The 57,671-nt window shown below is 36.9% G+C and carries 40 protein-coding genes and 1 pseudogene (1 of these 41 running past the window's edge); 3 read left to right on the top strand and 38 right to left on the bottom strand.

The window, feature by feature from the left end:
- The 10 genes from J2S74_RS23530 to J2S74_RS23485 form a co-directional block, all read right to left on the bottom strand.
- A protein-coding gene (locus J2S74_RS23530) for an extracellular solute-binding protein (RefSeq protein ID WP_307330976.1) crosses the window boundary here: on the bottom strand, positions 1-2,700 show its 5' portion. Its footprint begins 195 nt before the window's first position; the window shows 2,700 of its 2,895 coding nt (coding positions 1-2,700); it begins with the start codon at positions 2,698-2,700; the stop codon falls past the left edge of the window.
- A 658-nt stretch (positions 2,701-3,358) separates the two neighbouring features.
- Positions 3,359-4,348 carry a LacI family DNA-binding transcriptional regulator gene (locus J2S74_RS23525; protein ID WP_307330974.1) on the bottom strand — a complete coding sequence of 330 codons (990 nt, stop codon included), beginning with the start codon at positions 4,346-4,348 and terminating at the stop codon, positions 3,359-3,361.
- Positions 4,349-4,494: 146 nt separating this feature from the next.
- Positions 4,495-5,832, bottom strand: a complete 1,338-nt coding sequence (locus J2S74_RS23520) for an ABC transporter substrate-binding protein (protein WP_307330971.1) — start codon at positions 5,830-5,832, stop codon at positions 4,495-4,497.
- A gap of 108 nt (positions 5,833-5,940) precedes the next feature.
- Entirely contained in the window at positions 5,941-6,570 is a 630-nt protein-coding gene (locus tag J2S74_RS23515; RefSeq protein WP_307330969.1) for a YesL family protein, read from the bottom strand.
- A gap of 33 nt (positions 6,571-6,603) precedes the next feature.
- Positions 6,604-7,443, bottom strand: coding sequence for a carbohydrate ABC transporter permease (locus tag J2S74_RS23510; protein WP_307330966.1), 840 nt, complete (start codon positions 7,441-7,443; stop codon positions 6,604-6,606).
- On the bottom strand, positions 7,443-8,396 hold the full coding sequence (locus tag J2S74_RS23505) for a carbohydrate ABC transporter permease (protein WP_307330965.1): 954 nt from the start codon (positions 8,394-8,396) through the stop codon (positions 7,443-7,445). Before J2S74_RS23505 ends, J2S74_RS23510 begins: the two co-directional genes overlap by 1 nt.
- A gap of 128 nt (positions 8,397-8,524) precedes the next feature.
- Positions 8,525-10,027 (bottom strand): arabinosylfuranosidase ArfA, encoded by a 1,503-nt coding sequence (gene arfA, locus J2S74_RS23500; RefSeq protein WP_307330963.1) that lies wholly within the window; start codon positions 10,025-10,027, stop codon positions 8,525-8,527.
- A 628-nt stretch (positions 10,028-10,655) separates the two neighbouring features.
- Entirely contained in the window at positions 10,656-13,229 is a 2,574-nt protein-coding gene (locus tag J2S74_RS23495) for a LamG-like jellyroll fold domain-containing protein (RefSeq protein ID WP_307330959.1), read from the bottom strand.
- Positions 13,230-13,462: 233 nt separating this feature from the next.
- Positions 13,463-16,063 (bottom strand): LamG-like jellyroll fold domain-containing protein, encoded by a 2,601-nt coding sequence (locus J2S74_RS23490; RefSeq protein ID WP_307330957.1) that lies wholly within the window; start codon positions 16,061-16,063, stop codon positions 13,463-13,465.
- A 578-nt stretch (positions 16,064-16,641) separates the two neighbouring features.
- On the bottom strand, positions 16,642-17,448 hold the full coding sequence (locus tag J2S74_RS23485) for a histidinol-phosphatase (protein WP_307330954.1): 807 nt from the start codon (positions 17,446-17,448) through the stop codon (positions 16,642-16,644).
- Positions 17,449-17,625: 177 nt separating this feature from the next.
- On the opposite strand from J2S74_RS23485, the gene J2S74_RS23480 reads away from it, so the two are divergent.
- On the top strand, positions 17,626-18,561 hold the full coding sequence (locus J2S74_RS23480) for an acetamidase/formamidase family protein (protein ID WP_307330953.1): 936 nt from the start codon (positions 17,626-17,628) through the stop codon (positions 18,559-18,561).
- A gap of 90 nt (positions 18,562-18,651) precedes the next feature.
- Here the strand turns inward: J2S74_RS23480 and J2S74_RS23475 are convergent, their stop codons facing one another.
- The 28 genes from J2S74_RS23475 to J2S74_RS23340 all read right to left on the bottom strand — a co-directional run bounded on the left by J2S74_RS23475 (position 18,652) and on the right by J2S74_RS23340 (position 55,510).
- Complete coding sequence (locus J2S74_RS23475; protein WP_307330950.1) at positions 18,652-21,111, bottom strand: glycosylhydrolase-like jelly roll fold domain-containing protein; 2,460 nt, start codon at positions 21,109-21,111, stop codon at positions 18,652-18,654.
- Between the two features lie 93 nt (positions 21,112-21,204).
- Complete coding sequence (locus J2S74_RS23470) at positions 21,205-22,074, bottom strand: carbohydrate ABC transporter permease (RefSeq protein WP_307330947.1); 870 nt, start codon at positions 22,072-22,074, stop codon at positions 21,205-21,207.
- A 115-nt stretch (positions 22,075-22,189) separates the two neighbouring features.
- A complete protein-coding gene (locus J2S74_RS23465; RefSeq protein WP_307330944.1) occupies positions 22,190-23,149 on the bottom strand; it encodes an ABC transporter permease in 960 nt (319 codons plus the stop codon).
- Positions 23,150-23,225: 76 nt separating this feature from the next.
- On the bottom strand, positions 23,226-24,794 hold the full coding sequence (locus tag J2S74_RS23460; RefSeq protein ID WP_307330941.1) for an extracellular solute-binding protein: 1,569 nt from the start codon (positions 24,792-24,794) through the stop codon (positions 23,226-23,228).
- A gap of 229 nt (positions 24,795-25,023) precedes the next feature.
- Positions 25,024-27,612 (bottom strand): exo-rhamnogalacturonan lyase family protein, encoded by a 2,589-nt coding sequence (locus tag J2S74_RS23455; RefSeq protein ID WP_307330939.1) that lies wholly within the window; start codon positions 27,610-27,612, stop codon positions 25,024-25,026.
- Between the two features lie 315 nt (positions 27,613-27,927).
- Positions 27,928-28,578, bottom strand: coding sequence for a YesL family protein (locus tag J2S74_RS23450; RefSeq protein ID WP_307330936.1), 651 nt, complete (start codon positions 28,576-28,578; stop codon positions 27,928-27,930).
- Positions 28,579-28,603: 25 nt separating this feature from the next.
- Positions 28,604-29,296, bottom strand: a complete 693-nt coding sequence (locus tag J2S74_RS23445; protein WP_307330933.1) for a DUF1961 family protein — start codon at positions 29,294-29,296, stop codon at positions 28,604-28,606.
- 25 nt (positions 29,297-29,321) lie between these two features.
- Complete coding sequence (locus tag J2S74_RS23440) at positions 29,322-31,670, bottom strand: AraC family transcriptional regulator (protein ID WP_307330931.1); 2,349 nt, start codon at positions 31,668-31,670, stop codon at positions 29,322-29,324.
- Positions 31,671-31,914: 244 nt separating this feature from the next.
- On the bottom strand, positions 31,915-33,918 hold the full coding sequence (locus tag J2S74_RS23435; RefSeq protein ID WP_307330928.1) for a beta-galactosidase: 2,004 nt from the start codon (positions 33,916-33,918) through the stop codon (positions 31,915-31,917).
- 422 nt (positions 33,919-34,340) lie between these two features.
- A complete protein-coding gene (locus J2S74_RS23430) occupies positions 34,341-35,534 on the bottom strand; it encodes an oligogalacturonate lyase family protein (RefSeq protein ID WP_307330925.1) in 1,194 nt (397 codons plus the stop codon).
- A gap of 441 nt (positions 35,535-35,975) precedes the next feature.
- Positions 35,976-37,103 carry a glycoside hydrolase family 88 protein gene (locus J2S74_RS23425; RefSeq protein ID WP_307330922.1) on the bottom strand — a complete coding sequence of 376 codons (1,128 nt, stop codon included), beginning with the start codon at positions 37,101-37,103 and terminating at the stop codon, positions 35,976-35,978.
- Between the two features lie 700 nt (positions 37,104-37,803).
- The gene (locus J2S74_RS23420) at positions 37,804-39,687 is read right to left on the bottom strand and encodes a DUF2264 domain-containing protein (RefSeq protein ID WP_307330919.1); all 1,884 of its coding nucleotides are present in this window, start codon (positions 39,685-39,687) and stop codon (positions 37,804-37,806) included.
- 264 nt (positions 39,688-39,951) lie between these two features.
- Complete coding sequence (locus J2S74_RS23415; protein WP_307330916.1) at positions 39,952-41,796, bottom strand: heparinase II/III domain-containing protein; 1,845 nt, start codon at positions 41,794-41,796, stop codon at positions 39,952-39,954.
- A 12-nt stretch (positions 41,797-41,808) separates the two neighbouring features.
- Entirely contained in the window at positions 41,809-41,970 is a 162-nt protein-coding gene (locus J2S74_RS23410) for a hypothetical protein (RefSeq protein ID WP_307330914.1), read from the bottom strand.
- Positions 41,971-42,061: 91 nt separating this feature from the next.
- A complete protein-coding gene (locus J2S74_RS23405; RefSeq protein ID WP_307330911.1) occupies positions 42,062-44,080 on the bottom strand; it encodes a beta-galactosidase in 2,019 nt (672 codons plus the stop codon).
- A 210-nt stretch (positions 44,081-44,290) separates the two neighbouring features.
- Positions 44,291-44,800, bottom strand: a complete 510-nt coding sequence (locus J2S74_RS23400) for a type 1 glutamine amidotransferase domain-containing protein (protein WP_307330908.1) — start codon at positions 44,798-44,800, stop codon at positions 44,291-44,293.
- Positions 44,801-44,959: 159 nt separating this feature from the next.
- Positions 44,960-45,589 (bottom strand): YesL family protein, encoded by a 630-nt coding sequence (locus J2S74_RS23395; RefSeq protein WP_307330905.1) that lies wholly within the window; start codon positions 45,587-45,589, stop codon positions 44,960-44,962.
- A 193-nt stretch (positions 45,590-45,782) separates the two neighbouring features.
- The gene (locus tag J2S74_RS23390; RefSeq protein ID WP_307330996.1) at positions 45,783-46,931 is read right to left on the bottom strand and encodes a UxaA family hydrolase; all 1,149 of its coding nucleotides are present in this window, start codon (positions 46,929-46,931) and stop codon (positions 45,783-45,785) included.
- Positions 46,921-47,253: a UxaA family hydrolase gene (locus J2S74_RS23385; RefSeq protein ID WP_307330902.1), complete on the bottom strand. Its 333-nt coding sequence runs from the start codon at positions 47,251-47,253 to the stop codon at positions 46,921-46,923. The genes J2S74_RS23390 and J2S74_RS23385 overlap by 11 nt, the downstream gene beginning before the upstream one ends.
- A gap of 97 nt (positions 47,254-47,350) precedes the next feature.
- A complete protein-coding gene (locus J2S74_RS23380; RefSeq protein WP_307330899.1) occupies positions 47,351-48,553 on the bottom strand; it encodes an iron-containing alcohol dehydrogenase in 1,203 nt (400 codons plus the stop codon).
- 113 nt (positions 48,554-48,666) lie between these two features.
- Positions 48,667-49,398, bottom strand: coding sequence for a FadR/GntR family transcriptional regulator (locus J2S74_RS23375; protein WP_307330897.1), 732 nt, complete (start codon positions 49,396-49,398; stop codon positions 48,667-48,669).
- A 118-nt stretch (positions 49,399-49,516) separates the two neighbouring features.
- Positions 49,517-50,230: an RraA family protein gene (locus tag J2S74_RS23370; RefSeq protein ID WP_307330894.1), complete on the bottom strand. Its 714-nt coding sequence runs from the start codon at positions 50,228-50,230 to the stop codon at positions 49,517-49,519.
- Positions 50,231-50,295: 65 nt separating this feature from the next.
- Positions 50,296-51,009: an RraA family protein gene (locus J2S74_RS23365; protein ID WP_307330891.1), complete on the bottom strand. Its 714-nt coding sequence runs from the start codon at positions 51,007-51,009 to the stop codon at positions 50,296-50,298.
- A 36-nt stretch (positions 51,010-51,045) separates the two neighbouring features.
- The gene (locus tag J2S74_RS23360; RefSeq protein WP_307330889.1) at positions 51,046-51,489 is read right to left on the bottom strand and encodes a PPC domain-containing DNA-binding protein; all 444 of its coding nucleotides are present in this window, start codon (positions 51,487-51,489) and stop codon (positions 51,046-51,048) included.
- A gap of 56 nt (positions 51,490-51,545) precedes the next feature.
- Positions 51,546-52,286, bottom strand: coding sequence for an SDR family NAD(P)-dependent oxidoreductase (locus J2S74_RS23355; protein WP_307330886.1), 741 nt, complete (start codon positions 52,284-52,286; stop codon positions 51,546-51,548).
- Positions 52,287-52,333: 47 nt separating this feature from the next.
- Positions 52,334-53,173 (bottom strand): carbohydrate ABC transporter permease, encoded by an 840-nt coding sequence (locus tag J2S74_RS23350; RefSeq protein WP_307330883.1) that lies wholly within the window; start codon positions 53,171-53,173, stop codon positions 52,334-52,336.
- A 12-nt stretch (positions 53,174-53,185) separates the two neighbouring features.
- Positions 53,186-54,073 (bottom strand): carbohydrate ABC transporter permease, encoded by an 888-nt coding sequence (locus J2S74_RS23345; RefSeq protein WP_307330880.1) that lies wholly within the window; start codon positions 54,071-54,073, stop codon positions 53,186-53,188.
- Positions 54,074-54,148: 75 nt separating this feature from the next.
- On the bottom strand, positions 54,149-55,510 hold the full coding sequence (locus J2S74_RS23340) for an ABC transporter substrate-binding protein (RefSeq protein WP_307330876.1): 1,362 nt from the start codon (positions 55,508-55,510) through the stop codon (positions 54,149-54,151).
- Between the two features lie 531 nt (positions 55,511-56,041).
- On the opposite strand from J2S74_RS23340, the gene J2S74_RS23335 reads away from it, so the two are divergent.
- Together J2S74_RS23335 and J2S74_RS23330 are read left to right on the top strand one after the other, a co-directional pair.
- Positions 56,042-56,665, top strand: a complete 624-nt coding sequence (locus tag J2S74_RS23335) for a hypothetical protein (protein WP_307330874.1) — start codon at positions 56,042-56,044, stop codon at positions 56,663-56,665.
- A 328-nt stretch (positions 56,666-56,993) separates the two neighbouring features.
- A pseudogene (locus J2S74_RS23330) lies at positions 56,994-57,476 on the top strand (Gfo/Idh/MocA family protein); the annotation flags it as partial.
- Positions 57,477-57,671 lie beyond the last annotated feature (195 nt).

Below are 57,671 nucleotides of genomic sequence, written 5' to 3'. Positions count from 1 at the left end.
TCCAGGTACCCTTGGAACCTCTGTTACCCACTCTGTTTGTGCTAAGATTATTTCCTTATGGGATGTAATCCAAGGTAAGCCAGCATAGGCTTCCATATTAGCAGTATTCCAAATATATTCTTCTCCATAGGTTGTCTGCAAAATGTTACCGAAAGCTATTTGTACTTCTGTACTAGACCACCATTTCAAGAATTCCCATGCTTCATCACTTTTTTCAGTATCATTGAAAATGATATTACTTTCCGCTCCACCGGCAGACCATCTTTCAATCTCCCCGTCTTCATTTTCAATCCCTGGCATCAAGGCAATATCCCAAGAATTAGCAATTTCTGGCGCTGCGTTCAAAATTAGGTTATACATAAAGTAATCAGAAATACCAATAGGTAAGGAACCATCCCTAAACTGTTGATAAAAGCTTGGTACGTCGTATGGAATGTTGTAAATAGTGAACAAATCAGTTAACTGTCTCATGCCTTCAATAGCTGCATTTTCGTTCAAAGTAGTTCTTCCAATGTTTTCACCGTAAAATCTTCCGCCATTTTGATAAATAATCGGCATCGTACCGGCAAATAATTTTAAACCAGGCATCCCCGCTGTCGGATAGAAGAAATTCATCCCTCTTCTTTGTAATTCAGGAAGATATGTTCTAACCTCATCGATCGTTTCAGGAACCGGTAACTCTAAACTCTCTAAAATATCTGTTCGATAGAACAATACCCAAAAGTTCTTCGTATCTGGTAAAGCATAAATTCCATCTTTTACGGTTGCAGGAACATGTAACCCAGCAGGAAATCTTTCTTTCACTTCATCGAAATCATCAAACTCCGTCAAATCCTGCAACGCTCCTCTAATCGCAATCTCAAATGGAAGGGCGTAGTTAACACCAACTGCCACGTCAGGCGCTTCTCCAGCGGCATTGGCTAAAATTAACTTATTTTGATCTGGCATGATCGATATATCTACTTCTATCCCTGTCTCCGGCGTAAATTGCTCATCAATCAATTGCTGAATAATTTCAATATATTGTCTAGGACGATTTATCCAAACTTGAAGATTGTCTGGGTTAACGTTGTCAACGGAATAATCTTGATTCGTAAATGACATCACTAACCTTTCTATACTCGAGAATTGCCTTTGGATAAACCCAGCCCTCTCTGGAATATCTGATTCATCTTGATAAAAATAAAATTGATCTAATGCAAATCCGTTATCATTGATTTCCATTATTAAGTTGCCTAAATATGCTGTAATAGAGTTGGTACCTGTAGATAACTCATTTTTTCTTACTACTAATTTATCAATTTCATCTGCAAGACTTCTTAACTGAGTTTCGGCGATATTTAAGGAAGCGAACGCCCCAATTTCCGTTACGTTAGGGTTATGAACTCTCAGATTCTCATATAAGAGATTCATTTCATCTGCCCAAGCCACTAGCTGATCCGTAACCCCAGGAATAAACTCTTCCACATTAATGTCACGATGACGGTCAGCGTTAGGTCCAGCTAAATTAGTAATTTCTAGAGATAAAAATTGTATTTCATTGATTAGTCGTTCCACTGCTTCTATTGTCGGCTTAACATAATCTAAACTAATAGTAAAACTTATCGTATGAGATCCTTCTTCTAAATAAACAGGTATCTTTTCATTTGTTCCTAAATCTCTTACGGTAGTGTTTGTAAATCTCGTATTATAGTTAAATGGATAATTCTTAAATTCTTCAAATGGAATTTTGTCATTAATGTGAATATTCATAAAAACTGGGAAATCAGCTTTTGCATTTTGTCTATAATTCAATCCGAGATAGTAGTACCCCGATTCTTCCACTTCAAATTCGTAAGTAACTCTATGACCTGCCCTTTTAAAAGAATTATCATCTAAGTAATTCAAAACTCTTTTATCGGAACGGTAAGGAGTTAGATCTACATTGAATAAGGCTCCAGGGCGAATAGACGAGTCACTTCGATAAGCGATATCCTGGCCTTGAATTAAGATAAATTGATCCCCTTCCACTTGAGCACTTTCATAGCTTGGTAATTCCTTATGGGAGGATAAGGTTATTGTACTAATTAATAAACTTCCCTCTATCATTCTTAAAGTAATCTCATTTTCTCCCCTGTTTAATTCAATCAAAAATGGATCACTTATCCTATAGCTTGAGTCTCCAATGAACTTCGTTTGCCATTCTTTCGCTTTGATCGGTTGCGGTACAATTTCATTTCCGTATTTATCTAAAGGAACGGTTTCAGGAGATTTCCACTTACTTTCAAATGTTAAGTTTCTTAATTCATAGAATGGCAGTTCACCATTTAATGTCATTTGTGCTTGTGCTGGCAAAACATTTTGATCATCACTTAAGTAAGTTAATCCTATCGTATATAATGCATCAGCCGGTGCTTGAAGTTGAAATGTAACCTCTTCATTCGGTTCAACTCTAACAACCGTCTGTCCATCATAACTGTCTAAAAAAGATGGATCCGTGACGATTTCTTCCATATTTTCAAAAATAATATCCGCCCCAACATGAAGATTCCCTTCATGCTCATTTATGTAGGAACTATATCTTCCACTTAAAATGGAACTTGTATTAAATAGGGTTTCATTACTATTAGACGAACTCGGTTCACCTGAACCTTCCACCTTTATGTTAGTAATTGAAAGTTGAGAGAATGTTAACGCAACTACCATTGTAACTAGTATCACTTTTCTGAATTTTTTGTAAAGCAAGTGGATCCCCCCCCCCAGCAAATCATTAATAAAAATGTTAATAAATAAAGCGGAAATAATTTGATAATTAACTTATACGTTAACTATAAACATATAAGAAAACGCTGTCAATAAAATTTTTTATGTATATCATCCTATTATTTTGCCCCATTTATTAATAAAGAGATTAATCATGTATGTTATAATTAATAGGAATATTGATTAACGAATGCATTACTTTTTTATACTATGGTAATGTATTTCTTAAGCTTAACTTACCACATTTCTTTGTTTTTTCGACATATTTTTTTATTTTTCACTTAAAGTTCCCGCAGGAACGAGCGTTTACATCACGACTAAGCTTTGAGTTGAAAAGACGCATAGGCTACTAAGCATAAGCTTGTAGAGGAAGAGACAGTCGGCTTTCGCGGGCTTCCGCTCACACCAACTCCAATAGTACGCTGTAATTTAATAGAGCTAAACTAAAAACCCTCTAGCTGGATTTCATCAGCTAGAGGGTTTGATTTAAGTGAGCTTTCTTCTCTTATATTGTGTTATTATTGTGAGTGCTAATCCTAATCCTAATGCTAGTAACACTAATCCTAGAAATATCAAGGTATAAAAAGTAAACTATTATGAAAGCAGATATCTTAAGTTATATAGATTCTCCTAAAATAATCTTGTAATCTAGTAATGGTATATTTAAAAAATGGTCATGTTCGATTTTAGAAATCAAACTCTCCACTGCATCAGAACCAATTTGTTCAATTGGGTATTCAACAGTTGTTAACCTAGGTGTTACATATTTAAGAACATCTATATTATCAAATCCCATAACCCCTACGTTCCCTGGTACGTTAACCCCTTTTTCTTTTAATAATTGAAGAACCTCTAATGCATAAAGATCACAGGAACAAACAACTGCGGTTTTATATTCACTTTGAAAATTCCATTCCTTTAATATATCTATATAATTTTTTTCCTTAATTATTATTGGTTCTTCTTGGATATTAAACGATTTTAGTCCTTCTATAAACCCGTAAAGTCGTTCTTCTTGTGTATAAATATTTGTTTTCCCCATGTACATTAGTGGCGGGCTAACATAAATAAACCTTTCATAACCTTTATTAACAAGATGTGTAACGGCATCTTTCATTGCCTGGCGTTCTCGGATACCTACGTAATCCCAGTTTTCTGAGATTTTATTAAAAACAGTAATAATGGGAATATCGAAGCTCTTTAAATAATCTTCAAATTCGTTACCTCGATTTACTGAAAATAATATAATACCATCAACATTTCTTTCTACAAGATACTCAATACATTGCTTTTCATTATTTGGATCTTTATCGGTTAAAGTTATATATACAAAATACCCGTTTTCTCTTGCCTTCAGTTCAATTGCATTCATCAATTGTGCAAAAGAACGATTATGTAAATCAAATAGTATAACTCCTAACGTTGACGTCTTCCCTTTTACTAAACTTTGTGCTGTATAGTTAGGGCGATAGTTTAATTCTTTTGCTACTTTCAGAATTCTCTTTTTCGTATTTTCATTAATACCAGGACGATTATTTATCGCTCTGTCCACTGTTCCTGCTGAAACACCACATATTCTTGCGATATCCTTAATCTTAACTGGCATAATCCCCCTCCTGTATCTTCATTATTAAAGCAACTACGCTATAATTATAGATAATTAATTCTTTATAGTAAATAATCATCCCTACTATTCATAATAAAGAATGTAAGGTACATTTTAAAAAAATGTACCTTACAATTTTTTACGACTTAATCCATATTACTTTCAACAGCCTGCTGTGCCTCCCGCAGTGCTTCCTCTGGAGTATGTGTTTTTTGTCTTAGTACATTATTAAAAACGTTCGTATTCATTTCTGTTGCTACTTGCGGTGTATACTGTGTTATATTAACAGCGTTAATCTCATCCCTAACTTCTAATAATACATCGAAAATATCGTTACCGAAGTATTGATAGAATCTATTATCCGCTTGAATTGCTTCATTTTCCCAAACATCCCAGCGTGGCGGGTCAAAACCAAGAACTGTCCACAATTGTTCGTTTGCCTCTACAGAAAGCTTGGCAAATGCTAAGAAGTCTTTAGCAAGTTCTGCATGTTCCGTTTGGTTAGTTACTACTGTTCCTGTACCACCCATACCAGCGGAACGGAATCCTCCTTCTTCCCAAGCAGGCAATGGACGTACAACCATTTTTCCTTTTAGGTCAGGCATATAGTCAATAAAACGTCCCATATACCATATCGGCATTGAAATGGAAGCAGCTCCACCTTCGTTCATAAGTGCGTAAAATTCTTCAGCATGTGGCTGTCCACCAGGTGTTAGATCTGCAATCTCATGTACATCCATCATATCAAGTAAAAATTGTAGTGTTTCAATATTTTCTGGAGCATCAATTGTTAAATTGCCATTTTCGTCAAACCAATCAGACCCACGTTGGCTGATAAATTGCCACATTGGCAAGTAATCGCCAGTATGAACTGTTGTCATTAATGCATCTGTATTGGCTACTACTTGTTTACCAGCTTCCACATAATCATCCCAAGTATGAATAGAATCGATATCTACTCCTGCAGCTTCCATAATTTCTTTGTTGTAATACATCACAGAAGCTCCAACATGAGTTGGCATCCCGTAATAATTACCGTCTTTTGCATAAATTTCAAATCTTGACGAAACAAACTGATCATAAACTTCTTCCACATATTCATTCATTGGTAAAAGCTGTGGTACCCCTTGTAAGTAGTTAGGAAAACGAGTGATTTCAATATCCGAAATATCCGGTGCACCTGAACCAGACTGTAAAGCTAGTAATAAATTGTTGTGCATTTGATCATATGGATATGTTTCAGCCACTAATCTAATCGCCCTATCAGGATTCTCTTCGTTCCATCTTTCTGCCGCATCTTCGAAGAATTCCATGTGTAATGACACAAATGTCCAAAATGTTAATTCAGTAGCGTCTTCAAGGTCTGCACCAGTAACAGATGAATCTGTTGCTTCTCCTGAACTCGAATCACTGCCGCCACAAGCCATTAAAACAAATGCCATTATTCCAATAATAATAATACTTAGCAAATTTCTCTTGGTCATCAGTTTTCCCCCTAATTCAATAGTTTTTTTTACAGAAAAGCAGCTGGCAAAAGTGCATTTAACTATCTCTCCTCCCTCACCCCCTTAATCCTAATTTCCCTTTACTTTTTAAGAGTCAAAAGATGCCCTTTTATCTAATTGACCAAAAATCTGCATGGAGATCCACATACATCCTATTGCAGCAATACTAATTGAGAAAAACGGAATTAACCCAGGAAAATCTAAAGAAATATATATAACTGTGAAAACCAATACACCGCTCGCAAATGTATAATGGATTTTTGTCAATCCAATAATTACAGCATTTTGAATATATTTAAACAAAGTTGATTTGTAATGGGCCAACAAAGGAAAAGACCATAAAACAATAATAAAATAGAAAAATAATATAAAGTAAAATGCAAATGGTATAACAAATAATAATTCACCTGATGCATTGGCTATTACCCTATAATTTAGATAAAGCAAAGTCCCTACGAAAGTTAGAATCCACCCGAGAATATTAGCACTACGGAATTCTTGAAGATATATATTTTTATAAGTTTTCCATATCTTAATTTCTTCTCCAATAATTAATTTCCTAGATACACCTAAAGCAGCTACAGTAGCAGGGAATACCCCCCCAACTATCAAACCTCGGAGGCTATAAACAAACCACAATATATTTATAGCAGCAAGGTTCATGATCCAACGAAGGACCCGGTCAAGTGATGATACTACTTGTTTTCCATTTGGCATGTAAACCACCTCTTTGTTCAGAAACTAATTCCACTAACCTTTTACTCCTCCAAGAGTTAACCCAGCAACAAAGTAGCGTTGGAAGAAAATAAATAGAATAATAATTGGTACAATTGTCATAACTGATCCTGAAAGTAGAATGTCATAGTTATTACCATATGGTGTTAATAAGGTAGCTAATCCAATAGGTAATGTAAACATATCATTTGATCGTAATACAACTAATGGCCAAAGGAAGTTATTCCAGCTCCCTAAACCTTGTAAAATCGCCATTGCGGCTAAAGATGGTCCCATTAGCGGGAGCATAATTTTAAAGAAAATTCCATATTCTGTAGATCCATCGATCCTTGCTGCGTCCATTAATTCTCTAGGTAAACCTAAAGCATATTGTCTAAAGAAAAACACGGCAATAGGAGCTACAACAGCAGGAAGGACAACAGCTGTATACGTATTAATTAATTGTAAGTCAATCATTAATTGGAAGAGTGGTAACATTAAAATCTCAAATGGCACCATTAAGATAAACAATACAAGGACAAAGAAAACGTTTCTTCCCTTAAATTCATATACTGCCAATGCATAACCAACCATTGATGAGAAAAATAAAGATGTGACAATGATAACTGCTGAAATGATTAAACTATTACCATACCATTGCCAATAAGACCTAGCTTCTGTAAAGATATAGATAAAGTTATCTAAAGTGATTGTACTAGGATCAAATACTAAACTAATCCCATTACGCATCAATTCCGTTGAAGGTCTAAAGGAAGCAAGTATTAAATTTAAAAGTGGAAATAGAGCAATAAATGCAACTACAGCGAAACCAAAAGTGAGGCTCCATATTAATGTTTTATTCGTATTACCCTTCATTACTCATCCCCCCTTTTAAAGGCACCTGTAACGAACAGTTGAATTAAAGTGATTATAAAAATAATAATCATTAAAATTACTCCGATTGCGGCACCAAATCCCATATCATTTTGTTGAATCCCCTGTTGATACAAGTAACCTACAATCGTTAAACCTATATTCCCCGGTGAACCTGCTGTCCAGAAAACAAAACTTTCTTCAAACATTCGAAACCCACCGATAATAGAAATGGTAGCTACAAATATTGTTACAGGCTTTAAAAATGGTAGTGTGACATAAAAGAATTTCTGTAACACATTGGCCCCGTCAATTTCTGCTGCTTCATACAACTCGTTCGGTACATTTTGTAACGCTGCTAAAAAGTATAATATATTTACACCCATCCACCGCCAAGAGGCAAGGATAACCATTAAAAACATACCTGACCAAGCATTATATCTCCAATCGACTGATTCTAACCCTACCCAATTTAGTATTTGGTTTGCTACGGCAGTGTCAGTCTCTGCAAACATAAGTCGAAACACCATACCGGCAACTATAACAGAAGTAAGTGCTGGTAAAAATAACGATGTTCTAAATAACGTTTTAAATTTCACAACCTTCGAATCTAGTAAGACAGCTAATATAATTGGAATGGTAACTAAAATGACGACCGTTAATATTACGTATATCGTCGTGTTTGAAAGCGCTTTATAAAATGTAGGATTAAAAACTCTTTCATAGTTTCTTAATCCGATGAATGTAATTTCACCTGGTAGTACTCTCTGGAAACTCATAATAATTGCTTGAATAGATGGGTATAACGATAGAACTAAAAATGAAAGAATGAACGGTGAAACAAAAATATACGGTACAACCTTTTTTGAATTTAAGAAATTTAATAAACCTTTATTAGGCTTTTTATTTTTTATTGGTGCTATATCCGGGTTAGTATTCTTCGATGTTTCTAGCATAAAAGACCTCCTCCTTTTTGCTTCTACCTTACAGATGACATTAACTGGATATGTTTTTCAATGAAGGAAACATATCCAGCTATGCCATTAAGCAGGTAAAGTAAACATTACGAATGATTCATCAAAAGTTACTTGATTAGCCTTATTACATTCCACGAAAGTTTCGGCAACTTGGCAACTAGCGTCCCGTCCTTAACTTCTGCAGTACCGTTATTATGAGGAATAACATTGTTTCGAATTTGTTTGTTTGTTGCTTTCATATCATCATTTTCAAGGATAATATGCTCTACTACACGGTAACCTTCAAAACTTCGAATATCACAATCTAACAATAAGGAGTCCGTTTGGTGGCGGTTTACACCAAAGATGGTTAGAGTTTCATTTTCCTCATCGTATACAGCAGTGGAATCAAGATATGGAACATCCGTAAAATCCTTACTATCGTATTTAGGAGAAGAAGTTAAAACATTTAATGCCGTTCCTCTACCATATACAGAAGCATGCATATAAGGGTAATAAATTGTTTGCTTCCAAGCTTCTCCATTCTTATCGGTCATAATTGGAGCAATCACGTTTACAAGTTGAGCTAGACAAGCAATTTTTACGCGATCAGCATGTTTTAACATGGTGATTAACATACTTCCAACTAAAAGGGCATCCTCAAAGTTATAAATATCCTCAAGTAATGGTGGGGCAACGGTCCACGGTTCCATTTGTTTATCGGCTTCTCTAGAGTGGTACCAAACATTCCACTCATCAAATGACAAGTTTATTGTTTTTTTACTTCGCTTTTTTGCCTTAATATAATCTGCTGTGGAAATGATCGTACGGATAAAGTCATCCATCCCCATTGACTGTGCTAAATAATTCCCTAAGTCGTTATCATGATTTCCGTAATATTGGTGTAGGGAGATATAATCCACATGATCATATGTATGGTCAAGAACAGTTGCTTCCCATTCTGGGAAAGTTGGCATATTTCTGTTGGAACTTCCACATGCCACTAACTCAATGGTTGGGTCTACCCATTTCATTACCTTTGCTGCTTCCGTAGCAATTCTTCCATATTCAATTGCAGTTTTGTGTCCAATCTGCCAAGGTCCGTCCATTTCATTTCCTAAACACCATGTTTTAATCTTATGGGGCTCTTTATAGCCGTGAGAAATTCGTAAATCACTATAGTAGGAGCCAGAAGTATGGTTACAATATTCAACTAGATTGCGGGCAGCATCTATTCCCCTTGTCCCTAAATTTACAGCCATATTTACTTCTGCATTAACCTTATTAGTCCAATCAACAAATTCATTTGTTCCTATTTCATTTGTCTCCGTTGTTTTCCATGCTAAATCGAGTCTTTTTGGTCTATCATTAACAGGGCCTACACCGTCTTCCCAATTGTAACCGGATACAAAATTACCCCCGGGATATCTAACCAATGGGACTTTTAATTCTTTAACCATTTCTATTACATCTTTACGGAACCCCTGTTCATCAGCAGCACTATGACCCGGTTCATAGATTCCATCATAAACAGCTCTCCCTAAGTGTTCGATAAATGATCCATAAATACGGTTATCGATTTGCCCAATCTTATAATCCTTGTCAATAGTCATTTTTGCCTTAAGTAACATAGCAGTTCCCCCTTATAAGTTTATTGTGTACGTACACGAAAAAAAGAAGAAAAAAGTTCCTTATGGTATATATATAACGTTAACGTACACAATTTAAAATAAAAAAATAAACGGTTACACTTAAACAAAACTTTCTTTATATCGTGTACGTCCACGGTATCACACACTAAAAAATTCTGTCAATTCAGAGTTGTCGACATTTTTCGACACCTCATTTTACTAATATATAAATAGAAATACGTGTTATGTTTTATTTCTTAACTATTTTTAGTACTTACCTAAAAGACTTCTAAAATTAGTTACTATCTATAAATAATTATTTTAGTCGAAATTTTATCTTATTTAAAAATAGCTATGGTAGATTTACTCTAGGATCTGCAGCTAATAAAAAAGAGAGGTTGGGACAGAAGTATTTTTACTAATAAGAAATCCGAACAAACTAGATGTAGGTGCAATCTACCCGCTTCGGAAATATACTTCGCTTTCCGCGGGCGGCTGGTGAGCCTCTGCTTCCGCAGGAGTCTACGTATATTTTCTCCGCTAAGGTAGTGTATTGTTCGTATTTCCGATTAAACACTTTAGTTATGTCCCAGCCTCTTTGTATATAAATAATTTATTCTTTTTCTCTTTAATTTATATTCACTAGTTCTTCTATCTGTGTTGGAAGTAGAGCCCCTTCATAAATACGTAAATCATCCATTAGCCCTCTATATGGTGCATCCCACCAGTTAACCCCCAGAGCGAAGCTTGCTCCTGCATTTTTAAAAATATGTGGGAAGTCGGTTCCAGAAAACATCTCCTCACCATTAACATATACATAGATGGAACCTTTATCTACAGTAAAAGCAAGATGTGTCCATTCATTTGGATTGATTGTAATACCAGTAACAGCATCATACCATCTTTCGCTGCCAGACCAAACCATTGTACTGTTATCTACAGGGCCACTTGGTACGAGACTTACCCAGTTATTTTCATCCATTCCTCCAAAGAAAGTGGTTGTAAAGGGGGTTAATTGATCCGGTTTTACCCATAGGGACACAGAATAGGAGTCGTTTGAAATAAGTCCCTCTGGTAAAAGGATACCTGATAATCCATCAAATACAGCAGCTTCACCAAATTTCCCTTCCGCAAATGTGATAGAACCATCTGAATTATTAATGCGATCACCCGATGGGACACCAGCGTCAAAGTTGCCAGTGCTGTCCTCTAGGTTATTATTAAAATTATAATGGGCAGCCAAACCTACTTTCCTTAACGGTAATACGGTTATTTCAAAGTTCTTTGTTTCTGTGAATTCCCCATTTGTAATGGTTGCCGTTAGTGTTGCTGTTTCACTATCTGAGCCAACAGCTGGTCGGCTGATTTTACCATCATTTGAAATAACATCAGAATCAGAAGTTTCCCATGAAATAGCTGTTTCTTGAACCCCTTCGGTTGGAAGGTTTAAATTAGCCGTCACTTGATTGGTGTTACCAAGGGAAAGTTCTTCATAAACAGCAGACACAACTTCTTCAACTGTCCTTTCAGGAACTTTACTTCCCCAAATAGTTACTCCTTCTTCACTTATTGCTGTAAATGCCATAACAAAGCTTCTAGCAATTGGATCCCATTGACGGACAAATACGCCATCATAGGTAATTCCATTTATCACTATTTCTGCTTCATTTTCACCAGATAATTCCCATGTACCGCTTATGTTACCTGAAATAGAATTATCCTCATTCAAGCGAATAGATACTGATCTTTTTATCGTATCTGAATTATCTTTACCATGGATAATAAATTTGTAGTTACCAATGATTTCTTCGGAATGAACTTCTTCTAGCGTCTCCCCCGCATAACGGTAAGGAGCCACTACCGGCCATCCATCTTTGTTTATAAACATTTGATGAACTCGGACTTGATGCATCTCTCCCGTTTCTGGAAAACGAGTGTGAAATACTAAGAACCTTTGGCTTGTTTCTGTGTCCGTATATACTGAGTTGTGCCCCGGAGATACGTAACCAACGCCAATTCCTGATCCAGGTTCACCAATTTGTCTTTCGAACAAAAAGTTACCCATAAGCTTAATGCCGTAAGGGGAATTCTCTGTGTTCCCTGGCAAAACAGCATTTTTCCCTTTCGCATCTAAATATGGGCCTTCAGGATCTGTGGATCGGAACAATCTCATATTATAGCCACCATCTGCACCTAGCCATCCATAGGTAACATACAGGTAGTAGTATCCAGCAGCCTCATCATAAACTACATAAGGTCCTTCTCCAGACCTGCCATATCCACCTGAAATTTTCGTTCCAAAATATCTATCTACTAATCTACCATCTTCTGTTTTCCTATCTTCGCCTGGGTATATCGCTTGACCTGTTGCTTTGTCCAACTCGAGAAGAAAAATTCCCCCAGACCATGAGCCATACGTCATCCAAAGACGTCCATCTTCATCAAAGAATAAATTAGCATCAATGGCATTTGGAAACTGCATATTGTTATAGCTTCCATCTCCATTAAACCAAGCCGAGCTATGTTCTGCTAGTTTTCCCTCTTCAATAAGCTGTGGAATATTCGTATTCGTCCATTTTTTGTTTACATCACTATCAACATCATAGGCTTCTTCTTCTGTAAAACCAGAATATACTAATGTGTCAACATACGTATAAGGTCCTTCTATATCTTGAGCAACTGCAAACCCAATTGCAGATCGAATGTACGTAGAAGATGCACTATAATACATCATATAAGCACCCGTTGAACCATCTTCATTGACATAATGTTCATTATAAAAAATCTCTGGTGCCCAAACGGCAAAACCACCTTTACTATCGGCATCATCTTCTCCAGCCCATTTAAACGATTCTGCTAGATTCTCTGATAGATCTCCGTATAAAGAATTACCTGGTGTTGTATAACCGTTTGTAAAAGTATCCCAGCTTTTTAAATCTGTTGACGTAGCTGCAGCAATGTGTGATCCAAATATATAAAATGTATCCTCTACTTTAATGATAGAAGGATCATGTACCGAAGCATTGTTAAAAACAGGATCTGGCCACGGCACTTCCTTTTCCTCATTCACTTCCTGGATTACCTTATCAGCTATATTCTCATCTGACATTGCTGTTTCATCGTCAGTACAAGCTGCTAATGTAACGGCTGTGAAAATCAGAGCAATCATTAAAAATATCGTATTTATTGTTTTTATATTCATTTTTTTCTCCTCTCAACCCACATATGAAAACGCATCCATTTTTCCTGAAAAAATTTTTCTATACCTATACAGGATAAATCCCTCCCCCTTATTTCCCATCAATAACAAATTTATTAATTGTTTTATCAATGAATTAAGAATACTATAGATCTAACTAGCCCTCAAGGGTAAAGACGCAAGCTACAAAATAAATTCGAGGGCGTCTCAAAAAGTTTTGAGACGCCCTCTTTCAATTAATTGCTCTGCTGAGCTAAACCAGCTATTTCTTCTGGAGCTAATGCCCCTTCGTAAATTTGTAAATCTTCCATTAACCCTTGATATGGGATATCCCACCAGTTTACTCCTAAGCTAAAGCTACCTTGAGTAGTTGTAAATATATTAGGGAAATCCGTTCCACTAAAGACTTCCTCTCCATTGAGGTATACGATTATCGTACCCTCATCCACGGTGAATGCTAGATGTGACCACTCCCCAGTAGGAATTGTAGTTCCTGTATTAGCATCGTACCATTGCTCACCTGACCAGAGCATCGTCTGACCACCTATAGGCCCCCGCGGCAGAAGACTCACCCAATTTGAGTTATCCCTTGCTCCAAAGAAAGAAGTGGTAAAATCCGTTAATCGCTCTGGATTTAACCAAAGGGATACGGAATACGTGTCACTTGAAATAAGACCGTCTGGTAGCCTGACTCCAGACTCCCCATCAAAATAGGCCGCCTGACCAAATTGTCCTTCGAAGTAAGAGATCTTACCGCCTTCATTATCCATTCTATCTCCAGTTACTTCCCCATTTCTGAAATTCCCCGTAATGTCTTCTAAGTCTCCATTAAGTGGGTAGTGAGCCACTATACCAGCTTCTCCATATGCTAGTACGGTTAGATCGTACGTTTCGGTAGCAGTAATATCATCTTTTGTAACAGTTACAGTAAGGGTTGCTGACACATCCTCTTCCCCTGCTGTCGGTCGAGTGATTACTCCATCTTCTGTGATCACAGAAGGGTCAGATGTCTCCCAGGAAATTTTTGTATTTCTTGTCCCTTCTGTAGGAAGGTTCAAATCAGAAACTACACTAGTTAAGTCACCTAAATTAATGTCATTTAATACATCTGTGACAACTTCCTCATCTGTTCGATCAAGGGTCTTACTTCCCCAAATGGCAATTCCATCATTGGACATTGCCGTGAAAGTCATAACCGTAAGTTCCGATGCTGGATCATATTGTCGAAGGAATACACCATCATAGGTACTACCATCGATCGTTAACTCTGCTCGGTTATGCCCTGTCGTTTTCCAAGTACCATCAACACTACCTGAAATAGTATTGTCTTTATTTAAAGTAATAAATTCAGAAGTAGTAATGGCTGAGGTTACCTCTGTTCCATGATTAATAAATTTATATTCTCCAATAACATCTTGTCGATTAACTTTTTCTAATGTTTCCCCAGCGTAACGGTATGGAGCAACTACTGGCCAATTATCGTTGTTCATAAACATTTGATGAACACGTACTTCATGCAATTCTCCTCTTTCAGGAAAACGGGTGTGGAAAACTAAAAACCTTTCCCCTGTATCAGGATCCGTATAAACGGAGTTATGACCTGGAGACACATAACCATAACCAATTCCTGATCCTGGATCCCCTAATTTTCTTTCAAATAAGAAATTCCCCATTAATTTATTTCCAAAGACGGAATGGGACTGATCCCCTACCTTATTTCGTACGGTACCATCATCAAGGTCATCCGGAAAATATGCAGGTGCTCCCGCTGCGTCCACATATGGTCCTTCAGGATTTTCAGAGCGGAAAACTCTCATTTGGTAGCCTCCATCCGCTGCTAATCCACCATATGTGACATAGAGGAAATAGTAACCCGTTTGTTCATCATATAGAGCATATGGAGCTTCCACAGAGTAACCATAGCCCCCTGCGATTTTTGTCCCGAAATAACGATCAATCATTCTTCCATCTTCTGTTGTTCCATCTTCCCCAGGATATTTCAATTGACCTGTGGCAGGATCTACTTCAAGCATGAAAATTCCCCCTGCCCAAGACCCATAAGTCATCCAAAGAGTACCATCCTCATCGAAGAATAAGTTTGCATCAATGGAATTGGTATAAAGACGGTAGTTATAACGCCCATCTTCTGTAAACCAATCTGGGTTAGGTTCATCAAAAACGCCATCTTCAATAAGATCTGGTATATTCGTATTTTCATAGTGTTTATTTACATTACTGTTATTATCATAAGCTTCGTGATCGTAAAATCCCGAATACATTATCGTATCCACATACTCAAACGGTCCATCAATATCTTGTGAAACTGCGTAACCAATTGCTGAACGGATATAGGTAGAAGATACACTATAATACATCATGAAAGCACCAGTTGTGCCATCTTCGTTCACATAGTGCTCATTCCAGAAAATCTCCGGTGCCCAAACAGCAAAACTACCTGCACTATTTGCGTCATCTTCCCCAGCCCATTCAAAGGATTCGGCTAGATTTTCTGATAGATCACCATAAACAGCATTCCCTGGTGTCGTATAGCCATTTGTAAAGTTGGTCCAATTGATTAAGTCTTCTGATTTTGCACCATCAATATGAGAGCCGTGTACATAAAACATACCATCTACTTTTATTATGGAAGGATCATGAACAGTTGCGTTCTCAAATTCTATTGGGTCCCCTTGATAGTCTAGATGAGGTTTATTGTTGTTATCGTTTGGAGGGGAATTTCGCTCCTCCTTACTGTTAGCTGCCAAAACAGTGAGTGGGATAATTAGTAGTAATGTCAGAAAAACGAAGGTCATTTTTTTTACTGAGCCTTTTCTCATTAAATAATTCTCCTCTCTTTTTATAAGGCTTTTATCGTATAGCTTGTTGTTTTTAATCATATTTTTTTGCTTGGATACGCTACATGCGGACGCTTTCCACTTTCCCAAGCTTTTAAAGCAAGTAACAAAGTTTGCGATAACAGCCTTTTATAAAAACTATCCTTTACTTATTCCTTAAGTAAGGAATCACTAGTCGGTTGGTAAATGAAGATTAATCTCGCCTTATGTAATGCTTAGACGACTGTTTACCACTTTATAAATTTCTCTCCCCCTTCCTTTTAAACCGCTTTCAAAACAAGATAAATAAAAAATATATTTATTAATTATTTATCTATAAATTAATGTTACTAGAGATTACCATCACTCTCCATGGGTAATTTAACCTAATCGAACTCTTAAGGATTAGGTCTTACGTTATAAAAATAAGGATATTTTTAGAAGTTTATATTATTTTTTTGACCTTTTTTTCTAGGGACAACTTCTACAGATCATTAATAAATATATTAACATAAACCAAGGAAGAATCAAAAAATAGGGACAGGTCTTAGAAAATTCCATCCAAAACCGTCCCCAAACTATTATATCTTCACTATTTGTTTTTGTTTCTTTTTATAATAAACCATTCGTTGAAAGCCGATTTCTTTTAACTTTTTACATACTAATTCAAATTCATCTCCCACTCTTTCTGGTACGTGGGAATCAGATCCGAATGAAATATCTACACCATAATAAAGTGCTTTTTCGAGAATATCATCAGATGGGTACCATCCTTCCGCATCTTTATTTTTGGCGGAGGTATTCACTTCGATGGCAATACCACATTCTCCAATGACTTTTAATGCTGTTTCTACCTCTGGAGTAGCAATTTCGGAAAAGGCAGGGTAAAATCCTTTCATGGCGTCAATATGTCCTAAAATTTGAAACATACCCGACCGTGCTGATTCCATAATAAGTCCATAATACTCCTCTTTGATTTCAACCTTTCTTTTCTTATCTGTTTCATGGAAAAGAGTCTTATCGAAAATACTTTTCCCTCCGGAAAAATGAACGGAACCAATAATATAATCAAAAGGTACCTTCTCGTATGCTTGCTTATATATTTCAATATGTTCTGGAAAAAAGTCAGATTCAATACCTAAAAGAACATCGATTTTCCCTTCGTACTCCTCCTTTAAAGCCAAGACCTCATTTATATAGTTCTGGAAATCACTTTTTGCCATGGCAATCCCCGGTTTATATTGATCTTCCTCACTCCAAAAAAATGGAGAGTGATCGGAAATACCAATTACGGACAAGCCCCTTTCTACCCCTGCCTCTATGTAATTCCTAATTTCGCCACTGGCATGCCCACAACGATAATGATGGGTATGTAAATCAAACTTCATTATAAATTACCTCCTTTTGTTTAATTTTCCATTATAAATGTATAGTATGAGTATACTCTATTATGGAGGAATTTGGATAATTAACCTAGAATGTAATTACTTACATACAAGAAATTTCGCTTCACGAAAAAAAAGGCATGGGAACCGTCCCCATGTAAATAATGGGAGGTATTTTTAATGAGACATGATCATACAATTCATCGTCATTGCCACCATAATGCTTGGGATAATAGTTTGGAGCCTGTCCTTTCTATTGCACCGGGAAAGAGTGTTTATTTTGAGGTAGTGGATTCATCTGGAGGGCAACTGTCTCCTAAATCCACAACAAAAGATGTTCCGAAGCTCGATTTTAGTAATGTAAATCCTGTTACTGGCCCTGTTTATATTGAAGGGGCAAAACCAGGGGATACGCTGGAAGTGGAAATTGAAAGTTTCGGAATGCAAAGCTGGGGGTGGACTGCCATCATCCCAGGGTTTGGTTTATTAAACGACTATTTCGCTGACCCTTATTTAAAAATCTGGGACTTGAAGAATAACCAGTCCGCTGAATTTTTGCATGGAATTGAAATTCCAACAAATCCTTTCCCCGGAACAATAGGGGTAGCACTTCCTGAACCTGGTCAGCACAGTGTCGTTCCACCAAGAAAAAACGGTGGAAATATGGATATACGTCACCTTACAAAGGGTACCAAATTATATTTACCTGTTTGGGTCGATGGAGCATTATTTTCTGTAGGAGATACCCATGCGGCACAAGGAGATGGGGAAGTTTGTGGAACAGCAATTGAAGCCCCTATTGATCTACAGCTCCGCTTCAAACTGCACAAGGGGATGCAAATTCAAGAGCCACAATTTACTACAGCACCCGGTCCATTAACACCTGGTCTTGATAGAAAGGGGTATCATGCAACTACCGGCTATGGTGAAAACTTAATGGATGCAACGAGAAAATCAATTATGTATATGATTGAATATCTAACCTCTAACTATGGGATAACGGATCAAGAGGCTTATGCCTTATGTAGTGTGGCAGTAGATCTAAAAATAAGTGAAGTGGTAGACATTCCACATTATCTTGTTTCTGCATTCTTACCGTTGAATATTTTCAAATAAATCAAAGATGTCTCAAAAGGTTAAAAACTTACCTTTTGAGACATCTTTGTATCATTTAAACTCTCCCTTAAAGGATAATCTTTTTTATTTCTATGTGATTTCTATGGAGACAGGTCCGATTAATCCTGATCTTAGACTCATTTTATCTATCTCATTTGCCTTACTATTGGTTACTTCTATCCTCAATGTATTTTTACCTAGTTTTATGTGTTTGTTTATAATTTCATATCGGTAAGGAGCCCACATTTTTACCCCTATTTCCTTGGCGTTGATGGATACCCTTGCTATTTCATACACTTCTCCAAGATCAAGAATAATAGCTTTCTCCATTTCTTCTTCCCTTATTTCAAATGTATTTTCATAAATAAGTGTTCCTGAGAAGTGTTTCATGTCATCCCAATTGCTCCATGACTCCAACTCATTTTTCTCTAATAAAGCCGTCTCACTTCTGATAGACCAATTATCAGGTAGTGACAAACTCTTATTTGATTTAGTTATCCTTTTGACATTATGCGTTAGTAACTGTTCTGTCTTAGGATCAACACAATAAACAAATGATTCCCGCCTGTTTACAACAATAGGAATAGCTATATTAGGACCAGAATGCTTAACATGGACACTTTCAATGGTTCCATCCCACGGATCCCAACGTTCCACCTTCCCTTTTTCGTTTACTAATAAACTTCCTTTATAATTCTCTTCCCCTTCATTTACTACAACATAAAAAATAAACCCTTGCTTTTCTATTTTGCTAATCCTGATAGCTTTATTATTGGGAGTTAACAATAGTTGCCGCTCCCTTACCGTATCTAAGGCTTGTATAATTGATGTTTCATTATAAATAGTAATAGATCCTTTTATCTCGGTTCCGGTCTCATTACTTAGTATAATCACATGACCGCCTTCTTCAATAAGAGATTTTAATCTTATAATGGTGTCTTCCCCTAATAACTTCGTATTTTCTACAATAACGACCTTATAGGTTTGCCTCTCAATATGGATACATCCCTTTTCTACTTGACACTTCTTTAAAAGTAAAGACTCTTCCAAGTAATTGAACTCTATTTGGGTTTCGTAAAGGGGCTTTACTATTTTCCAAGGTAAGTGGTCCTCTTCGCACAAAACGGCAATATCCGTTTTATTTACACTATCGGTCATTAAGGCACTCATCCGTTTAATATACTGAGCAAACAGCTTGTAGTAAGGCCACCAATTATTATTAGGTCCCACATCCGGCGGTCTTTCGTGACTTCTTCTTTTTCCATCAACAGAATAATAAAATGCATGGGGACATATGAGATTTACCCCTCTCACAAATAACCAATCAAAATACCATTTCATATCCCCTGGACTTAATGCCCAACCACTTTCTTTTCCACATACTCCTAATACTTCGTTTAAGTTTCTTCGTCTTCCCCTATGCCTTGCTGCATCAGCAGAACACTTTCCCGCAGTGGAATGCTCTCCTACTAAAGACTTTCCATCCTCAGGTGCTACCCAGCGCCAAACCACGTCCTGCCCTGGTATCTGAAAATGGTCTAATAGTCCGATATCATCACTATTTGCTGGATGTCCCGTTAAGGCTATCCCATGTGTGGTACACCAGTCACTAATAGGTTTATAGTAGGAAACGGTCAATCTTTCATTTAATGTTTTTTGAAATTTCTTTCTAATTCCTATTGTACGTTCCCCTGCTTCAAACCAAAGGGCAGGTAAATCCGACTCCTTGTTTCCATTCTTCTTAAAGAAATCTAAAAAACCTCGGGTCCAAGGTTTTAAGTTCGGGAGTGCGTTTCTCCCAAGCATATCTGGTTCATCCGTAAACATTGCAATGACAGTATTCCCAAAGTATTCTTTTAAAGCGGTATAATATTTTTCATGGGTAAGACGGATATAAGTCCGTACGGCATCTGGATTTAGTAAGTCTGCAGATGGAGGGGCCTCTTCCTCCCCATCATCTTCCCCAAAATGAATGCCTCGAATGGTGCCTTTTGTATAGGTTTCAATGAAAAACAATATGGACCAGTTGTTTTTAGTAGGGGGAGTAAAGGAAAGTCTATTCTTTGTTTTATCTAGTATTTTCGTATTTTCCAAATGAACGGTAGAGTGACTATGCTTTTCTACAACTTGAATCGAAACTAATTCTTCTCCTTCTAATAATTCCACGGTGATTTTATTTTCTCCAGGCTGACAAGCATGTTCCACCATCTTAAGGCCACGGCTGGCATACTGAGGGTTCTCTTTCACTACTTGACCATTTGCAGACCCAGATGGATACATACCTTCATCATATAAAATAACCGTCATCCCTAATTTATGTGCTTCGCTTACTGCTGCGTGAACAAGCTCCATAAAAAAATCAGATAAATAGCCAATTTCCTTTGGAATTCCAATCCGGGGGTGCAACACAAATCCAGTCACACCCTTATCCTTAAAGTCATGAATCTGCCGTAAAATTTCTTCTTTCCTTAAATCATCGTTCCAAAACCAGAAGGGTATAGGAGTATATTCTTCTGGCGGATTAATAAATTCATCCCTTATATTCCCCATTCAATCCCCCCTCCCTTTACCATATATTATAGCGTAAAAGTATATCGCAATGGCTCCACTTACTGCGCGCCTACTAGGGGAAACCCTATTACTCTATCCTTTAACAGACCCTAATAACATACCTTTGGCGAAATGTTTTTGGAGGAATGGATACACAAACATAATTGGCAGTGTTGCAACTACGATTACAGCTAATTTTAGTGACTGATCCGGTTGCTCCACTAACGCATCCACTTCTCCAAATCTCATATCAGCCATCGTCATAATGTTTTGTAGTAACAACATGACAGGATACTTTGCATTATCGGATATATATAATAAGGCATTAAAGTAGTCTCCCCAGTATTGAACAGCATAGAACAGTGTGAAAGTAGCAATAATAGGCTTTGATAAAGGTAAAGCTATGCTCAAAAATATCTTTATATCCGATGCGCCATCTATTTTTGCTGATTCTTCCAATTCATTAGGCAAACTTCGGAAGAAGGAGATGACGATAATTAACCACATTGGATTCATGGCAATCGGTAGAATTAATGCCCACAGGGAGTTTAATAAACCTAAATCTCTAACTAATAGGTAAGTAGGGATCATCCCTCCCTGGAAAATAATAGTAAAGATAACAAGGTAGATGATGACATTTTTACCTAATAAACGAGATTTAGATAAAGCATATCCCATCATTAATGTTAAAGATAAACTTACGATCGTTCCTACGACGGTTACCCAAATGGATACACCGATACTTCTAATGAAGGTAGGAGTGGAAAAGATATATTGATAAGCTCCAGTTGTAAAAGTCTCTGGAAAAATGAAAAAAGGTCTTCTTGCTAACTCGGCTTCCGTAGCAAAGGAACCCGCAATTACATATAGGAACGGTACGATCATAGCAAGTGCGATAAGGGCTAATATGATGTGATTAAACACATCAAATACTCGGCCCATTGGAGTATTATGTGATTTCATAACCAATTTCCCTCCTATTAAAGTTTTTTTATTTAAAAAGTATATGGGCAATGGCTCCGCTCATTTCTTCGAGTCTGTTCAAAAACCTCAAAAAACGACCTTTTTGAACAGACTCTTAAAATAACGTTTCTTGCTTTAATTTTTTAGCTATATATCTCGTAGTTAGAATTAATATAATTCCTACAACTCCTTTAAATAAACCAACCGCTGTACTATGGCTAAATGCTCCTTGCGTAATACCAGAGAAGTAAATATAGACATCAAATACATCGGCAACAGATCTATTAAGGGAGTTTGTCATTAAGTAAATTTGCTGGAACCCTTGATCAAGAAAGTTACCCATATTTAGAATTAACAAAATGACAATAACATGTCTAATTGCTGGTAAGGTAACGTGCCACATTCTTCTAAACCTTCCAGCACCATCTACAATTGCAGCTTCATATTGTTCCTTACTAACGTTTGCAAGGGCTGCTAAGAAAATAATGGTTCCAAACCCAACATTTTTCCAAATTTGTTGTCCAATGATCATCGTACGGAACCACTCAGGATCTCCTAGGAAGAAGATTGTGCTACCTGTAAACCTCTCAATAATAACATTCACAATTCCTCCACTAGTTGTAAAAAATACGTAGGTTAAACTAGCTACAATAACCCAGGACAAGAAATTTGGGAAATAAACCAACGTTTGAATCGTTCTTTTATAGGCAGTAAATCGAATTTCATTTAACATTAACGCTAAAATAATGGGAGCTGGGAAAACAAAAAGAGTCTCATATAAAGCTAGTATCAATGTGTTTCTTAATATTCTATAAAAATCAGGATTCTGGAATAATCGTTCAAAATGAGTAAATCCAACCCACTCACTTCCCCAAAAACCTAAAAAAGGAGAATAATTTTGAAAGGCAATTAACGTTCCCCACATCGGTACATATCGAAAAACGATGAACCAAATAAGTCCTGGTATTAATAAGAAGTAGAGCCATTTATCTCTTACAATCATTTGCCATTTCGTTACTTTATTAGTCGGAAGTTGTTGCACTGGTATCCTTTGGCTCGTTTCTACTTTTGGCATAATTATTTTTCTCCTTTCTGTAATGAAAAGCAGGAGGGTTTTAACCCCCTGCTTCATTAGTTACTTCTGCTATATGTTACTGTGCAGCTTGAGCAATTTGATAAGCTTCGTTAATTTCTGCAATATATTCTTCTCCACCAGAACGTAACCATAATGCAATCGCTTCGTCTAATCCATCCTCATCAATTTGACCAACGATGAACTTAATGCGAGCATCATCAATAATATTATCTAGTTGTTGTCCTCTTTCTGTATACGTAGGTGAAATTAATGGTTCTGCTGGATTCGCAACAACAATATCCATATTAGCTTCCATTACTTCGTCTTGTCTCTTTTGTAATGCAGTTTGTGGAGCCTTTAAAAATAAATCTCCAGAAACATGCATTTGGAATTGATTCAAGTCACGTACTTCACGATCAAACAACGTACCGCCATCTCTTTGAGCAATAATGTCTAATACACCATCATTCACTTCATGGTGAATCCCTTCAACACCGTTATAAGCGAGGTTTTGGGGTACTTCGTCATTTAAATCATTTAGGAATTGTAATACTCTTCTTAACTCCTCTTCTGTTGTTACTGATGTTCTAGAGATTGCCAATACACCATGATATCCTGCCGTTGGAAGATTACGTAACCCGTGTGGTCCTTCCACTGCACCGAAAACGTCTAGGATAATATCGTCTTCTGTGTAATTTTCTGTAATTCTATTTTGTAATCGATTCGCTTGGTCAGCAACGTCTACTACTACACCAGCAGTACCATTCACAATAGGATCAAACCATTGTCCGGAGTCCATTACGGCAAAGTCTTCGTTAACTAAGCCTTCATCATATAATTTTTTGAAGAAACGTAGTGCTTCACGATATTCGTCAAACATGAAGTCTGGTTTCAACTGGCCATTTTCATCATGACCCCATTTGTTTGGGGCCCCCATCCAAACTTGCATTGTATTCCATGGTCCTGCCCATTCAGAAACTACCATTCCATACGTATCATCTTGTCCAGATTGGTTTGGATCGTCATAGGTGAAAGCTCTTAATACTTCATAAAATTCGTCAATAGTAGTAGGGATGTCTAACCCTAAGTTATCTAACCATTCTGTATTAATTGTTGCAGCATTTCTTCCTAATGGACGAGAACGATATACACCGTAAATTCGACCATCAATAGAAGTGTTGTTTAATACAATCTCATTGGCTTGTCTAAGATTCTCGTAATCATCTAAGTAATCTGTAATATCCCAAAATGCACCATCCCTAGCTGCATTTATAAAGCTTGGTGTCTTGTAAGCTACCATAATATGTGGAAGGTCACCGGAAGCTAGGGTAACATTAAAACGATCCTCATAGTTTGCATTAGCTACTAATTGTAGGTTAATATCCATATTCGTATAATCTTCAATCGCCTTTAATGCTGGGCTATCTGAGTCTAATCCTTCAGGTGAAAAAGATGGCGCCATAATCGTTACGGACATTCGTTCCTGACTTTCATTATCATTTGAAGAATCTGAGCTTGAATCGTTTGAACTTGTATCTTGGTTCTGACTTGTTCCTTGGCTGGAATCACTACTGCAGCCGATAAGACCTATAATTAAAATTAATGCTAAGAGTGATAGGAAAAAACGTAATGAATTCTTTTTCATATTTTCAATTCCCCCATTTTTTTTTGTGTGATCCTGTTTCAAAACTGAAATACCTTTAACTATGCTCTCCTCCTTTTTAACGACAATTTCTTCTCCCAAATCCCTGGGTTAACCAAAATATAAAACGCTTTCATTTTTCCGACAATATTCATTTTTTGAATGTTACTATTTCCCTGGTTATATTTGCGTAAAATTCAGACTTGTAAGCCCTTTATTTAATACTTTTTTGTTATTTAACACTTTTTTGCACTGGTTCATTTTCTTTAAAAACACTCGATGGCAGATAGTTTCCGATAAGATCTAATGCAACAATTGTGTTTAGACACCACTGTGAAACCACATTAGTAGAAATATTAGGTACCTCCTCCAATTCCATCCATTTAGTAATTTTTTGCACCTTCATAGGAAAAGGGGAGTAAAGATCTTCTTCATCTATTAAAAGGTTCCAAGCTTTTATAGCTAGCTCTCTATCCTTTTTTCTAGCTGCAGCATAGGCTACCATTCCAGAAGCAAACATCGGCCAACTAAACATAGAATCTTTTAATTTCCTTTCACTGCGCTCTATTTTTTCATCATTCGTTAACAAATAAAATTCACCAAACTCCGCTAGCATGTCTTTCCACTCTTCGTCCTCAATCAGGTTCGCTAATTCCATCCATACTTGTGGCGCACCGAAGGAAATAATCATATGATAACCTCCCACGTTTCCATCCCCTATATGGTACAGTTTACTAGTACTTGGATCATACCCGTAGGTCGGACCAGATAGTAATCGGAATGGCATATTTTTTAACTGTTCCATCCCTATTAAAATCTTGTCTCGATATTGATTATTTTTTGTTCGTTCCCATTCTGACATCCAATTAGATACAAAGGCTGCCCAATCGGGACCAACACGCGTATGGGTAGGAAATTCGTCTTTTGGGTAAAACTCCCTCATAGGGTCTAAAGTTTCCGTTGTATGATCAGCATCTCTGACTTCTTCAAGGAGTTCCCTCGTTCGTTCATCCCCTGTTAAAAAGTAATAATATTTGTGGAGCCCTGCCATACTTATTCTAGCCTCTTTACAACCACATCCCCAATGAACTACATTATGTCTAGAACCTAAACCGTTATACTCACCTAGATGATAACGATCAACTTCACTGGTGTGTCGAGTCATTGCTTCGGCCATTCGAAAAATATCCTCTCGTCCAGATCGGAGAAACGCATACCAGAGCCAAATATTTGGAACGAGCTCTGTATTTTGCCAAGCATAACCGCCCATATCGTAACGCCATTGGTGGCGAACTGGGTCATATGTATGCATCACATCCCCATAGTTCCAATAGCCATACCAACTTCTTTGGTCTATTTCCTTTTTATAAAAGGACACAGCATTATCAAGTTGTTCCTCTAATTTCATTTTGAGGGGATTAGTTCTATCTGGTAAACTCCAAACTCCCAGTGTATTACTGTCGTAATAATACTCTGGTTCACATATCAAAAGGGGCGGGGAATCTACCTCTTCAATAAAATCTTCCAGCTCTCGATGCTCAGGGACATGAGAAAATACTTTTAAATGGACTTCACTTGTATTTGCTATTCCTACTGGAGTTGCTCTCACTTCATCAAAACCCTCATAAGCACTAACAACATGAGTATCTTTATCATAATGACGGAGATCCATGGACTCTCCATCCGGTGACCAAAACCAAACGGTCATGGTACTCATTTCTTGATTTATATTTGTGATCTCTAAAGAAGAAGGGTATTTTTGCCAAAAGTCTTTTAGGGCAATGGCTATACCGCCCTCTACTCCCCCACCATACAGTAGTCCTTTAGCTCTTTTTCCATGTGTTATGTCTACCCAAGAACAGCCATTTCCTGTTCGTTTCGTAATTTTAAAATGGTTGGCTGAATCTTGAACCATTTTGAAGTCAGACCAAATAGCATTATCCTTTACATGCTCTAGCATTTGACCATAAGCTTCTTCCTTTAAATCTACTCGTTTTCCTTCTATTTGTTTTTTAAACAAACCGCTCCCATCGGGGTATCTTCTTGTCGTTAACAGTTGTGCTCCTTCGGAGTATATGCCGTGATCACCTGCAAAACGTATATTTCGATTCCACATATCCCCTTTTAAAGGTAGGGAAATGGACAAGCCAAGACCTTTAATAAAGTCACTATCTGGGTTCCCATCATAAATAAACGTATGAACGATTCTTATAGATTGTAAATTCGAAAAGAAATACAGCCGTAACTGAAAAGGGAAACCTTCTCGTTTACCTTTCGTATCTTGCAGTGTCCCCTCTAGTTTGATAACAGAACGTATGGAACCAGATTGTTCTAACTCTACTTTATTAATTTTGCTATACATCTTTTTTTGGCGATATACGATTTCATCATTTTCATTACTTCTATTTTCCATTATTCCAATTAAACAGCCTTTGCCCGCAACTTGCTTAGACTCTACTATAATTTCTTCTATTACATTTACTCCACCCTTATTGATCTTGCACTGCATTTCTCCAGTATCTACAACAAAAGTATTCTCCAATTCTTTCACTGTTACGAAGCCTTCCGATTCATTGCGCTTCCCACCAGCGATAAGCTCATAGGTTTCTTCCCCATCTGTAATAACGGTAGAATGTCCTGTCCACTTTACACTTCCGTCTGGCCAGTAAGCCATAGGCCACGTTTGCAAATGTAGATCATTTCCCCTTGAGTCTGTTAAATGAATGGAATCAATATTACTCATTTCTCCTATTTTCCAAGGTACGCCCCAAGTTACACCGTTTACGTTCTTTGGTTGTTCCTTCAGCCATTTTAGTTTCATCGTTTTCTCCTTTTCTATAAAAAGTCATACTAAAAACATATAAGCACAAGCCTTTTCCTGCAATTGTACTTTTTTGCATTTTAAATGCTTGGAGAAGCGGAAGGCGCGACTCCAGCGACGAGCAAACGAAGTGGCGCAGGAGCATTGCTTCTAGAGTTTGCGTCGAGTAATCGCAGACGCAGGACGTGGGCTGCTTTTAGGTGTAATTGGTCCGTCTGTAGCGTATCCAAGCCAATTTTGTTTGAAGCAAAAAAGTACCACTCTCTTTAAGAATCAGAGTGATACTTTTCGTTTCCTTTTTATGACACTATAAAATTAAATAGACTCTTGTTCCTGAAGTTCTTTCTGTTTTTGTTCAATGCTGCGAAATGTAAAATGTGTCGTCCACATAATGACCAGACCAGTTAAACTTACTCCTAGAAAAATGATTAGTATAGGAAATACAAAAAGTATTTGGGTCACTATTACACATGCCCCCACCGTAAATAGTGTACGAAATGGTTTCAAAATGACCATTATCCAAGCGTTTTTAATAAGACGAAATAAACTTGCTTCATAGTGTACCATTAAAGGAAAAATATAGAGTAACATTACTGATGATGTAATCATAATAGCTATCATCATAAATCGAACTGCAACAAATAGCCAGGTGGTTTCAACATAGAAGAACTGAAGGTTCACATAAAGAACGTAGGCCATAACGACAATCATAATCCCTAAACCATTCGATCTTAAAAACTCCTGCCGATATGTTTTCCAAAAAGTAGTAAAGACTGGCCCCTCTTCCCCTTTTATCCATTGTCGAAGAACAGCAAACATCGCAGTTGTACTAGGAGCCCAACCAAATACTATTCCCCCTAGAAGGGTAAAACATAACCATAATAAATTTAGATACAAGAGTAAAATAAAATATTCACCATATCGATAAAATCCATTCATAAATCCGGACATAGTTCCTTGGTTCATCTGCACTCTCTCCTTTTATTAATGCTTATTTCAAGATTGCACGATGAACAGCTAAATTGTGATAAGCTGCCACCATTGGAGCCATTTGCCGTATCCCAATTTTCCCTCCACCTAGTATGGGGCCATATGCTCGTCCATCATCTTCCCATTCTAATAGAGGTAAATCATTAATATGAAACTGAACAATAGCGTCATATTTGATGAGCTTCATATGATATGGGGAAATGGCATCCTCTACTGGAGGTAGAGGATCAGCTCCTTGTGAAACCAAATGAAAACCGTAACTTTTCCGTAGATTACAAGTTCGAAAAGCTCGTTCATCCTTATGTTTATGCCTAAAATAGGATAAATGCAGGGCATTAATTCCACCAGAATGATATTGTGGATATTTCCCTTCTCTTTTAGGAAGTTGAGGATCAAATAAATCTTCACCATTTCTTCCTAATGCACTGAAGAACATCATACATAAACCTGGTTCTCTTATAGGATAAAAATCCCATGTGATACTAATGCGATCAGGGAAATTTACAGGACACCAAAATACCCAATGAGCATCATCACCGTATACATCTGGATCTAATTCATTTTCTATTTGTAAACGCTTTTCATTAAAGCTTAGCTTCGCTTTTCCCTCTAACTGCCAATCCTTTACACTTTCATCGTTTGATAGGGAATTTCTATAAAGACATTCCCCTTCTTCAAATTTGCGATACTTCATTTCTTCACTCCATTACACTTCCTTGTTATTTAGACAATACTTTTTTGATAGTTGACTCATTTACTCGCTTTTTTCTATACTGACTTGGGGGTAGCCCCAAATGTTTTTTGAATATCCGATTAAAGTAGCTATGACGATAACCTACTTGTTCCGCAATATCATTAATTTTCATATTTGTATTTAAGAGCAAGCCCTTAGCTTTATCGATTCTTAAATTTGTCAAATAATCTATGAAATTAACTCCAATTACTTTTTTGAAGGCTTTACTTAATGTGTATGGGTTCGTCCCTACTTCATCGGCACAACTTTCTAATGAAATGTCCTCCATATAGTTTTCCTGTATATAGATGCACACTTCCTCAACAAGCTGCTTCATCTTCATGTTTACTTTTCCCTCTAATGTTTGAACATAAGGTGTTATTACTTCTTTCGTTAACCAATTGACCATTTGTTCGGACTCACGTATATTTGCCACTTCTTCAAACATATTTTTTCCTTCAAATACTTCATAAGGATGGATTCCGGAGTGCATAATCTCGTGCTGAATGCTACCAAATAACTGCGTTATCCCCGGCTGGATGTTAATTTCCTTCCTACCTTTGCTCTTTAATTCCTCAATAAAATCTCGTATCAACCTTTCCGATTCATCAATTTGTCCTATTCGAATCGCTTGTAATATCTCCTTTTCAATTTCGAATGGATAATGGATTTGATCGAATTGATTGGATTGATCTAAGTTTTGCAAATCAATAATTTGATTTTCATTTTCAAAATTTCGGTACTGTTTCCCTTGACGTACTTCTTCAAATAAATAAGGGATCCGTTTAATTTTTTTATCAGGATTTGAAATTGTTATTGTTACTTGCATTTGTAGTACTTTGTTCAGGACCTCCATCGCTTTTTCTGCGAATTGGTGAAGTGATTTTCTTACCTTTTCCTCACTTGGGTAAACAATAAGTAATCCTGTAGATAAGTCATAGAAATTTACTACGTTAAATTGTTTAAATCGATGCTGTGCAACTTCCTCAATAATATTAGATACGGCTGATGCAGCAATACTCTCATCTCGATTTAAAAAAGTAGCTTTCGATTCATGCAGCCCTAATACTTGAATGTCCATTACAACAAAAGTATGATTTTCTACCTTCCATCCATAATGCTTCATTCTATCGTGTAATTCTTGCTCGGAATAATGATATAAGTACCCTTGAATAAGCTGTAACAAAAAGCTATTTTTTAACTGTGGTAATTGGGTAGACAGCCGATTTTGTAAAGACATACTTTCCTTAGACAATTCTTTATATTTTTGTTCTATTAAATAAAACTCATCTTCGTTTTTATTACTGTTCCATTTATCATCTGTATCTAGTTGCTTCATAAGTTTGGCAATGGGACTATAAATTCTCTTTGAAGCAAACCAAGACATTACTAAGGCAACAATAAGTCCAATAATACTAATCGTAATAATTATCTGGGAAATCAGTACTATCGGTGATGTTATAGAAGACATTGGCGATGCTGAAACGTATGTCCATTGAGAATCTATTCTATTTACCTGCCCAAAGGATACTGAATAGGTTTCCTCACCAAAATCTAAAGTGAAGGTTCCCTGTGCTTCGTTTCTAAGCTTGTCTGATAACTGTTTTTGTAAATAACGAATGAGTGTGGAGTCATCCATGCTATTAGCAGCAGCCAGTATTTGATTTTCACTATTTAGTAAAAAGGCTGCCCCTTGATTATAGGGGGTTAGTGTCCACAGTAGCTGAGAGACCATAGATTTATCTAGGGTCACAATCATCGTGCCGAAGGGGTCACTGCTGTTCGCGAGAATACTATGAGTTAAAATAAGCGGCTGCAAGCTTTCTAGGTTATCTTCATTCGTTGAATGATAAATGCTGTTCCAACTAATATTTCTATGGTTCCTCATAATAGAATAGTAATATTGATATTCCTGTTCATCTGTAATTAGATTATACTTTGGTCTAAATATGACCGGTTCCGGAGAATTAATAAACAGCTCAATTTTTTCAATTAGTGGATGGCTACCTTGTAAAGTAAGAAGTGTTCGTCCAATATCACGGGTTTCTTGAAATTGTTGAATATAATTCAAGTCAATAATGGATGCATTGAACCTTGGGGTAAAAGCCCAATGGGATACTGCCATCTCTAAATAATCAAATTGATTATTTAAATTTTCTACCCCTTGAAGAATTTGGGTTTCATGCAAATCCTTCAGTTCATCTTCTACTTTACTGACCCCTGCAAAATAAATACCAATACCTGAAATAAGTCCTGGTAAAAAGGCGATAAATAATATTAGAATAAAGTTTTTTCGAAAATACTGACTATTCCATCCGTTTGTTATTTTCTTCAAATTCTGTAAATATTTCAACAACCCTTTCACCACCGTATTATTTATCAATGTCTTTTTTGTAATATTTATAATATTACACTACTATATGATATTACGGTAGCGCTTTCTTTACTTTAAGTTGTTTTCTAAAAGAATATTGTTTTTATGAAAGAAAGTTGGCTTGGAGTCGTCGCCTTCCGCTACTCCAAGCTTTATAAAAAGAAGCAAACTTTTTGCGAAAGCAGCCTTCTAGGACACTTTGTTGTTAAATGTCGTATTTGATAAATCTGTATTCGTAGGGTTCTAAACTAAGTTGGCCTGGTAAAATTGTTTTACCGGTCAGTGCATCTTTTCCAATTTGTTGAACGGTTACAACTCCTCCCTTGCCATCCATATTAACAGCACATTCCAACCTATATCGGCCGTCCTTTGCTATTCGAGGGATTACAATCGTTCCATTGGAAGTAATAGTTTTGACCTGTACCCCAGTTTCAGCAGCATAATGATGAATTAAACGACTTAACATGAGCTTTCCTTTGTCTCCTATTGGTTCGGCTCCGATCATTATAATCTTACCGTTGCCAATTACTTTCTCCGTTATAAATGCGGAACCATCCGACTCTCCCCCACGAACGGTACCGATCACTGTAGCATTGGAGGTTTCTGGATCAAAAACAGTTGCCCAGTGCCCTAATGGAGCTTGAGTTCCGAAAGCCTTCCCTACACTGTTGGTTTGGCTAATGGGATACCAATATAAAGATTCTACTCCTGCAGTTTTTTCTAAATCTCCTAGTGCCGCATTCCTATGAACAGTATGCTCTTCTGTACGATAACCTGTCATGGGACCGACAATCCATATTCCACCCTGTTTGGCAAATTCCTCTCCCTTCTTCCTAAGGGCATCAGAAAGGTATGGAACATAAGGGGTCATTAACAATTTATAACCTTTTAAATCTCCCCCTTCCATGATCAAATCCCGATGAATTCCAGTATCTAAAACGGTATCATACCAATTTTGTAATAAGCTGTTGTAATTTAATCCTTCCAGCGGTTCCGTAAGAAAAAAGGATCTAGCTCTATCCGAGAATGTTATTGCCACCTCTGCCTGAAGGGGAATCGTTTCTTCCATCATTGGTTCCATTTTCTTAATGGCAGCTGAAACGTCCATTACTCTCTTGAATCCAACCGTAGGTTTTCCCCAGGCACTTAACACAGCACCGTGGGACAATTCACACCCCGTTCGTTGTTGACGCCATAGCCAATAGGAAAATCCTTGAGCCCCTTGAGCATATCCGGAAACCGCTTCTGCTTCTAAAAAGCCTGTAGGATGATTTTTTTGATGGCCAGCCAAATAACCGTTGTGCGAGGTACTCGTTTCCATAACCCAAAAAGGTTTTCCTTTCTTCATTGTCCGGAACAAATCGTACTGTAAGAGCAGTGCTGTATACTGACTAGAATCAGGATAGGCATCAAAGGAAGCAAAGTCTAAATTTGCAAAAAGAAGCTCGTTATCCAAATCAAAGCTACGGCCAGTATTATGGGTAATAGGAGCCTTGGAGTACTCACGAATAATATTAACTTGGGATTCTAGAAATTCTACAATCTTTTCCCTTGAAAACTGCCGGTAAGCTGTAATTAAGGAAGCATTATGTAGAAATGGAGTTTTTACCGGTTGTGGGACTTGTTCAAATTCGAGATAGGCTTCACTCCAAATTTCTGTCCCCCATGCTTCATTTAACTGATCGATGGTTTTATACTTCTCTTTAAGCCATAAATGCCAAAGCTCCTTACAGGTTTGACACATACACTCTGACACGTGACATTTAAACTCGTTATCTATTTGCCAGCCAATTACTCCTGGTAATTTTCCAACAGCTTTTGCTATAGCCTCTACAATCATTAAACTACGTTCCCTGAAAAAAGGATGATTCGTACATATATGCTGGCGAGCACCATGAGACATTGTATTCCCTTCCGAATCTACATACATCCGTTCCGGATGATCGTGACTTATCCAAATGGGGGGAGTTGGTGTGGGGGTACACATTATAGTCTCAATTCCCTCATCATGAAAACGTTTGATTACCTGAACAAAAAAGTCTATATTAATTTGATCTTGAATGGACTCCATTTTAGCCCAAGCAAACTCTCCTATTCGGATAACATTAATCCCAGCTTCCTTCATATATCTAATATCTTCTTCTATTACCTTTTCATCCCACAGCTCTGGATAATACGCAGCACCGTGGTATAACTTTTTCCCATCCATAAAAATTCACCCTCTTTTCTTTTTAATAGACTGTTTTCTAAAATATTGGTTGTATTTTCATGGAGACACCCATGCAAGCAAAATTTTGCACCATGGAGAATGAAAAGCTTTTCCCGCTGGAGTCGCCGCCTTTCACTCCTTCTAGAGTGCGAACGGCAACACGGAATTTGTATTTTCAGAGTAGACCCCTACAATTGCAATTTGCATCATGGAGGATGAAATAAGTATTTTTTATCACTTAAATAACCAAAAAAACGTTTGGCCAGCTACAGCTATCACAGAACCTAAAGCAAGGGCAATCCTAATTTGTTCCGTATTCAATCCTTGGTATCTAAATAGAGAGGCATTAAGGCCCCTATTGATGTATAGGAAGAAAACAAAAATAAAAAAACAACGATAGTTTTACCATACTGTTTTTTCTCCTAATTATTTTTAAGTAAATCTGTTAGTAAAGGGAGACTTTCCAATGGAGGAATATGAGCCAAGTAAACGTTCCCATAACCATCCATATCGCTAGTAAATAACACTTGGGACTTATCTGGACTTAACTTAGGGTGAACATGCACCTTCTGAGTTTGAAAGCTACCACGATGTTTACATAATATTCTTGGTCCTCCCATCCTTCCCTCAACCTTGTTCCATAAAAAGATACAATCTTTATAGGTTTCCCCGTGATAAGCACTTGCTTGCTGGCCGTCTCCTACTATCAAACTCTCATCATTTGAATGAATATGCATATTTTGATAGGGGAAATCATATTCCTTTCTATTTGTATTGTCATATTTAATACTTCCTAAAAACTTACCATCCTTACGAGTTAGAGACTCTGTAAAACCATGATAGCCAATATGCAAACCATCCGCATGCCAATATTCATGTCCAGCAAATTGGTTAGGGTGGCCATCTCTTATTTTCCAGACTTTTTTTGATTGTAAATCTAGTAGCCAGATACGATGGTCAACCTTTTCCCACGGTCCTTCATGACAAAAGGATAATAAATGAGACTGAGTCGGTGAGACATTGACATGACCAATCCAACGGTTTTCTTCATGGACAACCTCATTTTCCTTTGTTTCTAGAGATAACAAGCAAATTTGGGAATGTGGTCTGGCGGCTTCGATTTCTTCAAAACCGATATATCCACCGCCTAAATTGCTTTTTATTCTATGGGAAAGGTCTTCAGATAAACCGAAGGCAAGATGTTTCCCATCGGCAGTACAGCTTAAATTACTTAAATTATATCCTTCCGGGGAGGTATAAATTTCTTCCTCTTCTAGACTGTCTAAATTCAGTGCAACAATTGTATTATTTTTGGTGAAATAAGCTTCGTTTTTTTGAGGGTTAATGTATGTACCTTGAACACCAGCCACATCTTCCTTAGTGAATTCTGTCAATTGTGTTAACATACCTGTTTCCAATTCCATACTATATAAATTCGTACAATTCCCTCGATCTGATCCTATTAATAGTTTTTTATTTTGATCATACCAGCCATTGTTTGTAAAATAAGTGTGAAAATTATGGGTTAAATAATTCGTTAATTTCGTTATTTGAACACCACTTATGGAATCATTAAATGTTGATATTTCACTTTCAAAAGTCGTTCCCTTTCCCATGTAATACTACATCTCCTTTTATCCGTTTATAGAATTACAATATAATTAATCACACTTTCCAACAATAATACTTTTTTGCCTTAGACTTTAAAACGAAGATTTTAGAAGAGAATGAGGGGAATAGGAATTAAATAAAAAAGTAATGGCTCCCTTTGCACGAAGATCATTTTTACTGACTCGTATTCTTATTTATTGGCTCTTTTCGCATAGATTGTTATTGTTGAAGCATTTTTTTGCTTTTATACGCTACAGGCGGACGCTTTCCGCGGGCAACGCTTCAGCCTCCTCGGGAAAACCGCCCTGTGGGGTCTTCAGCTGCTCCTGCGCCGCTCGCTTGCTCGTCGCAAGAAAAGACTTGTTGCTTTTCCCGCTGGAGTCGCCGCCTTTCGCTCCTCCAAGCTTTTAAAAAAAACACAAAGTTTGCAAAAACACCCTAATTAATTAAAACAAGCCATTATAGCCCTTTAACCTGGCTAATCCTTCTACAAAAAAGTAATCTCCGTAAATGAGAGGGACGTCTACATTTCTTCCTTCTGGAAAATGCCCCGTTCCGTGAAGAATGAGCCCATCTTCTTCCTCGTTTTCCCAAGCTCCATAGTTAACGAATAAAGATTCAAGTATCCTTGTTCCCATATCACGATAAACGGTTCCTTCTAAAGCACCTGCTTTTTCCCCAAGTAAAAGAAGTCCTGATGCTGCAATGGCTCCCGCAGATGAATCGCGGTATTTTGGAACTCCCTCTGGAATGCGCAGATCCCAATGGGGAACCATATCCTCTGGTAAATATGTAACAAAGAAATGGGCAACCTTTTTTGCTCCCTGTAAATACTTATCCTCACCTGTATAATGGTAGCTTAACGTTAACCCATAAATGGCCCACGCAGCTCCTCTGGACCAAGCTGATTCCGCCGAATAACCTTGGCCGCCAATGTTTTCAACATGCTCCCCGCTATCGGAATCAAAACGTACAATGTGATGAACAGCTCCGTCACTACGCACAAAATACGTAAGTACAGTGTCTGCATGTTTTTTTGCAGCATTTCTATAACGAGGATCTCCTGTCTCTTCCGAAGCCCAATAGAGTAAGGGTAAATTCATTAAACAATCGATGATTGCCCAACCAGAATTATCTTCCCCTTCCTGCCACGGATTCCACGCACGAATATAGTTTCCGTTCACATTAAAACGACCTAATAAAATTGTTGCCACTAACAAGGCACGACGCTTAGAATCTTCATTACTCGTAAACTTGTAATTCGTAAGACTTGTTAACGTCCACATAAAACCCATATCATGGTCAAGGCGGTAATAATCCGTAATTACCTTATCTAACTTTAATTCGCACTCCTCTGCGGTACGTTTAAAAGCTTCCTTATTCGAATCGCGGTATAACAGCCAGAGCAAGCCAGGCCAAAAACCTGCTGTCCACCAGTGGGGGGATTCTAGTTTGTATTCCCCATTTATACTTGCATGTGGAAAATTACCTCCAATTTTCTTACTCGTTCTTTCCACTTTTTGATGCACCCTTGTCCACGCTTCCTCCAACCAAGGTAGCTCTCTTCCTGCCATAATCATTTCGCCTCCTATTCGAATTTCCTAATTGAATCAATTGCCAAATTCAATTTCATATAATGAGAAAAAATTTAGAATAATGTTTATATCTTTTTAAAAATTAATTAAATTTACCCCTTTCATAATGGTTTATGAGAAATGAGGTGGTACTTCCATTTTAGTTGCGTTTCATGAATGCTTTATGAGACTGGTAAGTCACCCTTCCATTTCGTTACGCGTTTCATGAACCCTTTATGAGACTGGTAAGTCCCCTTCCATTTCGTTACGTGTTTCATGAACCCTTTATGAGACAGGTAAGTGGCTTTTCCATTTCGTTACACGTTTCATAAACGCTTTTATGAGACAGGTAAGTGGCTTTTCCATTTCGTTACGCGTTTTATAAACGCTTTATGAGACAGGTAAGTCACCCTTCCATTCCGTTACGCGTTTCATGAACGCTTTATGAGACAGGTAAGTCACCCTTCCATTTCATTACACGTTTCATAAACGCTTGAAGAAACAGGTAACTAATGCTACTGGTACGATAGATGTTCCATAAATTTGTTTATGAGACAGGTAAACTTCTAACTAGTCTTCCATTTTATTTTTAAAATAGAAGAAGAGTAAATTAGACATTTGGGGAGGTACTCCTTTTTCATGCTTAAAAAGCCTTGGTCTATAAGGGCATAAATTTATGAAATTCATTCAATTGCTAAGTTTATTTTAAAAATTTAGCCTCGTATATTATGTTACCTTTATAATAAACATGAAAACTTTCTTCATTTTGATCAACCTTCGGAAACTCTTCCCATACTGGTATCGGATCTTCATCTCCAAAACTGGAAAATATAGCGGACCCAAACCATTTAACACTCCCCTTCTCCATCGATCCTTTCAACGAAGGTATATAAGTAGGACTAGAGTATAGAACATTTGTATTCGGATCCGTTTTGACCAATGTATGGGTACGTTCCCCAAACATATCCCTAATTCCGCTACCCGCCAAAGTTAATAGAACAGCTACTCCATTTTCTGACTGAAGTATAGATTCCTCCTGGTTTACCTTAGGTACAGTTGGAACACCATCCTTTTCTATAGGTATAGAAAAGCCTCCTTCCACTGTATCCAACTCCCTGTAAGAATCTATCCTGTTAATACGAACATGCCACCACTCATTAATAGGAATAAGCCAAGTTTCCACCTTAACGTCATGCCAAGGTTTCCAAAGGGAATATAAGCTGTTCTTTTCCCATTTTACTACTTCACAACGTTTTCGAACCCGGTAATAGCCATCTCTCTCACTTAATGAGAGCATGGAATCAAATGCTCCTTGTCCAAGGCCATCAATTCCTTTTTGAATACAAAACCCAAATTGATTGGAATAAGCAAACTTCCCATATTTTGCATCGTTTTGCCCATGAACCGACTTTAAGTATTGACCGGATGTTAGGGAAAATACATGATCTTGTTTTTCATTATGACAAATAATCATTCGGGGATGCTTCTGTACCTTCCGTTTTTCTAGGCTTGGTAAAGGTTTTTCTTCCGACTGCCAAAACGGATGATCCTCTGACAATGTTAAAACTAGAAACGTCTTTAATGCCCAATAGGGGGAACCTGGAGCATTATAGTTTTCCGACATCATTAAATTGGGGTAGGCATATCCAATTGTTAGTAACCCATCTTTTGTAAAAATCGGCTGTTTCATCCACCATCGCAAATGTCGTAAAACTAGTCCTTTTACAACTCCCCAGTCCATTACTTCTACATCTGCAAAAGCCAGGGCACTCCAAAATGCACCTTGAGCAAAGCGATAAGTTAGGCTTCGGCCAAAAGGGAGTGCAGAACCATCTGATGCAAACCAATAAATATAATCTTCGGAAAATGTCACCGCACGATCTATATACTCTCGAGACCTCTTTTGATCTTTTTCTTTCATCACCTTGGCATAAATAAGTCCATAAAAATGAAACGCAAAGGAAATATAGTAATCTTGTTGTTCATTGTGACCGTCACTGTACCAACCATCTCCCATATAATAAGACTCCATTTTTAATAGGGATTCTTCCTGCTTTTCTTTATCATATGGGAGTCCTACTGATGCAAAGCCAATATTCACAAGAACCCGAAAGAACTGCCAATTACTTGGGACTAACTCCTTTTGGTTGATTTGATTTAGCCACTTATATAACCGATCTTTTTCAACGTTTGTTAGTGGATCCCATATTTTTTCCGGTGCAAGAGCAAGAGCGTAACCAAAAACAGCCATTTCTACTAAACGCTGATCAAAATCATGGACCTCTCCCCAATACTCTTCATGGTTTGGATTGGTGCCGTTTTTCATTCCTTCCATATATATTTTCCATAGTTTGGATTCCCCTCCTCCAGCTAAAAGAGGGATTAATCCCCACAAAACTCTCGAAAAGGCTTCCATACCTGCAATATCATGACCATAATGGGCATTTGTATCCCCCACATGTAATCTAGCAGACCCTTCACTAAAGTAAGCCAATAATGGTTCAGAAATTTGATGAAAAAGTTCTATTACATCCTTCCTTGTTCGTAATGGATTTTTTGTTATTAACGAAACATTGTTATTCATAGGTCACCTCCACATTGCAAAAGTCTTAACAGACACCACGATAAATGAAAGCTATTGTGCTTATTTTGGAGTTGATTTACGCTTAGGCACTCCCTTCCGCGGGCAACGCTTCAAACTCCTCGTCGCACTAACGTGCTCCTGTTGGGTCTTCCGCAGTTGCTTTTCCTCCTGGAGTCTCGTGCCTTACACTTCAATCAACTCAGATCATATAAGCAATTTATTAAAACAAAGTTTTCGTATATAAAGATCAAAAACTTAACTTTTTCAACAGCCTGTAAAGTAAAATTGAATGGTTATATTAATATCTGTATCTTGTTCCTTCAATTGCATGTCTATGATGGTCACTTCGGCACTCTCTCCAAAGTGATTCTTGTACTCTACCTCATTCCATGAAGTCTCTATTTTTTTATGGTCATATATTACATATAGAGCCCCTTCAATTCCGTGGATAACAATGCCATGATTCGTTTTTTCTATCTGCTTCATCGGGGATATAAACCGCTCAACGACAGAGTGAGGCTGACTAGAAAATCGATACGTATCTGTTAATGTTAAACTAGGATTGCTAGATTTTTCCCATGTGAATTGCCTTAATAATCGTTGTAAGTTCTCTACTTCATACGTTTGTGTCATATTAATATGAATAGAGTCTTTTCCATTGTCTCCACAAGAAACTCTTTCAACGATTCCCTTATGATGAATCCCTTCCGATTGGAATTGGCCATTAATAATAGGGACAGAGTGACCTCGGGATCCATTACAAAGAAAGGTATATCGTTTATCGCCAAAATAATCACGATTGTAAAGACCTGAGCCAATGTCACATAAATAAGCTTCTCCGTTCTTATATAACATAAAATGTCCTACATCATTATGGTTATGGGGCTCCCCGTTATTTCCGCCCTTTGTCGTGAAAGCAAAATGCCCAACTTCTGTCGTGTGACGTGAGATAAACCATTGTGAACTAGGAAAATAAATTGTTTCATCTGGCCAATGGGTTCCTTTATAGGAGTCATTAAACCAAACGAAGTTACGAATGGCCGGGGCCCATCTGCTACAATGGTCGTCGGTATACTTTCCTCGAGTTACTTCAGGGGGAACGTGACAATCAGGGAAGAGTCCTTTTAGATAATGACTGAGACCAATAAATGTGTACACATTGGAAAACGTATCAGAGAAATTTACCGCAATGTTCTCATGGATAAAGGAGGACTGCTGAAAGAGAGCAATTTGATGAATTTTTTCGTTAGCAAATAGATCAATCGCTCCTTTTGTCCTACTCTTTAACAGATCAGCAAAATAAGTATAAAAACCAAACCCGTATTGCCAATAGGTATAACCTTCTAGACACACCCCATCTTCATGAAATCCTTTTAAATAGGCATTCATAGATACTAATACTCGTTCCAAAATGGCAGCTAAATCCTCCACATCGTCCATCAAGTATAGTGCTGCAGCCCCAACGGAACCGGCACATACAGATGCCCAATTATGATGGGCTGTTTCCCAATGAAAACAGCCTTCCTTGTATGGCCAAAAAATTCGATGATAAACCTCCTCACGCCCCCTTTTCTTAATAAGGGGATCTATAAACTCCTCTGTTAAATTTAGTATTTCACTAAGGGCAAAAGCTGTTTCTGCAGCGAACAAATCGATATCAAATCTGGGATGATCTAGACTCAATGGAGTCTGATTCAATTCTTCCTTTCTTTCCTTGAGATGTGCAGGCAAACACCACGTATACTCGTTACATATTGACCAAATGGTATTTTGTAACTCCAATCTATACTTCTCTTCTTCCCTCTCTAACAGGGACATGATTGCAAATGTATTCAACCTTCTTCTAATAGAAAAATAAACCTTTTCGAATTCCTTTCTAGAACCTGTTTCCGAAAATTGTTTAAATAAAGAGTAGGTTAATGGAGGTTCTTGCTCCGACAATAGTCGCTCAGCCTCTTCACGTATTTCATTAATCATTGGTTTATAGGCTGGGGATATTCTTATTCGATCCCACCATGCATTCATTTTTCTATGGTCTGAATTTGAAAACAATAAAACTGGAGGAGCTTTCGTTTTCGCTAATATTTCCTTTAATTGATTTCTTTTCATAAATAAACCCGCCTATTTGCCTTTATAACAGGCATTGTTTATGTTCTGAACGTGTTGAATCTTAAGCTTTCCATTATTTTCGTCCACTTCAAAAATATTGGTCGCTCCGTTTGGTATATTATTTGGGGCATGAATAGCTAGCATCCTTTTTTCATCAAATGTTTGAAATAGCATGCCATAACATGTGTACTCTCTCCTAGTCGTGGTTCTTCGCTTATTCGAAATTAAATTAACAGAGCTTAAAGTTTAGCAGTGTTTTAATTTCTCATTTCTCTAAAATCATTACTCCGTGGCCATTAATAGAAATAGTTCCAGCTACTCTTTCTCCTGTTAATAAATCCGTTGCTTCTCCTACATTTACTTGAACTTCCATTGAATTATGGTTCATAACAAAGAGATACACTCGTCCGTCTTTTTCCCGTTCTGTCACTTCCACTCCTTTTGGCGTCTCTAGTAATGGGCTTACTCCTTTTTCCTCACAAATGGTAGATAAGAAATCACTCAAAAACTCCTTGTCTGGTACAGTACCTACGTATAGCGCCTTCCCTTTCCCAAATTGATTGGAAGTAACTACCGGTGTATTGGCATAAAAGTCTGATCCATACTCTGCCAGCACTTCGGCACCTTCAGAATGGATAATATCAAACAACAAGCTGCACTCGTAGCTTCCTTTTAGTTTACCTACTTCGTTTTTCACAACAATTTCATTTTTATTCTCTGGTGGCAGGGCATCGATTTCTTCTACCCAAATTCCTAAGAGGTTTCGTAACTCACCAGGGTAACCACCGAGAGTTACAAGATCATGTTCATTCACAATTCCACTAAAGAAAGTCGTTACAAAAGTACCGCCATTTTCAACAAATTTTTCTAGTTTCTTGGCATATCCAGGTTTGACCATATACAATACAGGTGCAATCACAATGTCATACTCGCTTAAATCCTCATCTACACCTACCATATCAACGGGAATATTTTGCTCATACAATGCAGCATAATAGTTGTGTACTTCTTTAACATAATCTAGTGCCTTGGATGGTCCGCTTGATAATTCCGTCGCCCATCGGTTTTCCCAATCAAACACTATTGCTACTTTTGCATCTAACCTTGAATCCAACAGCCTGTCAGAAAGTTGACTTAACTCCTTGCCTAGCTCTGCTGTTTCTCGGAAAACTCTTGTATTCTCATGACCAACATGCTCAATAACTGCCCCATGGTATTTTTCACAAGCTCCAACTGATCTTCGGAGTTGGAAGAACATTACTGTATCTGCACCACGTGCCACTGCTTGATAGCTCCATAATCTCATGACTCCAGGGCGTTTTAAGGAATTATAAGGCTGCCAATTTTGCTGGCTCGGGGTTTGCTCCATTAACATGAACGGCTGGCCGCTTTTCAAGCCTCGCATTAAATCATGTCTCATAGCTGTTAAACTCACTGGTGTATCATAAGCAGGGTAATTATCCCAGGAAACGACGTCCATTTCCTTTCCCCATTTAAAATAATCCAACTCCCGATACGTACCCATTAAATTGGTTGTTACAGGGATATGTGGATTGTGTTTCTTTAGAACATCCCTTTCCAGTTTAAAACAATCTAGTAAACTATCTGACTGGAATATACGATAGTCTAATGATATCCCCTGAAAAGCGGTGGAACTTCCTCCCCACTCCTCACTTAATTCATTAGGAGGTACAATTTCATCCCAGTCATAAAAGGTGTGACCCCAAAATCGAGTATTCCAAGCTTTGTTTACATTATCTAAATGGTTATATTTCTTTTGCAGCCATTTACGGAAGCTAGTAGCACAATTATCACAGTAACAATAGCCGCCATATTCATTATTTACATGCCAAATTAATACACCGGGGTGATCACTGTACCTTTCACCTAATCTATCTGCCATTCTTTCAGCGTATTTTCTATATGTAGGACTGTTTGGGCAAGAATTGTGTCTTCCCCCAAATTTTCTCTTCCTGCCTTGATAATCAACCCTAAGAACATCTGGATATTTCTTTGCCATCCAAGCTGGATGAGCTGCAGTACTTGTAGCAAGACATGTGTAAATACCGTTTTTATATAATCGGTCTATTTGCTCATCTAAAATAGTAAAATCATACGTTTCTTCGTCTGGTTGATTTAAGGCCCATGAAAAAACATTTAAGGTAGCTACATCAATACCGGCTAGCTTAAACATTCGTACGTCTTCATCCCAAATGTCTTTCTCCCATTGCTCTGGATTATAATCTCCTCCGTACCAAATTTTCGGCAGTTTGCTATTTATCATTCATACCTCATCCTTTTCTTTTTGATATAATTATAATTACATTGTATGCGCTTACTTAATTGGATTAAATATAACATTAAAGAAAAGGATATAAAAATATGGCACTCTACAATTCTTAGTCTGGAAACAGATATTTTTTAGTATTAATGAAATAGCCCCAGAGCTAGGGCTCTGGGGCTATTTCGTATTGTTATCCTTAGATGGTGTTTTCTATTGTAACTTCGCTAAAATCTCACGAATAAACGCCGGTTCATCTACTGGTGTACGGGATGTAATAATATTTTCACTTACTACAACTTCTTCGTCTACAAAGTTTGCTCCTGCATTAATAACATCATCGCGAACTCCTACAAAACTAGTTGCTGTTTTTCCCTTTAGAACGTCAGCACTAATCATAACTTGGGGACCGTGACAAATTCCTCCAATGACTTTGTTTTGGTCGTTAAGCTCCTTAACAAAACGAACAACCTCTTCATTAACCCGTAATGCCTCTGGTGCGCTTCCTCCAGGAATAATGACCGCATCGAAATCAGCCCCATTTGCCTCTGAAGCCGCTAGTTCCACTGTATAAGATACTGTCTGCTGTTTCCCTTGGCAGACAACGTCTTTTTCAAGACCAATAATAGTTGCTTCATGTCCTGCTTCTAATACTGCCTCATAAGGATTTTTCATTTCTGAATCTTCATAACCATTCGCTAATAAAAATGCTACTTTCGCCATGATGATCTCCTCCAGATTAATAGTTTACAATGTATACTATAAATGATTAACACTTATCTTGAAAGGGAACTTCATAAAATAAAATACTTTTTAATGACTTATAAAAATATCAAGTGGATTATAAACAGAATAAAAGTAGTTAAAAGTTTTATGCCCGTCCTATTGAAAATTATTTTCTAATACTTTTATTTCTATATTTTTAAAAGCAGAATAGGCAATTCGCATTATAATAAAGCTTATTATATTTACCGAGAAAAACGGGATAATTCCAGGGAAAGTAAAAAGCACTAAAACAACACTAATAACGGATATACTAATTAAAATGGTTCGGGCAGGATGTATTACACCAATTATAAATGCATACTTAAGATAATTAATATTTTTTACATTATAATGGACGTATACTGGAAAAATGTAGAAAAGGATTACTATAAATAATATAGTAATAATAATTAATAATACAGTCATTATTGATAAAAACCATCCACTTAATGTTTGTAAAAAAATAAAATCAATAAATAAAATAAACCCTATGATTCCCAATCCTAAACCAAGAATATTGGATTTAATTAATTCAGTTTGATATGTTTTCCAAAAGGTTTTAAATATAGGAAAATCAGTACTTCCCATTATCCATTTTCTCATGACTGTGAATAAGGCAACGGTAGAAGGAATTAACCCTAAAATCACCAAACCTAACACACTAAATAGAAACCACAAAATATTGATGTATGAGAACCGAACAATCCATTCACACCAACTGTATACTGTACCAGAAAAACTATTCATTTAATATAAGCGCCTCCTAATAGGATATAAATAGGATATTCGAACCAATTAACTAATAAAACTATAATATAGGATGCACCATAAAATTAGATAGACTATCTTACCAAAGCAGCCTTTTAAGTTTCCCTAAAAAGCTGCTTGACCTTGTTCCCTTCCTAAATACAATTAGTTAATCTTTATTAACGTTAACAGATCAAAATGTTGGGCCTATTCTCCATATTCCGAAATCATGTTGTTTTAATATTTCTGCCTTTGATTTTTTTCCAGAACACGTAGCTACAATCTCATCTAATATCCTGTCACTTACACTATCAACTGTTTCCTTACCTTCTATTATTGTCCCTGCATTAATGTCCATATTTTCTGACATTTTCTCATAAATACCTGTATTTGTTGCAATCTTTAATACTGGTACAATAGGTGAACCGGTTGGTGTTCCTCGGCCACTTGTGAATAAAATAACCTGTGCTCCTCCTGCAGCCATTCCAGTTAATTGTTCAATATCCTGTCCTGGTGTATCCATCCAAACGAGTCCTTTTTTACTTGGTTTTTCAGCATAATTAATTAGCTCCTGAAGGGGCCTGGTACCTGCTTTAGTAGCTGCCCCAAGGGATTTTTCTTCTAGAGAACTTAATCCTCCTTTAATATTCCCTGGACTAGGGTTTCCAGTTCGAATATCTACCCCTGCTTTTATAGCTCTATCCTCCATTGCATTGATAACCTCATACACTCTTTTAGATACTTGATCGTTTACGGCACGCTCTGCCAAGAGGTGTTCTGCTCCAATTAATTCTGTTGTTTCAGCTAAAATAGCAGTTCCACCTAAATCTACAATCTTGTCACTTACTCTGCCAACAGCTGGATTCGCTGACAATCCTGAGCATGCATCTGATCCCCCACACTCGGTGCCAATAATTAATTCGGAAAAATCAAAAGGTTCCTTTTGTTGAGCAGAAGCATCTTGAACCATTTTTACAGCTATTTTTGCCCCTTCCGCAATGGTTGATAAAGTCCCGCCATTGTCTTGAATAGAAACAACTTCTACTGGTTTTCCAGTTTTCTTCAACTCTTCTGCGACACTTCTCGCTTGATGTGTTTCACAACCAAGTCCTAAGACTACAACACCATATACATTAGGGTTACTTCCCATTCCTACATATGTTCGAAACGTTTGATCATAATCTTCACCTACTTGAGCACAACCGTGTTGATGAATAAACGTGACTGTACCATCAACTAACTCCGTAATTCGCTGTGCTGTCTGTGTCGAACAAGTAATTGTAGGCAGTATAAGAACATGATTACGAATTCCTACTTCGCCATTAGGTCGTCTATACCCCATTAATTTTTGTTTCTTGTTGTTTGACAAGCTTATCACCTCTTCCCCTTTTTCCATCTAAATTATGAATATGCACATGTTCACCAGGGGAAATATCTCTATTTGCAACGCCTATTACTTCCCCATACTTCAAAATGTCCTCCCCTCTCTTAATTGGAAGAACCGCGAATTTATGTCCGAATTCTAATTCATCCATTAATGTAACTGCAAATAATTGATTTTCACAATTAACCTCTACAGTCGTACCCTTTTCTATTTTAGTTAATGCAACAGCAACCTTGTCTTTACTATTCATCATAACTGTTTTATAGTTTTTGTTCGTCACGGGCTCTCCCCCTCTCACCATATGTTTGTTGAATCATATCAAGTTTCCTCTATAAACCTAAAAAAATATGAAAAATATCTATTACCATTCTTATTTTTTATAAATTTCCATAGTAAGCATTTTCAATAATGTTCCTAATATCTTTAGCATTTGTTAATCTTGGATTAATTAATACATTTCCACTTCTCATGGAGTCTTCAACTAATTTATCAATTACATCTAATGTTACTCCTAGCTCTTTGATATTCGATGGAATGTTTAAATTTGAATTTAATTTTAAAACAGCTTCTACAGCTTTTTCCCCTGCTTCAAAAATAGGCAGACCATCGGTATTGTGGCCCAAAGCTTCTGCTATATCCTTCATTTTTTCCGGGCAGGCGGGAAGATTATATTTCATTACAAAAGGTAGAAGTGTTGCGTTAGCAATACCATGTGGAATATCAAAAACCCCACCTAATGTATGGGAGATAGCATGAACATTCCCTAATCGTGATTGGGAGAATGCTGCGCCAGCTAACATAGAAGCTACTAACATATTTTCACGACTTACTATATCCGTACCTACGAAATATGCTTTTTCTAAATTTTCACCAAACATTTTCAAACTTTGTAATGCAAAAGATTTACTAACTGGATTAGCGGATTTGGACGTATATGACTCAATTGCATGTGTCACTGCATCCATTCCAGTAGAGGCAGTAATGTCTCGGGGTAACCTTATGGTTAATTCAGCATCTAATATTGCATACTGTGGAAAAAGATATGGACTGATAATTGCACATTTAAATTGTGTTTTAGAATTTGTAATAATCGTTGAAGCTGTTACTTCGCTTCCTGTACCCGCGGTCGTTGGTACAACAGTTAGGGGTAGACCTGGATTTGATAATTTTCCAACACCTTCATAATCTAAAATATCCCCTTCATTTTTCGCCATTATTGCAATAGCTTTAGCTGTATCAATACTGCTTCCACCTCCTACAGCTAATACAAGGTCAAATGCGTTTTCTTTAAGTTTACCTAACCCTTCTATAACACTTTCAGAAGTAGGATTAGGAACAACACCATCAAAAACCTCGTAATAAATCTCAGACTTTTTTAAAGATTGCTCTATTGATTCTAATATTCCTGCTTTCCTTACCCCTTTATCTGTAACAAGAAAAACGTTATTAAAATGGCCTGATTTTAAAAAACTACCTATATTTTTAGAGATTCCTAGCCCGCTTTCAACAGTAGTAGGAATGTAATATTTAAACCCCATTAACAACACGTCCTTATCTTTATTTTTTAAGTAAAACAACATCCCCATTACAATTGGTTGGTTATTAATTGGTCAACCATTTTTATAAAAAAATAAGATTAAAAATTAAACCACTCAACTCTTCATAATTAGTAGGTAAAATAACCTAATTAAATTTAATCTGAATTAAAAATTTTACTATTTTGCTTTTCTACAACTTCCAAAAGACGTTTAGTCGCATCCTGCATATGTTCTTCCATTGCCTTTACTGCCGCTTTCGGATCTTTATTAGCAACGGCTTGATATACCTTTAAATGATCATTGTAAGAGAAAGTAGTTTCACCAGCAGACTCAATTACGAATCTTATCCAAGTTCTTAATAGTGATTGTAAACTTGTTAAAATTCCTTTTAGAGACGCATTCTTTGCCATTTCCGCTAATTTTAAATGGAAGGCTATATCAATCTCTACAAAATCATCAATGGTTGATACCTTTAGTTGTTCAAGTATGGACCATAGTTCATTTAATTCTTCCTCTGTACATCGTTGAGCAGCTAATTTAACTATGGAAAGTTCAATTTCTTGTCTAGCCTCAATAATGTCCCTGACTCGCTTTTCACCTAGAAGTATCCCCCATTCAATGGATTCTATCAAAAGACCAGCGTCCGGCTTTTTTAAATAAGTTCCATTTCCGTGTTTTATCTCCAAAACACCTAAAACAGCCAAAACTTTAATTGCTTCACGAATTGCAGATCTACCTACACCTAGGGCTTCTTGCAACTGTCGTTCCGTTGGCAGCTTTTCTCCAGGCTTAATACTTCCAGAAAAGATGTATTGTAAAAGGCTTTTAGTTAGATCAACAACAATGGAATTTTTTTGAATGGGTTCGAATTTAAATTCACTATTCATTGGTTTATACCCCTTTAGAATACTTTTTTACTAAATTATAACATTATATAAAAGCTAGAGGAGTGACTACTCATAAATAATTGAAAGCAGTCCTCCTCTTTATTAAATGTAATTTTTTTTATGCTAATCTGTTTAGTGTTTCATCTTCTTCTAATCCTAATTCTTTATAATGAGATTTACGTATTTTTTGATCTGCTTCTAAAATGGCTTTTGCAAATGTTAGGACCTCTTCTGCTCTGTCCCTTGGAATAACTAAAACGCCATCATCATCCGCACAAACTACATCCCCTGGATGTACTGTTACTCCTGCACAATGTACCGGTACCTGCACGCTGTCACTTTTCATTCGACCCGATACGTGATGGAAAGTTCGTTTTGTCGAGAATACATTTGCCTCTTCTAGGTTACACTCAAAGGAGTCACGGCAACCACCATCGACAACAGCTCCTACTACTCCCCATAATTTATACTTCATAATATTTTCAGATCCAATGATACCTCCAGGATAACCACCCATATCAAATACTAATACAGAATCGGTAACATCCTCTTTCTGCATTGGTCCCATAAAAGAACCATAAATATCATGGCAGTATTTATTGTTAATCTCTAAATATTCTTCCACAGTACTGCATGGTTCAAATGTTTCATCTGCACGGGCCAATTTAACTGTCCAAGCAAACCCAGCAAAACGAATTCCGGGACGTATTGGACGCATTTCCGTTGACATCGATCCTTTATTTACTAAACCTAATGCATCCATTCCATCAGATAAATCGGCTAATCGCACTTTTCTTATTTCTTCAATTAATTCTTTATCTGTCATTCCCATAATTTACCTCTCCCTTATATTATGTTGTTTTTATATAGTCAAGTCAAGTAATCGTTTAAAGTTAATTACGCTAATCTATTAAGGGTTGAATCCTCTTCTAAACCTAATGCTTTATAATGGGACTTACGTACTTTTTGATCTGCTTCTAAAATGGCTTTCGCAAACGTTAGAACCTCTTCTGCTCTGTCCCTTGGAATAACTAAAACGCCATCATCATCCGCACAAACTACATCCCCTGGATGTACTGTTACTCCTGCACAATGTACCGGTACCTGCACGCTGTCACTTTTCATTCGACCCGATACGTGATGGAAAGTTCGTTTTGTCGAGAATACATTTGCCTCTTCTAGGTTACACTCAAAGGAGTCACGGCAACCACCATCGACAACAGCTCCTACTACTCCCCATAATTTATACTTCATAATATTTTCAGATCCAATGATACCTCCAGGATAACCACCCATATCAAATACTAATACAGAATCGGTAACATCCTCTTTCTGCATTGGTCCCATAAAAGAACCATAAATATCATGGCAGTATTTATTGTTAATCTCTAAATATTCTTCCACAGTACTGCATGGTTCAAATGTTTCATCTGCACGGGCCAATTTAACTGTCCAAGCAAACCCAGCAAAGCGAATTCCAGGACGTATTGGACGCATATCCGTTGACATAGATCCTTTATTTACTAAACCTAATGCATCCATTCCATCAGATAGATCAGCTAACCTTACTTTCCTAATTTCTTCAATAAGTTCTTGATTAGTCAGTGCCATTTTCTTTCCTCCTATAAACGAAGTATTTTTTAGAGATTAATTCTTTTCTGTTAGATACACTACACCGTGATCGTTCTTTACTCTATGAATATTTAAGTCTTTCATTTCAGCAAGAATGATTTCCGCTAAAAATAGAACTTCCGTACCTTCTTCTAAATGACCGACATAATTTCCTTCTTTATCTTGAGCAACTATGTGTAAGTGTGGCTCTCCATCAATAACATTTCCAGATAGTGAGCCAAGCTCAATTGGACCATTTCCTTGAATTGTTAAGAAAACATCTTCAGAAGTCGGTCCCATACTAGTTGGTAAGTGATAAACTAACTTTTGCATAGATCCTACGGCGCCAAATAAAACCGCATTTTTTATTCCCTCTTCAGCTAACCTGTCCCTGATACTTTCTAATAAAAGATCTCCTTTAGATAAATTAATAACAATTGGACGGCCAAATTCTTTTCCAAAAAATAGATTTTTACTCATTACAATTACCTCCGTATTTTTGATTATTAAAAAGAAGATTTTTCTTCTTCTAATAGCTATATACTCCAACCACCATCAACAACAATTGTTTGACCGGTTACAAAATCTCCTCCTTCGATAATTCCAGCGGTTATTTCTGCCACATCGTCTGGAGAAGCAACTCTATTTAATAATGTTCCATCTCTATATTGATCAACGTGCTCTTCTTGTCCGTCTACCCACCTAGTTTTCACTACACCAGGCGCTATGGAATTAACTCTCACACGGGGTGCTAATACACGGGCAAGGGATTTTGTTACACTAATACCCGCAGCTTTAGATGCTGCATAAGCAATGGAGCTTCCATTACCATTAAGTCCAGCAATAGAAGTTATATTTACAATACACCCCTTATTTTTCTTTAACTCAGAAGCACACACCCTACTTGTATAAAACATGCCTTTTACATTCACATTAAAAGCTCTATCCCAATACTCATCTAGTAAACCATCTAAATCTTTTAAAGGAACAAAATCTGTAGTTCCAGCATTATTAACTAGAATGTCTATTCCATTAAATTGCTCTAAAGCTTCCTTGAACATTTTTTCAACTTGAATTTTATCCGATACATCTGCTTGGTAAATCATCCCTCGGGCTCCAACGTCCCTGATCATTGACAGTGTCTTTTCTGCTTCTTCTGTGGAACGGGAGTAGTTTATTATAATATTTGCACCTTCACTAGCTAATTTTACTGCAATAGATCTTCCTATCCCTGTACTTGCCCCTGTGATGAGAGCCGTCTTCCCTTTAATTTTCATTTACTACTTACCTCCTTTCATCGATTACTACTCTCTGTTTTATAAAATTACTTTATTCCAGTAGTAGCTATCCCTTCTATTAATAGTCTTTGGAATATAATAAAGAAAATAAAGATAGGTACGATTGATAGAATTGACATTGCAAACATTGCTCCCCACAACGATTCACCCATTGCATCTAAGAAGCTCCTTAATGCTAATGTTACAGTCCATATTTTTGGACTACTCAAATATATAAACTGACTGAAGAAGTCATTCCATGTCCAAATAAATGTAAAGATTGCAGTCGTAACTAACGCAGGAGTCATTAAAGGGAAAATAATTTTTGCAAATATTGCTATTGGACCACATCCATCTACCCTTGCAGCATTATCTAACTCTTTAGGAATACCCCGAATAAATTGAACCATTAAAAAGATAAAAAATGCATCAGTGGCTAGAAACTTTGGTACCACTAGGGGCAGGAAGGTATCTACCCATCCTAAGTTGTTAAAAAGAATATACTGGGGTATGAGGACTACATGATATGGAAGCATGATCGAACCTAACATTATCGCAAACCATACTTTTTTGATTGAAAAATCTAATCTTGCAAAAGCATATGCTGCTAATGAACACGCAACAATATTACCTAAAATACTTAACCCTACTAAAATGAAGGAATTTTTAAAAAAAGTTGTATATGTGTAACCAGATAATCCAGCCCATCCTACTTTATAATGTTCAAGTGTGAATTCTGAAGGCCAAAGACTTAAATCAGAAAAAATAAGGTGTATTGGCTTAAATGAGCTACTTAACATCCATAATAGGGGGTATAACATAACAAATGCCCCTATTGACAACAATACGAATTTAGTAATTCCCCAAAATCTTTTTCGGTTTTTCATGTTTCCACCTCCTTACTCCCCATAAAATACCCACTTCTTAGCAGATAAAAATAGCAACCCTGTAAATGTAGCTATTATTACAAGCAACATCCAAGCCATAGCTGATGCATAACCCATTTGAAATTCCGTAAAGGCTTTTATATATAAATAGAGTGTATAAAAAAGTGTTGAATCTAACGGGCCTCCCCTTTCACCTCCGATAATGTACGCTGGAGTAAATGCTTGGAAAGCACCTATAATTTGCATAACTACATTAAAAAAGATTATCGGAGTCAGCATAGGGATCGTAATTTTAAATAGCTTTGTAAGACTTCCTGCACCATCGATAGATGCCGATTCATAAAGATCTTCTGGAATTTGTTTTAATCCTGCTAAGAAAATAACCATCGGAGACCCAAACTGCCAAACAAGTAAAACAATCAACGTAAATAATGCTGTAGAAGGATCAGAAACCCAGCTATTAGGCTGAACACCAAATATACTTACAACATCATTGAATACACCATTTGTTCCAAAAATTTGTCTCCACAATATAGCTATAGCTATACTCGGACCTAATAAAGAGGGAACATAATATATAGCCCGGAAACCCGCTAAACCCTTAACACCTTTATTTAATATATAGGCCAAAGTAAAAGCCATTAAAAGCTGTAAAGGAACCCCTACAAAAACATATATAAATGTAACTTTTAAAGATTGAATAAACCTGCTATCTGAAAATAGCATCGTTTGATAATTCGACAACCCTACCCAAGTAGGCGCCTGAAACATATTATAATTTGTAAAAGATAAATATAAAGAAGCAATCATTGGGACGATTCCAAGAACAATAATTCCAATAAACCAGGGGGCTAAAAATAAAAGAGCTATTTTATTTTTATGCCATAATTTAAGAAGCACAGATCCTCACCACCTGTTCTGGTTCTATTTTTAGAAGTCTAAGGACGAAAATCATATTTCGTCCTTAGTAGTTTATTAGTTTGCTAGAATTCTCTCTGCTTCTTCAAAGAATGCATCTACTGCATCTTCAATAGCAGTGCGACCAAAGGCTACTTCTTCTGCATATCTTAAGTAAGCGGACAATACAGTAACCGATCCTTCTGGTCTCATTCTTGTAGCTGGAATATCAGCAACAACTTTTTCAAAATGGTCAAAGGTCAGCGCTTCAATAGGTCCAAGTGATCCTTGTAAATTTTCACGAACTGGTGCAGTTCCTGGAATCCCATTTTCTGCATTATAAATTTTAGTTGCTTCTAAATCATTGACAAACCAGCTGATTAATTTGGCAGCTTCTTCTTTATGTTTAGCATTCTTACTCATAACAATTGCAGGTACTTGCAACTGCTCCCCTCCTGAATGAACTCCATCTTCCATTAAAGGATAGCGAGCAATCGTAAGTTCCGCTTCTGGCATATACCCAGCAAACATTCTTGCTCTGTTAATTGGCCTGTCTATAAAGATAGCTTTTCCCTGTGCGAAGTGGGTGCTTTCTTCAGGCATTCCACTATATTCTGCAGAAACTTGTGCAGATGGAATCGCACCAATTGTGCGCATCTCATCCCAGTATGTCCAATACTCTATTAAGTCTTCTTTACTAAACCCTAACGATGTTCCATCCTCACTAATGAATGAGCCTCCTTTTTGTACAGCCCATGTTTCGATTCCATGTTCGATGATTGTTGGATCACCAATTACATACTCATCTTCTCCCAATACATTGACTGCTTCTTTAGCAAAATCCATCAATTCGTTGTATGTCATATCTGTTGAAGGTAACTCTAAGCCTAAACTTTCAATGAATGATAGATTTGTCAGGAGACCTTGCGTTGTTACACCTTTAGCCAAGGCATAAAGATTTCCATTGTACTTTCCTGCATCAATAACTGATTCGTCCCAGCCTTCTAATGAGATAAGTCCACTTTCTACATAGGGATCTAATGGCTCAATAACGTCTTTACTTAAATATTCTGTTCCATAAAGCAGGAGATGCAAGCCAAAAACATCCGGTGCATTTCCTCCAGCAGTTTGTGTTGATAACCTTGTCCAGTAATCCCCCCATCCGGATGGTTCTCTTATAATTGTTACATGAGGGTTTTGTTCTTCATATAAATCCAAGATTTCATTATATATAGCATCACGTTCTGTATTTCCCCACCATGCAAAACGAATTTCTACTTCTTCTTTTACAGTGTCTTCGCTATCATCAGTGTCATCATTTGTCTCCGTCTGATTTTCACCATTAGATGCAGTAGTATTATCGTCACCTCCACCACAGCCTACGATAAGAAAAAAGAAACTCACTATAACTAGGAACCACACTATCTGTTTAACCCTCATAATTACCCCTCCACTTTTAGTTTTTTTAAACGCTTTCATAAAACTGTTTTCTTCTATTTTTGTATAGGAAAATTCTCTCACCCCCCCTATATAAAATTTTTTAATGAAATAATTTTAAAATTCATTAGTTTTAATTAATTGTTTTAAGAACTGAAAATGCACGTAATTCATCCTACATAGTTCACAAGGTACACGCAATCGATCAATTGGTTAATTGGTTGACCTTTTAATTGATTCAATTCTACCTTCCGTGAGTTGTATTTGTCAATAATATTTTGATAAATTAAAATTTTAAAACTTTTTTTTAAGATGGCAATATAAGATTCTAATAGTTCTTTAATTAAAATCGTAGGTTGTTCATTTGATGAAACTGATCAAAATACCGCACCTATAAATTTACAATTTACGTAAATTAAGATAAAGTTACTAATATTTTTTTACTGAAAATAAAATATTAAGAGAGGAATAAATAAAAACTTATTGAATTTTTAGATAGAGTAAGAAAAATAATCTACGAATAGGAGACTGGTTATGCCTTACGAATCTTATATAAATCTAACCGATAAGTTTATTGATTCCTTACGTGAATATATAAAAAAAAGACAGATACCGTTAGAGGAAGTTGTGGAGGTTTTTGCAGGAAATGGGAAGCTAGGGCTTCAGCTTGGATTAAAAAAGAATAATAATATTTCCGACTTACTTTTATTCACTACTGACGACTTCGCAGACGAAGTAAACAGTAACTGGGAGAGGAATCCCCAAGGAGTTGTAAAGGAATCTGCGTATGAAACGATCATGCGTTTTTATAATTCTGGCCAAAAAATAAGCATGTTAATTATTGGAGCCCCACCACCAGCTAATTCTTACTACTGTCCTTCATATAAAACAATAAAAGCACTTTATGACCGTTTTGATGCAGAAATTTTGTATATTGGGGAAATGAATAGTCCTGTATTTGCTTCTCCTAAATTTTTTAGACATTTAAAAGCTGTGCCTAAGAATATAGAGAAGTCCTTCAAAAGCTTAGTTGAAAGCAACTATGACAATAGAAATGGTTATTTTTCTAGTGATCTTTTTTATGAAAATGTCGATGTTCGACCACATTTACTAAAATTTGTACCATGTTCCTCTGAAAATTGTGACTGTAGCAAATAAACTAGGAATCCTTTTCCTATCGGCTTTTACTTTTTTGGGTTGTAAAACAGAAAGTGCTTTCGAATTAGTTAATAAAAATTTGTCATAGGAAAAGTACTTTGCGCCTCATTTTATCAACAATTAAAAATGTTATCGATGTACCTTTCTGTCCTGGAAATGTCCAAATCAGGAATGGTACTTATATAAAAAACGAAACCCACAACATAGACTCATAAAAAACTACTTAAAGAAAATAAAAGATATGGAATCTATTAATATCGGACTGATTGGTTATGGGGAAAGCTCATAGCCATGCGTATCGTGACCTTCCTATGTTTTTTCCAAAGCACTTATTGATATGGCCCACTATCTTATCGGTGACATTACGGAAGTTATCGGAATGAATGAAACATTTATTAAAGAAAGACCGCTCCCTACGGAAATGACAGGATTATCCGCAATAGGTAGCCTTGATAAGGATGTTCCAAGGAGACCCGTTACTGTTGAAGACGCCACGTTGTTCATGACCCGCTTTGCCAATGGTGCTTATAGAAGCTTTGAAGCCACTCGCTTTGCCACTGGGCACCGTAGTACTAACTCCTTTAAAATTAACGGTAGTAAAGGGAGTGTGATTTTCGATTTCGAACGATTAAGTGAGTTACAGGTATATTTTGTGGATGATAAGGAGGATGTTCAAGGCTTCCGAAGGGTAGTAGCAATGGATGCGGCACATGACTATTCTGATGTTTGGTGGCCGGCAGGGCACACGATTGGTTACGAGCACTCCTTTATACATGAAGTGGTGGAACTTAAGGAGGCCCGAGAGGACGGTTTTCCCGAGGAGGCTGAAGCGTTGCCCGCGGAACCAGGACGGTGACATTGAACAGGTTACACTAAATTGGACAGATTCGTTAAGGTCATATAAACTTGATTCAATACAAAGTCGAAGGAGAATCAATTATGGCCAAAAGGGAAAGAAGATTATATTCAAAAGAGTTTAAAGAACAGATTGTCCAGTTGTCTCTTT

This window comes from Evansella vedderi (assembly GCF_030813435.1).
GTDB lineage: Bacteria > Bacillota > Bacilli > Bacillales > Salisediminibacteriaceae > Evansella > Evansella vedderi.
Note: the sequence above shows the minus strand (reverse complement) of the source record. Positions and strands in the feature narration are given on the sequence as shown.

What these genes read in the sequence shown, in the direction of transcription:
- J2S74_RS23495 (WP_307330959.1), bottom strand. Translation starts at nt 13,229, where the DNA reads ATGAATATAAAAACAATAAATACGATATTTTTAATGATTGCTCTGATT.
- J2S74_RS23365 (WP_307330891.1), bottom strand. Translation starts at nt 51,009, where the DNA reads ATGGCACTGACTAATCAAGAACTTATTGAAGAAATTAGGAAAGTAAGG.
- J2S74_RS23430 (WP_307330925.1), bottom strand. Translation starts at nt 35,534, where the DNA reads ATGGGAAAGGGAACGACTTTTGAAAGTGAAATATCAACATTTAATGAT.
- J2S74_RS23420 (WP_307330919.1), bottom strand. Translation starts at nt 39,687, where the DNA reads ATGAATAACAATGTTTCGTTAATAACAAAAAATCCATTACGAACAAGG.
- J2S74_RS23360 (WP_307330889.1), bottom strand. Translation starts at nt 51,489, where the DNA reads ATGAGTAAAAATCTATTTTTTGGAAAAGAATTTGGCCGTCCAATTGTT.
- J2S74_RS23425 (WP_307330922.1), bottom strand. Translation starts at nt 37,103, where the DNA reads ATGGCAGGAAGAGAGCTACCTTGGTTGGAGGAAGCGTGGACAAGGGTG.
- J2S74_RS23515 (WP_307330969.1), bottom strand. Translation starts at nt 6,570, where the DNA reads ATGCCAAATGGAAAACAAGTAGTATCATCACTTGACCGGGTCCTTCGT.
- J2S74_RS23340 (WP_307330876.1), bottom strand. Translation starts at nt 55,510, where the DNA reads ATGAGGGTTAAACAGATAGTGTGGTTCCTAGTTATAGTGAGTTTCTTT.
- J2S74_RS23490 (WP_307330957.1), bottom strand. Translation starts at nt 16,063, where the DNA reads ATGAGAAAAGGCTCAGTAAAAAAAATGACCTTCGTTTTTCTGACATTA.
- J2S74_RS23510 (WP_307330966.1), bottom strand. Translation starts at nt 7,443, where the DNA reads ATGAAGGGTAATACGAATAAAACATTAATATGGAGCCTCACTTTTGGT.
- arfA (WP_307330963.1), bottom strand. Translation starts at nt 10,027, where the DNA reads ATGTTACTTAAGGCAAAAATGACTATTGACAAGGATTATAAGATTGGG.
- J2S74_RS23460 (WP_307330941.1), bottom strand. Translation starts at nt 24,794, where the DNA reads ATGAAAAAGAATTCATTACGTTTTTTCCTATCACTCTTAGCATTAATT.
- J2S74_RS23445 (WP_307330933.1), bottom strand. Translation starts at nt 29,296, where the DNA reads ATGAAGTATCGCAAATTTGAAGAAGGGGAATGTCTTTATAGAAATTCC.
- J2S74_RS23390 (WP_307330996.1), bottom strand. Translation starts at nt 46,931, where the DNA reads ATGGGGTATAGACGACCTAATGGCGAAGTAGGAATTCGTAATCATGTT.
- J2S74_RS23380 (WP_307330899.1), bottom strand. Translation starts at nt 48,553, where the DNA reads ATGTTGTTTTACTTAAAAAATAAAGATAAGGACGTGTTGTTAATGGGG.
- J2S74_RS23480 (WP_307330953.1), top strand. Translation starts at nt 17,626, where the DNA reads ATGAGACATGATCATACAATTCATCGTCATTGCCACCATAATGCTTGG.
- J2S74_RS23410 (WP_307330914.1), bottom strand. Translation starts at nt 41,970, where the DNA reads ATGCTATTTCAAACATTTGATGAAAAAAGGATGCTAGCTATTCATGCC.
- J2S74_RS23400 (WP_307330908.1), bottom strand. Translation starts at nt 44,800, where the DNA reads ATGGCGAAAGTAGCATTTTTATTAGCGAATGGTTATGAAGATTCAGAA.
- J2S74_RS23370 (WP_307330894.1), bottom strand. Translation starts at nt 50,230, where the DNA reads ATGGGAATGACAGATAAAGAATTAATTGAAGAAATAAGAAAAGTGCGA.
- J2S74_RS23455 (WP_307330939.1), bottom strand. Translation starts at nt 27,612, where the DNA reads ATGAAACTAAAATGGCTGAAGGAACAACCAAAGAACGTAAACGGTGTA.
- J2S74_RS23470 (WP_307330947.1), bottom strand. Translation starts at nt 22,074, where the DNA reads ATGAAATCACATAATACTCCAATGGGCCGAGTATTTGATGTGTTTAAT.
- J2S74_RS23355 (WP_307330886.1), bottom strand. Translation starts at nt 52,286, where the DNA reads ATGAAAATTAAAGGGAAGACGGCTCTCATCACAGGGGCAAGTACAGGG.
- J2S74_RS23405 (WP_307330911.1), bottom strand. Translation starts at nt 44,080, where the DNA reads ATGATAAATAGCAAACTGCCGAAAATTTGGTACGGAGGAGATTATAAT.
- J2S74_RS23375 (WP_307330897.1), bottom strand. Translation starts at nt 49,398, where the DNA reads ATGAATAGTGAATTTAAATTCGAACCCATTCAAAAAAATTCCATTGTT.
- J2S74_RS23335 (WP_307330874.1), top strand. Translation starts at nt 56,042, where the DNA reads ATGCCTTACGAATCTTATATAAATCTAACCGATAAGTTTATTGATTCC.
- J2S74_RS23435 (WP_307330928.1), bottom strand. Translation starts at nt 33,918, where the DNA reads ATGGATGGGAAAAAGTTATACCACGGTGCTGCGTATTATCCAGAGCTG.
- J2S74_RS23465 (WP_307330944.1), bottom strand. Translation starts at nt 23,149, where the DNA reads ATGCCAAAAGTAGAAACGAGCCAAAGGATACCAGTGCAACAACTTCCG.
- J2S74_RS23525 (WP_307330974.1), bottom strand. Translation starts at nt 4,348, where the DNA reads ATGCCAGTTAAGATTAAGGATATCGCAAGAATATGTGGTGTTTCAGCA.
- J2S74_RS23475 (WP_307330950.1), bottom strand. Translation starts at nt 21,111, where the DNA reads ATGGGGAATATAAGGGATGAATTTATTAATCCGCCAGAAGAATATACT.
- J2S74_RS23450 (WP_307330936.1), bottom strand. Translation starts at nt 28,578, where the DNA reads ATGAACCAAGGAACTATGTCCGGATTTATGAATGGATTTTATCGATAT.
- J2S74_RS23415 (WP_307330916.1), bottom strand. Translation starts at nt 41,796, where the DNA reads ATGAAAAGAAATCAATTAAAGGAAATATTAGCGAAAACGAAAGCTCCT.
- J2S74_RS23395 (WP_307330905.1), bottom strand. Translation starts at nt 45,589, where the DNA reads ATGAATAGTTTTTCTGGTACAGTATACAGTTGGTGTGAATGGATTGTT.
- J2S74_RS23485 (WP_307330954.1), bottom strand. Translation starts at nt 17,448, where the DNA reads ATGAAGTTTGATTTACATACCCATCATTATCGTTGTGGGCATGCCAGT.
- J2S74_RS23520 (WP_307330971.1), bottom strand. Translation starts at nt 5,832, where the DNA reads ATGACCAAGAGAAATTTGCTAAGTATTATTATTATTGGAATAATGGCA.
- J2S74_RS23505 (WP_307330965.1), bottom strand. Translation starts at nt 8,396, where the DNA reads ATGCTAGAAACATCGAAGAATACTAACCCGGATATAGCACCAATAAAA.
- J2S74_RS23350 (WP_307330883.1), bottom strand. Translation starts at nt 53,173, where the DNA reads ATGAAAAACCGAAAAAGATTTTGGGGAATTACTAAATTCGTATTGTTG.